Origin of the sequence: Limnobacter humi, from assembly GCF_024518835.1 — a bacterium.
GTDB classification, from domain to species: Bacteria; Pseudomonadota; Gammaproteobacteria; order Burkholderiales; family Burkholderiaceae_B; genus Limnobacter; species Limnobacter humi.
The window spans coordinates 752,563-807,519 of sequence record NZ_JANIGO010000002.1 but is presented as its reverse complement, the minus strand read 5'-3'; the positions used below and the strand labels follow the sequence as shown (position 1 = coordinate 807,519).

Sequence of the window (54,957 nt, the reverse complement as noted above, 5' to 3'; positions counted from 1 at the left end):
AACGTTAGCCGTGGGGATTCTTTGGTGGCCCGTCTGAGTGATGGTCGGCTGGATTTGTCGGTGCAGACGGTGCACCCGCTAAACGACACGGCGATCAAACCTTGAAATGAAATCAAGTTAGAATCAACTGTTCAATTTTGAAGTGAGAGAGGACACCACCATGGAACACACCTTGCCCGCATTGCCTTATGCCCTTGATGCATTGGCCCCCCACATCTCCAAAGAAACCCTGGAGTACCACTACGGCAAGCACCACCAGGCCTACGTGACCAACCTGAACAATTTGGTTAAAGGCACCGAATTTGAAAACGCCAGCCTGGAAGACATCGTGAAGAAGTCCACCGGTGGCGTGTTCAACAACGCCGCTCAGATCTGGAACCACACATTTTACTGGAACGGCCTGAGCCCCAATGGTGGTGGTCAGCCTTCCGGCGCCCTGGCTGCTGCCATCAACGCCAAGTGGGGCAGTTTTGAGGCTTTCCAAGAAGCCTTCACGAAGTCATGCGTGGGCAACTTCGGTTCCAGCTGGACATGGCTGGTCAAGAAAGCCGATGGATCTGTTGACATTGTGAACACCAGCAATGCAGCCACGCCACTGACCACGGCCGACAAGCCCCTGTTGACTTGCGACCTGTGGGAGCACGCCTACTACATCGATTTCCGCAATCTGCGTCCCAAGTATGTTGAAACATTCTTCAAACTGGTGAACTGGAAGTTTGCAGAGGCCAACTACGGCGCTTAAACAGTTCCGGCCCTTGGAAGTCAAAAGCCGGCCCTGGTGGCCGGCTTTTTCATTTCATCAACCGTGGAATATTCACAGAGTGTCCCGGTTTGATCCGTTTTTCTCCAAACCACCCTTTGCCCATTTCCAAAGCATACCGAGCACCGCCCCGCGAACAATGAATATCCTCCGTGCCCGCTTTCATGCGCTCGATATTCAGAATGACCCCTGACTCGTTGATGAAAGCCACTTCCAGGTCCATCAGTGTGTTTTTCATCCACATGCATTGGGTTTCTGTGTGATCAAACTCAAAGAGCATGCCGTGATTGGGGGCCAACTGTTGGCGTCCCATCAGTCCGATCTGGCGCGTGTCCGGGGTGTTGGCAAGTTCGGCCTGAACAGTTTGATTGCCCAGGCGCAGCTCCACCGTGGGCAGGGGTGGTTGGCTGCGCGGCGTGGCTTGTGACTCACCTGCGCAAGCCGATAGCAGTGCAAGCAGGCCACCCGTCAGCAGGACAGCCAGCCTGGTTAACGCGTGGTCACGGTGCATCGTCAGAAAGATTTTCAAGTTTTTCAAGGGTGTCAGAGATCTGAAAGAAGATGCGGGTATCATACCGATGTAGCGCAATGAGGAACGCATTTTCGCATTGTGAAATAATTGTGGTTGTTTGAATCTCGAGGGGCTACACTAGAGTAATCCCTCTAACAAGTAGAAGCATCGGAGAGACCATGTACCAGCACATCAAAGTCCCCTCAGTTGGTGAAAAAATCACCGTTAACAGCGATTACTCGCTGAACGTCCCCGATCAGCCGATCATTCCTTATATTGAAGGCGATGGTACAGGTTTTGACATCACCCCGGTGATGATCGATGTGGTGGACGCTGCTGTGGCGAAAGCCTACGGCGGTAAGCGAAAAATCAGCTGGATGGAAATTTATGCCGGTGAGAAGTCGACCAAGATTTACGGACCTGATGTATGGCTGCCCGATGAAACACTGGAGGTTCTGAAAGACTATGTGGTGTCGATCAAGGGTCCGCTGACCACGCCCGTCGGTGGCGGCATTCGCTCCATCAACGTCGCACTCCGCCAGCAATTGGATCTGTATGTGTGTCTGCGGCCTGTGCGTTATTTCCAAGGCGTTCCCAGCCCAGTGAAAGAACCCCACAAAACGGACATGGTGATTTTCCGAGAAAACTCGGAAGACATTTACGCAGGGATTGAATACGAAGCGGAAACCGAAAAAGCCAAAAAACTGATCAAATTCCTGCAAGATGAAATGGGCGTGACCAAAATCCGCTTCCCCGAAACCTCGGGCATCGGCATCAAACCCATTTCGAAGCAGGGCACAGAGCGCCTGTTCCGCAAGGCCATTCAGTACGCCATCGACAACAAAAAGCCCTCTGTCACCCTGGTGCACAAGGGCAACATCATGAAGTACACCGAAGGAGCTTTCGCCAAGTGGGGTTACGAACTGGCGCAACGCGAATTTGGTGCCGAGCTGTTGGATGGTGGCCCCTGGATGAAAATCAAGGCCGCCCATGGCGACATCGTGATCAAGGACGTCATCGCCGATGCCTTCCTGCAGCAAATTTTGCTGCGGCCCGCCGAGTACAGCGTGATTGCCACCATGAACCTGAACGGCGACTACATTTCCGATGCGTTGGCGGCGCAGGTGGGCGGTATTGGTATTGCCCCCGGTGCCAACCTGTCCGACTCGGTTGCCATGTTTGAAGCCACCCATGGCACTGCACCGAAATACGCTGGCAAGGATTACGTGAACCCCGGTTCCGAGATCCTCTCTGCTGAAATGATGCTGCGCCACATGGGCTGGGTTGAAGCGGCTGATCTCATCATCAGCTCAATGGAAAAGTCCATTCTGTCCAAGAAAGTGACGTATGACTTCGCCCGTCTTCTCGATGGTGCGACACAGGTCAGCTGCTCGGGTTTTGGTCAGGTGATGATCGACAACATGTGATTGCATGTTGAAACCACAAAAAAGGCCCGGTAACGGGCCTTTTTTCTTGCCCCGATACTGACGAAAAAAAAGCCAGCTTGGGACTGGCTTTTCTCTCGGTTTAGGGCCTTGTTATGATTGTAATTAGGCTGCGTTTGTCGCCTCAACCACCATAATATTCTGAGCCTGCTTGCCTTTTGGTCCATCCACCACTTCGAAAGACACTTTCTGGCCTTCCTTCAGTGAGCGGAATCCAGACGCCTGGATTGCGGAAAAGTGAGCGAACAATTCTTCGCTGCCCTGATCGGGCGTGATAAACCCGAAACCCTTTGCATCATTGAACCATTTTACGGTGCCGGTCGCCATCGCGAGACCTCCTTCTAGAAACGCATACTTCGGTCGGATCGCATGAACTTTCCGACAACTCGTCAGTCACTTCTGACTTGAGACTATTGTTGAAGCAGTTTTGAGGCCGGTCAACCATACAATAGATACATTTTTAGGGGTTTACCCCTTGTCTACGACAGACTGGTTTCGGTCAGGTTGGTCGCATCGCCGCACTGAGTGATTGACTTCCCGATGGCCGCACTGCACTTTGCTTGGGTTAGCGGAGCGCTCTTGTCGGGGCATTTCACTGATTCAACAGGGAAAATTTTCAGTCTGCAATTAAGGCGGTGTAAAGGGCTCTAATCCATGTTGCACGCCCTTTAGAAGTGATTACAATGAAGTTATGAGTTCGCAAAATAGCCCATCTACGGTACTGGAATCGCAGGCACAAAAAGCCAAGCTGCCCCCGATGTATCAGGTCGTACTTTTGAACGACGACTACACGCCCATGGAGTTCGTTGTGATTGTTTTGCAGAAGTTTTTTGGCAAGGGCAGAGAGCAGGCCACCCAGATCATGCTCAAGGTGCATCGTGAAGGGAAAGGTGTCTGCGGGGTGTATCCCAAAGACATCGCGTCAACCAAAGTTGAAATGGTCAGTGGTTTTGCGAGGCAGCATCAACACCCGCTGCAGTGCGTGATGGAGGAAACATGATTGCGCAAGAGTTGGAAGTCAGTTTGCACATGGCTTTTGTGGACGCCCGTCAACAAAAGCATGAATTCATCACGGTTGAGCATTTGCTACTCGCATTGCTGGACAATCCGTCCGCTGCCGAGGTGTTGAGATCCTGTTCGGCGGACATTGAGGAGCTGCGCAAAAACCTGCAGACCTTCATCAAGGACAACACCCCGGTCGTGTCCGGTCAGGATGAGGTGGACACGCAACCGACGCTGGGCTTTCAACGCGTGATTCAACGCGCCATCATGCATGTGCAGAGCACGTCCAACGGCAAAAAAGAAGTCACCGGCGCCAACGTATTGGTGGCTATTTTTGGTGAAAAGGATTCCCACGCGGTGTACTACCTGCACCAGCAGGGCATTACTCGTTTGGATGTGGTGAACTACATCTCTCACGGCATCACCAAAACGCCCCAAGCCCCAGCCCCCAAGCCTGAGGCTCAGCAGAATGAAAACCAGGAGCAGGAAGCGGAGGCCACCCAGTCCACCGGTGAGAAGCAGTCCCCCCTGGACCAGTACACGCAAAACCTGAATACTTTGGCGCGAGACGGCAAAATCGATCCGTTGATCGGTCGCGAGCCGGAAGTAGAGCGTGTGATTCAGGTTCTGTGCCGCCGGCGCAAAAACAACCCGCTGCTGGTCGGTGAGGCTGGTGTGGGAAAAACAGCGATTGCCGAAGGCTTGGCCTGGCGAATCGTCAAAGGTGACGTGCCTGAAATTCTGGAAACTGCCCAGGTTCATTCGCTGGACATGGGGGCTTTGCTGGCTGGTACCAAGTACCGAGGCGATTTTGAGCAACGCTTGAAATCCGTATTGAAGCAGTTGAAAGCAAATCCGGACTCCATTCTGTTCATCGATGAAATCCACACCCTCATCGGCGCAGGGTCTGCATCGGGTGGCACGCTCGATGCATCGAATCTGTTGAAACCTGCGCTGTCTTCAGGCCAACTGAAGTGCATCGGTGCAACCACCTTCACCGAGTACCGCGGCATTTTCGAAAAAGACCATGCCTTGTCTCGCCGTTTCCAGAAAATCGATGTATCTGAGCCCACGGTGGAGCAGACCATTGAAATTCTGCGCGGCCTGAAGAGCCGTTTTGAAGAGCACCATGGCGTGAAGTATTCTGCTGGCGCAATCACAGCGGCTGCCGAGTTGTCGGCCAAGTTCATCAATGATCGCCACCTGCCTGACAAGGCGATTGACGTGATTGATGAAGCCGGTGCTGCCCAGCGAATTTTGCCCAAGAGCAAGCAGCGCAAAACCATCACCAAAGCAGACATCGAAGACATCGTCTCCAAAATTGCCCGCATTCCACCGCAATCGGTCAATACCGACGACCGCAACAAGTTGTCGACCCTGGATCGTGATCTGAAGGCCACCGTGTTTGGGCAGGACCCAGCCATCGAAGCGTTGGCGGCATCCATCAAGATGTCCCGTGCAGGTTTGGGCAAAGCCGACAAACCAATTGGGTCGTTCCTATTCAGCGGTCCAACCGGTGTGGGCAAAACTGAGGTGGCCAAGCAATTGGCCTACATTCTGGGTGTCGAGTTGCTGCGCTTTGACATGTCCGAATACATGGAGCGGCATGCGGTGTCCCGCTTGATTGGCGCGCCCCCTGGTTATGTGGGCTTTGATCAAGGTGGTTTGTTGACCGAGGCCATCACCAAAAAGCCGCACTGCGTGTTGTTGCTGGATGAAATTGAAAAAGCCCATCCCGATGTATTCAACATTCTGTTGCAGGTGATGGACAACGGCACACTGACCGACAACAACGGCCGCAAGGCAGACTTCCGCAATGTGATCATCATCATGACCACCAATGCGGGTGCCGAGGCATTGACCAAGCGCGGCATTGGCTTCATGGAATCGAAGGTGCAGGGCGACGAGATGGAAGACATCAAGCGCATGTTCACCCCTGAATTCCGCAACCGGTTGGACTCCATCATTTCTTTCCGTGCGCTGGACGAAGAAATCATTCTGCGCGTGGTCGATAAATTCCTGATGGAACTCGAAGAGCAGCTTCATCAGAAGAAGGTGGATGCGATTTTCACAGACGAGTTGCGCAAACACCTGGCCAAGAAAGGTTTCGATCCCCTCATGGGCGCACGCCCCATGCAACGTCTCATTCAGGACACCATTCGCAAGGCCTTGGCCGATGAATTGCTGTTTGGCAAACTGGTCAATGGCGGCAAAGTGACTGTGGATTACGACTCGGTCGGCGATCAGGTCAGTTTGACATTCACCGAAGGGGCCACCGGGGAAGAATCTGAAAGTGGTGCTGAGGTGGTGGTGGAATAAAGCCCGGCAGGTTTGATTTTGCGTTGCCCAGGTCTGTGAGTTGCAGCCCTGTGCAATGCAAGATCTGCCTCAGCCAACAAGCGCTCCAGGCTCATGCCTTGAGCCTCCTCGATGACAGCCATTTTAAGCTCCAGGTCGAATTGGGTCACCCCCAGTTTTTTAAGTAAACGTTTGCCCAATTCACGGGCTTGGGCCGCATTACATCGGTCCAAATGAATGGCGCATTCAGTGGCGCTTAGCCGAGTGGCCAGATCCCAAGGCCTGCAGTGCGCCAAGACGGTGTTTTTCAGACCGTCAAACTGACGTTGTGCTGTTTCTTCCCCAAAGGTATGCATGTAGTCGTCCCAGTGCATGATTCGGAACATCAACAGTGTGCAACAGTCGGAAGGCTGTCCGGAAAATCCCGCCATGTGCTGAATGACTCGTTTTTTCCAGTGTGCGGAGTCTAGCCAGCCGCCCAGTTGTGTTGATTTTTTTGGTGTGTGTTGAGTGTGGTGCACCGCGCTGGATTGCGTGGTTTTAAGTGCACGCCAGGCCAACCAGGAACAGACAGCGGCAGCGGCTCCGGCGCTGAGGGCCAGCCACCACCAAACACCATGGGGAATGCGACTGCTTCCGAATGCTGACAGCTCAGCGCGGCTTTGCAATGTTCGAAGTGCATCCTGATAGTGCCCAGCGGCCTGCAGACATTTCAATAGCTCGTCACTTTGAACCGTCACGCCTGATTTGTTTCGGTAGACGGCAATCAAAGTCTCGATCGATGTGCGCAAACCAACGGCTGCTGCTTGCTCGTTGAAATGGGGCATGTACTCCAGAATGGATAGTCGGCGATCAAGTTGATTGAGCAAGGCCATCGGTGATGGATAGCCCGCGGCTGCAAGTTGTGCATTGGCCAGAGCTGTTCGTGCGTCATACAACCAGTGAATGCTTTGGCTTTGAACAATGAGGTCTGACAGTGCCAAAGCGGTCAGTGATTGCTGATGTTCGTGCTGACGGGCATGGTTTAACCAAAGCATGAATAGCACAGCAGCCAGCCAGGGCAAGGTCAACAGAGACCACAAGTGTATTTTTTGCCCGGAGCGGGGCAGATGGTGTGTGTGCATGCCAAGGTGTTGGAGCGGGTATGCACATCAGTGGCATGCCTCGGGGGAGAGGTTCCCCCAGAAGCAAGTTGATCGGTGAATCAGCGTGTGCCTGTACTTCCGAACCCACCCTCACCGCGTTGGCTGGGTGCAAATTCATCCACCAGTTTGAAGGTGGCGTGGGCCACTGGCAAGATGACCATCTGTGCGATCCGTTCCATGGGTTCAATCACCACCGGTACACTGCTGCGGTTCCAAGCCGACACCATCAATGGGCCTTGATAGTCTGAATCGATGAGTCCCACCAGGTTGCCCAATACCAAACCTTTTTTGTGACCGAGACCAGAACGTGGGAGGATGGTGGCACAGTAGTTGGGGTCCGCCAGGTGCATGGACAGACCCGTGGGCACCAGTTCAGCCTGACCCGGCTGCAGGGTCAGGGGCTGCTCCAGCGCAGCACGCAGGTCGATGCCGGCGCTACCGGGAGTGCCATACGCCGGCAGGCAGTCTTTCATGCGGGCGTCGAGTACTTTCAGTTCTACTTGAATATTCATGGGTCGGGTGGATGTCGGGTTCAAGGTTGGAGCAATGTCGACAGCGTTCGCAGCAATTCGATCGCAGCGGTTAACTTGTCAGTGTGGGGCAATTTAACCGGTGGTTGGTTGTTGGAATACACGGTGAGCGTAACCTCGTCAGCCCCCAAGGCATGTTGCGCCAGGTTGCCCACGATGCAGTGCGCCTTTTTCTTGATCAACTTGGCTTGAGCGTATTGGTCCAGCTGCTGGGTTTCTGCAGCGAAACCCACCACCTTCAGTCGCGGGTAACGGGTTGATGCCAGTTCGCCCACCGTGGCCAAAATATCGGGGTTCAATTCAAAGTCAATCTGTAAACCGGGTGCAGCGCCATCCATTTTTTTCTGCTTGTGTTCACTGGCATTTTTAACGCCATAATCGGCCACTGCAGCCACGCCCACAAACAGGTCGCTGTTGGCAATGCGGCTTTCAACCGCGGCCAACATGTCCTTGGCGCTGTCCACAACCACGCGTTGTACACCGTGTGGTGGCTGCAAGGCGGTGGGGCCACTCACCAGGGTTACGTGGGCTCCCATCAACCAAGCGGCCTGGGCGATGGCGTAGCCCATCTTTCCGCTGGAGCGGTTGGTAATGCCTCGCACCGGGTCGATGGCTTCGAAGGTGGGGCCCGCCGTGATCAGCAATTGTTGTCCTGCCAGGGGTTTCGGGCTCACGACGTGAGCCAGCTCGTACACCAATTCTTCGGGTTCCAGCAGGCGACCTGCACCCATTTCGCCGCAGGCTTGTTCACCGTGGGCTGGGCCCAACACATGCACACCATCGGCTTTCAATTGGTTCAGGTTCCGTTGTGTGGCCGGGTTGTTCCACATTTCCACGTTCATGGCGGGTGCAATCGCCAACGGGCAATTGCGGGCTAGCACCAGGTTGTCCAGCAGATTGTCAGCCAGCCCATGCGCGTACTTGGCCATGGAATTGGCTGTGCACGGGGCGATCAAGAGCAGATCGCAGGCCCGACTCAAATCAATGTGTGGCATGCCCCGGTCATTTGCACCCTCGGGCCATTGCGACACGTGAACCGGTTTGCCAGTGAGCGCCTGAAACGTGAGGGGCGCGATGAATTGCATGGCCGATGGGGTCATCACCACCTGCACTGAACACCCCTGCTTAACCAGTAGGCGTGTCAGTTCTGCCGATTTGTAGGCGGCAATGCCACCACACACACCGAGCACCAGTCTCAGGCCTTTGAGGCCCGGAAGTTGGGGGATTTCGCTTTTGCTCATGCGCCCTTGGTTTTGTCTGCCTGGTTGAACCACAGTTCATCAATGATCAGACCAATTGCACCCATGCTGATCGCCATGTCGGCCACATTGAAGGCTGGCCAATGGTAATTACCCCAGTAAAAGTCCAGAAAGTCAATGACGGCCCCATGCAGGCTGCGGTCCAGGAGGTTGCCCAAGGCCCCGCCGAGAATGCTCGCCAGGCACAGCATCGCCAGTTTGCGGTGGCTGGAGCTGCGCATCATGAACAGAATCACCACAGATGCCACCACGGCTATGCCCGACAGAAAATGCCGTTGCCAGCCTTCTTGGTTGGCCAGAAAACTGAAAGCAGCGCCCGGGTTTAAAACATGCACCAAGTTAAAGAATGAGGTCACTTCAACCACGGCACCCAGGTCCAGCCGCGCAACGACCCACAGCTTGGTCAGTTGGTCCAGCAAAATCCAGATGATGCTCAGGCCCAACCAGGGCAAGATGGATGGCCGCTGGCGTGGAACCATGTTGGCAGCGGGCCGTGCAGGTGTTTTCGGCGGTGTTGGCTTAGACATGTGCACGCTCCTCGCCGTCGCCATGCAGATTGCTCACACAGCGTCCACACAAGTCGGGCAGATTGTCATCGGCACCGGTATCCGGGCGAACATGCCAGCACCGTTCACATTTCTTGCCGTCGGCTGTACGCACTTCAATCATTTCCTGTTCTCCAGCTTCAATGTCCACTTGCGACACGATGAAGAGGAATTTCAGGTCCTCGCCCAGTGCCACGCATGCTGCATAGAGTTCGGTCGGTAGCACAAGTTTCACGCGGGCTTGCAGGGATGAACCAATCTGGCCTGCGGTGCGCAGGTTTTCCAGTTCCTTCACCACGCGTGCCCGCAAAGCGAGTAGACCGGGCCAACGGCTTTGTAGGTCGGCTGCATCGTGCACCTCCGGCGCCGCATGGAATTCACCGCAAAACACAGATGGCTGCTTGGCCTCACCTTGCATGGCTGCAAATGCCTCTTCTGCCGTAAAGCTGAGGATGGGGGCCATCAGTTTGAGCAAGCCGTGCGTGATGTGATGAAGCGCTGTTTGGGCACTGCGGCGTGCGCGGGAATTGGCACCCGTGGTGTACAGGCGGTCTTTCAGCACGTCCAGGTAGAACGCGCCCAAATCTTCGGAGCAAAAAATTTGCAGCTTGCTCACGATGGGGTGAAATTCATAGCGGGTGTAGTGTTCCTCGCACTCCGCCTGCAGTTTCGCCAACAGCGTTAATGCATAGCGGTCCACTTCAGAGAGGTCTTCCACCGACACCGCTTGGGTGTCGAATGAGAAGTCGGAAATATTGGCCAGCAGGAAGCGCAGGGTGTTCCGGATGCGGCGGTAGCTTTCCACCACACGCTTGAGGATTTCATCCGAGATGGTGAGTTCACCGGAATAATCGGTGCTGGCCACCCACAGGCGCAAAATCTCCGCGCCCATTTTGTTGGTCACTTCTTGTGGCGCAATCACGTTGCCCACCGACTTGCTCATTTTCCGGCCTTGTCCATCCACCACGAAACCGTGCGTTAGCAGTGCTTTGTAGGGGGGTACGCCATTGATCATGCAACTGGTCAGCAAGCTGGAGTGGAACCAGCCGCGGTGCTGGTCTGAGCCCTCCAGGTACAGGTCTGCCGGAAATTGGCTTTCATCGGCGTGGCTGCCGCGCAGCACAGTTTCATGGGTGGTGCCCGAGTCAAACCACACATCCAGTGTGTCCGGGTTTTTCACATAGTCTTTGGCTTGTTCACCAATCAGTTCTTCCACGGTGATGTGCTGCCAGGCTTCAATGCCCTCGCGTTCAATGCGTTGCGCAACAATTTCAATCAACTCGTCGGTGCGTGGGTGCAATTCACCCGTTTCCCGGTGAACCAGAAAAGCCATCGGCACACCCCATTGGCGCTGGCGCGACAAGGTCCAATCGGGGCGGTTGGCAATCATGGTGTGTAAGCGCGCCTTGCCCCAAGCCGGGAAAAATTGCGTGGCATCGACACCGGCCAGTGCCTTTTCGCGCAGGGTGCTAGATCCATCTTTGGGCGCCACATCCATGCCGGCAAACCATTGGGATGTGGCCCGGTAGATGACCGGCGTTTTGTGCCGCCAGCAGTGCATGTAGCTGTGGCCAAATTTGAGCTGTTTGATGAGCGAACCCGTCTCGATCAGTTTGTCAACGATCAACGGGTTGGCTTTCCAGATGTGCAGGCCGCCAAAATAGGGCAGAGAATCCACGTACACGCCATTGCCCATGACTGGGTTGATGATGTCGGCATCTTTCAGGCCGTAGGCCTTGGAGGTGATGAAGTCATCCACGCCGTACGCGGGTGAGCAATGCACGATGCCAGTACCGGCATCGGTGCTGACGTAGTCGGCCAGGTAAATGGGACTGAGGCGGTCATAAAACGGGTGGTGAAATGCCAAGCCCTCCAACTGCCTACCGGTGGTTGTGGCCAATTCGGTGCCTTCCAGCCCGTAACTTTCAAGGCAAGGTTTAACACGTTCTTGAGCCAGCAGCAGGACCTTGCTGCCCACATCGACCAGGCTGTAGACCAACTCCGGGTGAACGTTTAGCGCCTGGTTGGCGGGCAGGGTCCAGGGTGTGGTGGTCCAGATCACCAGTTGGCCCGGTTTCGCTGTCAATGTGTCCGTAGAAACATTGAATGCAACAGCCAGTTTGTCCAGTGTTGCTGCATTGAATGCAAAGCCGACATCCACCGCGATGTCTTGCTTGTCCTTGTATTCCACCTCGGCTTCCGCCAGCGCCGAACCACAGTCAAAGCACCAATTCACGGGTTTCAGGCCGCGGAATACATACCCCGCTTTCAAGATTTTGCCCAAGGCGCGCAGTTCATCGGCCTCGTTTTTGAAATTCATGGTTTTGTAGGGGTTGGTCCAATCGGCCAGCACGCCCAAGCGAATGAAATCCTTTTTCTGGCGCTCAATTTGTTCGGTGGCGTAGGCGCGACTTTTTTCCTGAACCTCTAGCGTGGGCAAACCCTTGCCGTGGGTTTTTTCAATCTGGATTTCGATGGGCATGCCGTGGCAGTCCCAGCCGGGCACATAACGTGCATCGTAACCAGCCAGGCAGCGGCACTTCACAATGATATCTTTAAGGATTTTGTTCACTGCATGGCCAATGTGAATGTCGCCATTGGCATACGGTGGGCCATCGTGCAGCACAAACTTCGGCTTGCCAGCCTTGGATTGGCGAATGGCCTTGTACAGGTCTTCGCGGCACCATTGTTCAACCCAGTTGGGTTCCCGTTGGGGCAAATTGCCGCGCATGGGGAAGGGCGTGTCGGGCAGGTTGAGGGTGTCTTTGTAATCCATGATTCAGCAGGCTGCAGGGGTGAATTGGGGGGTATGGCTGGCAAGAAATGCCATCGCCTGTTCCGTGTCTTGGTTCATCTGGACCACCAAGGTGTCCAGGCTGTCGAATTTGGCTTCGGGGCGAATGTGTGCGGCCACTTCAATGTGAAGCAGTTTGCTGTAGGCATGGCCTTGCCAGCCAGGGATGAAGGTTTCCAGCAATATCAGGTCCGATTGCTCCACCGTTGGGCGCACACCCAAGCTGGCCACCGCGGGCAAGGGTTGCGTCTCTAGTCCGTGAACCCACACGGCAAGAATTCCTGTCAATGCGCTGGCGCGACCCGGAATGCGCAGGTTCATGGTGGGGAAGCCCAGGGTACGACCCAGTTTTTTTCCGTGAATGATGTGGCCGGAGTACACCAGCGGGTGGCCCAGCATGGCCGTCGCTTTGGAGATCTCGCCGGCTTTCAGGGCATCCCGGATGTTCGAGCTGGAGATCCTTTGCCCCTGCTGTTGAACCTCAGGCAGGTCGCGCACTTCAAAACCCCGGCTCAGGCCCATGGTTTGAAGCCCTGCAAAGTCGCCAGCGCGCCTGGCGCCAAACCGGAAATCATCGCCCACCCACACCAGTTTTGCGTTCAGTTGGCGCACCAGCACCTCATCCACAAAGGATTCCGGGCTCAGGCTGGCCATGGCCTTGTCAAATGGCAAAATGCACACCTGTTCGATGCCGCAACTCCTCATCTCTGCGATGCGGTTGCGAAGCGTGGCGATGCGGTCGAGTTTGAAGCTGGTGCTGAACAATTCTTTGGGATGTGGGGCGAATGTCACTGCGGTGGGTATCAAGCCCTGTGCCCTGGCTGCACGCACCACCTCGCGGAACAGTTGGGCATGGCCCAAATGTACGCCGTCAAAATTACCGATGGTCAGTGCTGTGCCCTGGTGGCCATGGTGGGCACCGGGCCGGCGAATGATTTTCATACCGGGATATGGACTGTCAAAAAGGCGGCCAAAAGCCATTGCCGTGTTGCAAAACAACCTGCCATTATACGGCCTGAATTCTGAAAACAAGGGCTTTTTTCCCCGTGCAGTGATAAACTCGCGCCATGCAAAAATCCATTCCTTCCGTGGTCATCCTGATTTCGGGTCGAGGGTCCAACCTGCAAGCCTTGATCGACCACGCAACACAGACGTCCGAATACCAAATCCGAGCCGTGATTTCCAACCGCCCCAAGGCCGCAGGTCTAGACCTGGCGCGTGCAGCGGGGTTACCGACTGCCGTATTGGACCACACTGCTTTTGACAGTCGTGAGGCCTTTGACGCGGCCTTGGCTGAGCAAATAGACCGATTTGACTCAGATTGGGTGGTGCTGGCCGGTTTCATGCGCGTATTAACACCGGGGTTTGTACAGCGTTACCTGGGGCGGCTGATTAACATCCACCCGTCGCTGTTGCCGGCTTTCCCGGGTTTGAAAACACACCAGCAGGCCCTCGATGCGGGTGTTCGAGTGCACGGCGCGACTGTTCACTTTGTCACGCCCGAATTGGACCATGGTCCAATTGTGGATCAGGCTGTGGTGCAGGTGCTGCCCGGAGACACTGCCGAGACCTTGGCGGCAAGAGTGCTGAAACTGGAGCATGTGCTGTTTCCACGGGCGTTGGCGGATCTGTGCTCGGGACGTCTTCGATGGTCTGCCGACCAAACCACACAGACTGTACAGGGGGCCTTGGCGGCACCCCTGCTCATTGAAATGATGAACAAAGGACATTGACCATGGTGGGTTCCAATCAAAAAAACACGCCGTTTCGCAAGCCACAAAGCAACAAGGCAGGTGGTCGCGGCCGAGCAGGTGAACCCAGGCAAGGGGCTGTCTCACGCTTCGGCTTGGTCAGCCAGGTGGCCCAATTGATCGACTTGCTCAACCAGTTTGAAGGTCCAGCCGACGCCACGATTTCGCGATTTTTCAAAGATCATCCGGAACTGGGCGGGCGCGATCGCCCGTTGGTGGCCGAAGCCGTGTACTGCTGGTTGCGTTATCGTTTTCGCATCAATCACTTGGCACAGGCTGCAGAGGGTCCTCCATTGATGCGTCAGGCCAAGCTGGCCCTGTTGTGGTCCGGCGCACCGGAGCCAGTCTGGTCTGCGGGTCGGCAAAGTGACAATGAATGGCTAAGCCGCGTGATCAACATTTCGGCGGATGACTTGGCCTCTGAGCCGCGCACCTGTTTGCCCGATTGGCTGACTGCCAAGCTGCTGGACCAATTCGGTCCGGACCGGGTGGAATCCTTTTCTCAGGCCGTGTTGAAGGCAGCTCCGCTGGATGTTCGGGTGAACACCTTGAAGATCACGGCCGGCGACTTGCAACAGGCCTTGGCCGGCATGGGGGTGAAGAGCGAGCCGATTGAGGGCCTGCCCGATGCTTTGCGGGTGGAGGGCAAGCCTGCACTGGGCAAGACAGACCTGTTCCAGGACGGGGCTTTTGAAGTGCAAGATGCGGGCAGCCAATGGGTGAGCCGGTTGGTGGCCCCCCGTCGGAGTGACCTGGTGGTTGATTTTTGCGCCGGCGCTGGCGGAAAAACCTTGGCGATTGCCGCGCTGATGAAAAACACCGGTCGTGTGGTTGCGCTGGACACCTCTGAGCGCCGATTGCAGAAATTCCGCCCGCGCGCAGCCCGGGCTGGCATGAGCAATTTTTACACCCTGGTGATTAACGACGAGGCTGACCCACGCTTAAACAAGTACTACGGCAAAGCAGACCGGGTGTTGGTCGATGTGCCATGCACGGGCATGGGAACCCTGCGGCGTAACCCGGATCTAAAATTCAGACAGGATTTGCAAAGTCTGGCAGAATTAAATGAGAAACAAATGTCCATCATTGAGCAGGCCAGCAAACTGGTCAAGCCAGACGGACGTCTGATCTACGTCACATGCAGCGTTTTGCAGGATGAAAACGAGCGTGTGGTGGAGGCCTTCCTGGCTGCGCATCCAGAGTTCCGTTTGCGCCGCTGGACAGAGGTGCTCAACCCCAACGAACGCCCACAAAAGGCCGACACTGCTGCAGACATGCTTCGGTTGTGGCCTGAAGACGGTGAGTCTGACGGGTTTTTCGCAGCGGTGTTGCAACGGTCCAAAGCGTGAATGTTTTCGAAATTTCCTGAAGAGAAATTCCAAACTTCATTCGCTTTATGAAGTACAGTTGTGCACTGAAAATGAATTGCGGCCGCTTCAGAAGCAAGCAGAGGATGAAAAGAGCTGCCGTTAACAGACCTACTCTTTTTTGAGATTGTGACCATGATTGCTGAATTCCTGACCTCCGGAATCACCGGGGCTTCCCTGACTGAGATGGTGATCTATACCCTGATCGCCACTCACATCACCATTGTTGCGGTGACTGTTTATTTGCACCGCGCACAGGCACACCGCGCATTGGATGTACACCCCGCACTGGCCCATTTTTTCAGGGCTTGGCTGTGGCTGACCACCGGCATGAGCACCCGGGCCTGGGCGGCCATTCACCGCAAACACCATGCCAAATGCGAAACACCGGAAGATCCCCACAGCCCGCAAACCCGTGGTCTGAAAACGGTGTTCTGGCAGGGCGCTGAGCTTTACCGTGCGGAAGCCAACAATGCAGAAACGATTGCCCGTTATGGACACGGTTGCCCCAACGACTGGCTAGAAAACAAAGTGTACGAACGTTTTCCCTGGCAGGGTGTCGGTGTAACGTTGGTGTTGGAATTTATCCTGTTCGGCTTCCCAGGTGTCAGCATTTGGGGCATTCAGATGCTGTGGATTCCTGTGTTGGCGGCGGGTGTCATCAACGGCATTGGACATTATTGGGGTTATCGCAATTACGACTGCGTGGATGCCAGCCGCAATATCCTCCCTTGGGGTATTTTGATTGGCGGCGAAGAGTTGCACAACAACCACCACACCCATGCCACATCGGCCAAATTGAGTTCGAAGTGGTACGAATTTGATATTGGCTGGATGTATATCCGATTGTTCAGTTTCCTGGGTTTGGTCAACGTTAAAAAGGTTGCCCAGCGCCCACGTTTCGCATCCAAAGGCCAAGCGCGCCTAGACTTGATCACGGTGCAGGCGGTGATTAACCACCGATATGATGTGATGGCCCGCTACGCCAGTTCCATGCGCAAGGCTTTCCGTGCAGAGGCGGCCCGCTTGAAGCAGCAGGCCCAAAGCGCCCAAGAACGCAGTGTGTTGGCCAAGGCAAAAAAACTGTTGTCCATTGACGAGGCAAAATTGAGCAACGCGCAGCGTGCCGAGCTGGAACAACTGTGCGCCCAGTCAGCGTTGATTCACGGTTTGGTTGAAATGCGTCGGGAATTGCGGGTTATTTGGGAGCGCACCAACTTGAGCAAAGAACAGATGTTGGCCCATTTGCAGCAGTGGTGTGACAAGGCAGAGCAGAGTGGTAACCAGTGGTTGCAGGACATGTCGCTGCGTATTCGCCGTTACGCCGCGTGATTTCTATCGCTTGTTGAATGTGGAAACGCCTCGGTTCGCCGGGGCGTTTTTGTTTGATGGTTCGTGGTGTGTATTGCGCGCCTTGCAATGGCTCTTGCGGCTCTGGGTAGGGGGCAAAGCCCAGCGGGGAAGGGACGCTTTTAGCGATTGGATAACAAAAAACCCGCTGAGTTTTTCACTGAGCGGGTTTTCTGGAAGACTTTGCCGAACTGAATTATTTCAGTTTGGTTTCCTTGTAGGACACATGCTTGCGTACAACTGGGTCGTACTTCATGATCTCGATCTTCTCTGGTTTTGTACGCTTATTCTTGGTCGTTGTGTAGAAATGACCAGTACCAGCGGTAGATTCCAGTTTGATTTTCTCGCGGCCACCTTTCGCCATGATTCAACTCCTGCCTTAAATTTCGCCGCGTGCGCGGAGGTCGGCCAGAACAGCGTCAATGCCGTTCTTGTCGATGGTGCGCAGGGCATTGTTGGTCAAACGCAGGCGAACCCAGCGGTTTTCGCTTTCTACCCAGAACTTGCGTGTTTGCAGGTTCGGCAAAAAACGACGTTTTGTTTTGTTGTTGGCGTGGGAAACTTTGTTTCCAACCATTGGGCGCTTACCCGTTACTTGACATACGCGAGCCATGATGACCCCAAATTCAGCAAAGTCCATTAGTTTAACAGCAAAGATAAAGGCCATCAAGCCTTGCCTTTGCAACGAAGGGTGGATTGTACCGAAAAAGCTGCTGAATGCCCAGCGGTTTTTCTGGTTTTTACCCATGAATTGCATGGAATGAAGCTGGTCCTTGCCAGTTGTGCCTTCAAAACGGGTTTCGCGACGACTGTCGGTATGAAAATACGCAGCTTTTGCCCACAATGAGGTGATCAATCAACTCAAGATCCACCAAACGAAGCGCAGCACAAAGGTCTAAGGTCAGTTTGTCATCAGCTGCGCTGGGATTGCAGCAGTCACTGGGGTGGTTGTGTGCCACCAGGACGCGGCTTGCCTGGCAATCCAAGGCAAATTTGAGCACCTCCCGCGGAAACACAGCGGTTTTATTCACCGTGCCTGAAAATAGGACCCGGTGCTGAATCACCTTCAACTGGCTATCCAAGGCGATCACCAAAAACTGCTCAACCGTCGACAGGCCGATGTGGGCTCTGGCAAAGCGCTCAAACCGCTCCGGTGAGTTGACCCGTTGCTGGGTGTCGTTTAGCTCGCCACTGAGGCAACGCCTGGCCATTTCCAGGCAGGCTTGCAATTGCGCGTATTTGGCTTGGCCCAGTCCTTTGACCTGCAACCACTCCCTCAGAGGGACTTTGTGAAGGTTTTGAAGTCCCCCAAAGGCTTGAATCATGTCTCGCGCAAGGTCTACGGCACTTTTCCCGGGCAGGCCTGTCCGAAGGAAAATGGCCAGTAATTCGGCATCGGACAGGGTGTTGGCGCCGCGCTGAATGAGGCGCTCGCGGGGGCGCTCATGTTCCGGCCATTGTTGGATGGTCATGGGATGGGGGCTGATAAAAGTTATTCTGTGTACAGGCAGCTGTGCGAGTTCCCGCAAGCACTGCGGAGCGCTTGGCGTCAATCGCTTAAAATACGAGTTAGTCAACATTGAATAGCAGGACCCCCACCATGACCGATGCGGCAGAATCCAAGCCCGTTGTGAACGAACAGTCTTTCGTTACTTTGCATTACCGCATTCGTTTGGCCGATAGCCAGCAGGTGGTGGTGTCCACCTTTGAAGACAAGCCCGCGACGCTTCAAATGGGCGCCGGGCAGTTGGCCGAGGGGCTGGAGCGTTGTCTGATGGGCATGCAAGCAGGGCAGCGGGATACCTTCATTCTTCCCGCATCCAGTGGTTATGGCGACACCAACCCGGACCTGTATCGACCAGTGAGCAAAGCGTTGCTGAACAGTTACGCCGAGGAGGGCACCACCTTTGAGCCGGGAGACTTCGTGCATTTCCCCGCGCCCGATGGAGGGCAATTTGCAGGCACCGTGGTGGAAGACCGTGAAGACAGCATTCTGTTTGACTTTAACCACCCCTTGGCTGGCAAACGTCTAAGTTTTGAAGTGCAATTGATTGGAGTGCTTTGATGAGCCTTGAAATCAGCCTGGCCCAACCCCGCGGCTTTTGTGCTGGCGTGGACCGCGCCATTGAAATCGTGGAGCGGGCTTTGCAACAGTTTGGCGCACCCATCTATGTCAAGCATGAAATTGTGCACAACAAAACGGTGGTCGACGACCTTCGCAACAAGGGGGCTATTTTTGTCGACGAACTAGAAGACGTGCCCGTGGGTTCTACCGTGGTGTTTTCTGCCCACGGCGTGTCGCAGGATGTTCGGACTCAGGCAGACGGTTTGGGTTTGAAGGTTTTTGATGCCACTTGCCCGCTGGTCACGAAGGTGCATGTGGAAGTGAGCAAAATGCGCGCTCAGGGCTGTGAAATCATTATGATCGGTCACGAGGGGCATCCTGAAGTCGAGGGTACCATGGGCCAGGTAAAAGACGGTATTTACCTGGTTGAAACAGAGGATGATGTGGCCCGCCTTCAGGTGCAATCCAATGAGTTGGCTTACGTGACGCAAACCACTCTCAGCGTGGATGATGCCTCCAAGGTGATTGCGGCGCTGAAGGCCAAGTATCCTCACATCCGCGAACCCAAAAAAGCAGACATCTGTTACGCCACTCAAAACCGGCAGGATGCGGTGAAGTTCATGGCGCGCCAGGTGGACATTGTGTTGGTGGTGGGCAGCCCCAGCAGTTCAAATTCCAACCGGTTGCGCGAAGTGGCTGAGAAACTGGGCGTACCTGCCAAGCTGATTGAAAATGCGGACAGCCTCGACAAGAGTTGGTTTGACGGTGCGAAGCAGGTTGGTTTAACCGCAGGTGCCTCGGCCCCCGAGCATTTGGTGCAGGCAGTGATCAAGCGCTTGAAGGAGTGGGGCGCCACATCGGTGCGCAATCTGGATGGTGTACAAGAGAACATATCATTTCCACTGCCAAAAGGTTTGTCCGGGCAGCCATCCGGTATCAAGCACTGAGCTTGTTTACTGGCGGTCAGGCTCACTGGGTGAGCCTCCTCCCGCTGGTGAGGCCAATACCTGATCAACCCGGTGGCCGTCGACATCCATTACCTCAAACGTCCAGTCACCGTAGCTGAATTTTTCCGATTTTTTGGGAATACGGCCCAGCTTGCGGCCCAGCACGGCCAGCACAAATCCCCCCACCGTGTGAAAATTGCCCAGTTCATCAATCGGCAATTCGCGCAAGCGCAGTTTGCCGCACATTTCATCGACCGGCAGCAGTCCATCCAGTAACCAGGAGCCGTCTTCGCGTTTCACTGCCAGGGTTTCCAGTGCCTCATCCAGCACCGGCATCATGTCCCCAACCACGCTGGAAATCACATCATCAATGGTGACAATCCCTTCGGTCATGCCAAATTCGCTCACCACAAATGCAAAGGTATTTTTCTGTTTGCGGAAGGTCCGCAGCAGGTCAACCAAGGTGAGTGAGGCCGGCACAAACAGGGCGGGTTGCACGGGTATTTGGCTGAAATCAATTTGGCCTGCAATGGCGGCTTGCAAAATATCATGGCTTTCCATCACGCCGACCACCTGTTGCAAATTGCCTTTGCACACTGGCAACACAGAATGTGGGGCTTCCCGCAATGTGAGCAGGTTTTGTGGCAGAGGCGCATCCAGGTTGATCCACGAAACGTCGCTGACCGGGGTCATGACAGCAGCCAAGCGCCGGTCCTCCAGACGAAGCACGTTGCCCATCAGGTGGGTTTCCTCGGGTGCCAGTGCACCGTCCTGCTGGTTCTCGTTCAGAAATGCAAGGATATCTTCCACGCTGTTGACAGCAGGCGCTGCTTTAAAGGGCACCAGTGCCAATACCAGGTCGGCGCTTTTGGACAGCAGGGTGATGGCAGGCCGCATCAGTGCAATGAAGGCCGACATGATGGGCGCGCAAAACAAGGCCACAGCTTCTGGGTTGGCAATGGCCAGGCGCTTGGGCACAATCTCGCCCAAAACAATCGACACCGCCGTGACCAGCGCAATCGTGATGACAAAAGACACTGTGCCTGCATGGTCAGACAAAGCAGGCCAGTGGGTTTGAATGGCGTGTTCAAACACGGTGGACAACGCCGATTCGCCGTAAACGCCCATCAGCAGGGCCGCTGCTGTAATGCCGGTTTGTGTGGCAGCCAGCAGGCGGCTGGGGTGGTCGATGATGTGCAGCGCCAATCGGGCTTTACGGTTGCCTTGCTCGGCCATGTTGCTTAACTTACTTCGTCGGCTGGAGGCCAGGGCCATCTCAGACAAGGCAAAAAAGCCAGAAACCAGAACCAGGGCAATCAGGGTCCACAGGGCGTGCATGGGGCACTCGTCGGTGTTGAAACAGACTGTAGTGTAGCAAACCGGGCTTTTCAGGCAGTTTGCTGGACATGACCGCCATGGGGTCGGTGGTGCAGGCATGGTCTTGAAAACGCAGGTGAAGTACAATCACGGGTTACCTGATTTGACATGCTGTGCTGCCATGGCCACTAACCTGAACGAAGATTCTATTCCGCAAGTCGACTCCAGCAGCGGCCCATTTGTGGTGGCTGCCCTATATAAGTTTGTGAGTTTGCCCGATTTCGAGCAGATCAAGCCCGTGCTGGAGCAGGTGTGCCATGCCAACGAGATTGTGGGCACCTTGTTGCTGGCTGCTGAGGGCATCAACGGTACGGTGAGCGGCCCGCGCGATGGCATTGTCGCGTTGATGAAGCACCTGTGGGCTGACTCCCGCTTCGCGGACCTGGCACCCAAGTATTCGCTGTCGCCCGAGCAGGCCTTCATCCGCATGAAGGTGAAGTTGAAGAAGGAAATTGTGACCATGGGCAAGGAGGGCATTGACCCCAACCGGTTGGTTGGTCGCTATGTGCCGCCCAAAGACTGGAATGCGCTGATATCCGACCCCGATACCCTGGTGATCGACACGCGCAACGATTATGAATACGCCATTGGCACGTTTGAACATGCGGTGGACCCCCAAACCACCACCTTCCGCCAGTTTCCGGCGTGGGTGGAAACCAACCTGAAAAGCTTGCCAGCGGAAAAGCGCCCCAAAAAAATTGCCATGTTTTGTACCGGTGGTATTCGCTGCGAAAAAGCCACTGCATTCATGTTGGAGCAAGGCTTTGATGAGGTCTACCACCTGCAGGGCGGTATTTTGAAATACCTGGAAGAGGTGCCGGAAGAGGAAAGCCTCTGGAAAGGCGAATGCTTTGTGTTTGATCAACGGGTGTCGGTGACGCATGGTTTGCAGGTGGGTCACTATGACCTGTGCCACGCCTGCCGCATGCCCATCACCGATGAAGAAAAACAGAGTGACAAATACATTCAGGGCGTGGGCTGCCCCCACTGTTACGACTCGCTAACCGAAGACCAAAAGCAGCGCTTTGGTGAGCGGCAGAAGCAAATCCGCTTGGCCCAGGCCCGCAACGAACGGCACATTGGCCGGAAAATGCCACCGCGCGAAACCACCGAAGCGTAGTGCGTGCGCATTGTGGTAACGGATCCAACCCTTCAACACCAACTGGGGCTGCCGGTGCTGTACACCTTCCGGCGCTGCCCCTATGCCATGCGCGCCCGGCTTGCCTTGCTAGCCAGTGGTTGCGCCGTGGAAGTGCGCGAAATCGTGCTGCGCGACAAACCCACCCACCTCCGAGAGATTTCACCCAAGGCCACCGTGCCGGTGTTGTGGCTAATCGATGGCACCGTGATCGACCAAAGCCTGGGTGTGATGCGTTGGGCGGTTGATCAACACTGGCCCGCTGGCTGGTTACCCACCACACCGTCGCAAACGTCGCAGGGCGAAGACTGGCTGACCCTGCTGGATGGGCCCTTTAAGCAGGCCTTGGACCGCTACAAATACCCCAACCGCTATGAGAACTGTGACCCTCTGCCGCACCGACAGGTGTGCGTGGATATTCTCAACACCTGGAATGCGCACCTGGCGGAGCAGCGCGGCGGGTGGTTGTTTGGTGATCAACCTGGTTTTTACGACTGCGCCATTTTGCCGTTTGTGCGTCAGTTCCGAATTGCCGATGAAACCTGGTTCGATTCCCACACTGAATTCCCTGTTTTGCAACAGTGGTTGCATCGGTTTATAGCAGCCGACTGGTTTGAGGCGGCCATGCCCAAACTGGCCCCGTGGAAGCCGGGCGATGCCCCTTTGCGCTTCCCGGCGTGAACTGATAACTTTTGCACTCCAAGGCTTGGCGAGTGACCCGGATGGGTTAGAGAAAGCCCTCTACGATTTTCCGCGGAAGTTTCTATACACTCCGAAGTTACGCGTTAGTAACATGGGTGATCCGGGCTATTCTGATGGCCTAAAAACCCAATCCAATCAAACAACAAGGACGAGACTCATGGCCGACAAGATTCTTGAATACCTCCATTCATCCACTGGCAAACAGATCGCCGCAGCCTTGGGTCTGCCTGTTCCTCCCCAATTGAAGCGTGCCAAAGCGGGTTACGCCGAGCAACCCCTGGCGGGTGTGAATGCATTGGTGGGCGCATCGGCCTACGGTGCTGCATCCACGGCCGTGGTGAAAGGCTTGAGCGCCATGGGCGCAAACCTCAAGGTGTCGTCTGACCTTGCGGGTCTGGATGGTATTAAGCAAGCGGCCACCAAAGCCAAGGTGGAAGTGGGTATTTCCCAAGCCGACGCGGGTGTGGCTGAAAGCGTGTATGTGCTGGACATGACCGCCGCTGCCAATGTGGCCGACCTGCGTTTGCTGTACGACTTCTTCAATCCACGGTTGCGCAAGTTGCCCAGCAATTCTCGCATTGTGGTGATTGGTCGCCCCAAAGGCGACGGAAAAGACGCCGTGTCCGAAACGGCCCAAGCATCACTGCCAGGTTTTGTGCGCAGCTTGGCCAAAGAAAATGGCAAGAACGGCACCACAGCCAATTTGTTGCAGGTGAAAAACGGCGCCGAGTCGGGTATTGAAGGCGCGCTGCGCTTCTTCTTGACACCGCATTCTGCATTTGTAACTGGCCAGGTGCTGCCTGTGGTGGGTGGCCCCAAGGGTGTGAAGGCCGTGATTTCCGAGAAGCCCCTGACCGGCAAGCTGGCTGTGGTCACCGGTGCTGCACGCGGCATTGGTGCTGCCATTGCTGAGGTGCTGGCCCGCGAAGGCGCCACCGTCATCGGTGTGGACCGCCCTGCTGATGAAAGCACCTTGGGTGCAACCATGAGCGCCATTGGCGGCATTGTATGCCCACTGGACATTACTGAGGCCGACGCTGGCCTGAAGCTGGCGGCCGTGGCTGCCGAGCGCGGTGGCAAGATTGACATCATTGTGCACAACGCGGGGATTACCCGCGACAAAATGCTGCGCAACATGGCTTCCCACCTGTGGGACATGGTGCTGGATGTGAACCTGGGCGCCATTGTCCGCTGCAATGAACAACTGCTGGCTGGTGAAGCCTTTGGCGACGGTGCGCGCATCGTGTGCATTTCTTCGATTGGTGGCATTGCCGGCAACGTGGGCCAAACCAACTATGCGGCCACCAAGAGCGCCGTGATTGGTTATGTGGACGCGCTGGCCAAGGAAGTGAGTGGCAAGGGCATTGCTGTTAACGCGATTGCCCCGGGCTTTATTGAAACTCAAATGACAGCGGCCATTCCCGTGGTAACCCGCGAAGTGGCGCGCCGCCTGTCCTCCCTGTCACAGGGTGGTCTGCCGGTGGACATTGCTGAGGCCGTGACCTTCATGGCCAGCCCGCTGGCTTCTGGTGTGAACGGTGCAACATTGCGCGTTTGTGGCCAGAACCTGGTCGGCGCTTAATCGACTCATTTGATGAAACTCAGGCTCACTCAGTGAGCCTGATCAACACACAGAATATCTAGGAGAACATTATGAAACACGGTCGTCGCGTTGCAATCCTCGGTGGTTCACGCATTCCTTTTGCCCGCTCCAACACAGCCTACATCGGCAAGTCCAACCAAGACATGCTGACCGCAGCCTTCCGTGGCGTGGTCGACAAGTTCCAATTGCACGGTGAAGAGTTGGGTGATGTGGTGGCAGGTGCGGTGGTCAAGCACAGTCGCGATTTTTCCCTGTGCCGCGAATCGGTATTGGGTTCTGGCTTGAGCCCCATGACCCCGGCTTTTGACATTCAACAGGCTTGTGGTACTGGTCTGGAAGCGGCCATTCTGGTGGCCAACAAAATTGCTTTGGGTCAGATTGAAGTGGGCATGGCTGGTGGTGTAGATACGACCACCGACGCCCCCATCGCCGTGAGCGAAGGCCTGCGCAAAATTCTGCTGGAAGCCAACCGCGCCCGCGACACCAAAGGCAAACTGGCTGCATTGCTGAAGATTCGCCCCAAGCACCTGGCACCGCTGCCACCTGCCAACTCCGAGCCACGCACCAAGATGAGCATGGGCCAGCACTGCGAAGTGATGGCACAAACTTGGAATATTCCCCGCGAAGAGCAGGATGAGCTGGCTGTGAGCAGCCACCTGAAAGCTGCCAAAGCCTACGAAGAAGGTTTCTTTGATGACCTGATCGTGCCGTTCAACGGCTTGACCAAAGACAACAATCTGCGTGCGGATTCGTCGGTTGAGAAACTGTCTGGCCTGAAGCCTGCATTTGACCGCAAGAGCGGCAAGGGCACCATGACCGCCGGTAACTCCACCCCCCTGACCGATGGCGCATCGGCCGTGTTGCTGGCCTCTGAGGACTGGGCCAAGGCCCGTGGCCTGCAGCCCCTGGCTTACCTCACCTTCTGCGAAACCATTGGTGTGGACTTTGTATCGGGTAAAGAAGGCCTGTTGATGGCGCCTGCCTATGCTGTTCCCCGCATGTTGAAAAAAGCCGGTGTGAGCCTGCAGGACTTCGATTTCTATGAAATCCATGAAGCCTTTGCTGCACAGGTGCTGTGTACCCTGAAAGCCTGGGAAGACCCCAAGTTCTGCCAGGAAAAGCTGGGCCTGGACAAGCCGCTGGGTTCCATCGACCGCAGCAAGCTGAACGTCAAAGGCGGTTCGCTCGCCGTGGGTCACCCCTTTGCTGCAACCGGTGGCCGCATTATCGCCACGCTGGCCAAGTTGCTGAACGAGAAGGGCAGCGGTCGCGGTCTGATCTCCGTGTGTGCAGCCGGTGGCATCGGTGTAACAGCCATTCTTGAGAAGTAATCCATGAGCGCCGCCGACCGTTTGAAGTCCTCGACCAAGTTCTTTGAACTCGGCGAGATGCCCAATGGCAAGGTGATGCTGCTGAAGGCCGCCACCACCTCGACGAAAAAGCCCAAGACCGATACCCAGGCCGTGCGCCTGGGCGCTCGGGTCAAGAAGGTGTACATCGATCGGGAGTGGGTGCGCGCCTACAACGTGGTGTGTGGTTTTCAGGAAGATTTCATTTCCCTGACTGCCCCCCAGGTGTTGGCCTCACCGTTGCACATGTACCTCATGAGCCGTGCCGAGCACCCGTTCCCGATGTTGGGCATGGTGCATTTGCACAATGCAGTGGAACTGATTCAGCCGCTGGAATTTGGTGTGCCTTATGACGTGGTGGTCACCATTGGTGACACCCGTGCCATTCCGCAAGGTCTGGAGTTTGACGTGCACACCGAGTTTTTCAAGGGTGATGATGTGCATTGGCGCGGTACCATGAGCGTGTTGTGTCGGGTGAAGGGTATGCCTAAACCGGCTGGCAAACCAGCCGCCACCGAAACATTGGACCCCGCTCAGGCTCAATACGTGAGCCTGAAGGTGCCTGAAGATCAGGGCCGCCAGTATGCCAAGGTGTCGAACGACTACAACCCGATTCACCTGTATGCGCAAACTGCCAAAATGTTTGGCTTCAAGCAGGCGATTGCACATGGCATGTGGAGTGCAGCCAAAACCTTGAGCATTCTGGAAGCCAGCCTGGGCGCACCGGCCAAGCAGTACAGCCTGAGTTTCAAGCAGCCGGTGTTTTTGCCGTCCAAGGCCAGTTTGAAGAGTGTGACCAGCAACGGCGTGGTCCGTTATGAACTGCTGGCGGAGCGTGATTCCAAAGTATTGATGGTGGGTACGATTTCAGCGTAAAACGCGGATTCGAACACCCTCAAAGTAAAACCACCGCTCACAAGGCGGTGGTTTTTTTATTCAGTCTGCCAAGCCGGGCACCAGCATTTTTTCTATCAGCACTTGCATGTCGCGGATGGGAATTTCCGGGTGTTGAATCCACCAGCGTGCGCCCGCTTCCACCGCGCCCACCATGACACTGGCCATGGCCATGGCTTGTATGCCCACCGCGCCGTGTGTGGTGTCGCCCGTTTTTCGTGCACCCTTCATTTCTTCTATCGTGCGGGCGGCCGCTTCAATAAAGCTGTTGCGAAAGAAGGTCACTTTCTCACCCACCGGGCCAACACTGGTCAAAGCCTCGTTGTACAACACAGACCAGCCGTCCCGGTGGCGTTCCACAAAGGTGAGGAAGCTCAGCATGATGTGCTTGAGGCGTTCCGTGGCATTGGGATTGGCCATGAGCAGGCTAAGGCCTGACATCAAATGGTTGCCCACTTGCGTGATGGTGGCCAGATACAAAGCATCTTTGGAACCGAAGTAGCGGTACAGCAGGGGTTTGGTAACGCCGGCCCCCTCTGCAATCTCTTCCATGCTGGTGGAGTGGAAGCCGTGTTTGGAAAACACCGCACCCGCCACCTCCAGAATTTGTTCCATCCGCTGCTCTTTGGGCACCTTGCGGGTACCCAGGCGTTTGGCCGACGCACCCGCGGCACTGTTGGATGCCGTCTTTTTTGGGTCGGTGGATTTCTTCACAAATTACTCGTGAGTTACATTGTTGCTGGCAGTGTAACAAGCTTCCAGCACAATTGTAAAAAATGTGCCCCGCAAGTGCGGGGCAGGGGGAGGGTACTCAGTAAAGGCCGGGTTTATTTGTACCCGGCCTTGTCCATGATGCGTTGTGAAACGGCCGTATTGGCCGCCAATGTTTTGGCGGGTGTTACGTCGGCTTTGAATGGGCCCAGGGATTCAAGCCCAGGGTTGTCGAGCTTCACACCTTTTGCCACTGGCCATTCGTTGTTGCCATTGGCAAAGTATTTTTGTGCGGTGTCGCTGGCCAGGTATTCCAAAAACTTCACCGCATTGGCCTTGTTGGGGGCATTGGCCGCCACAGCGCCGCCTGACACATTCATGTGCGCACCAGTGGTTTTCTGGTTGGGCCAAATAAAGCCGACTTTGGACACCACGTCCTTGTCTTCCGGTTTGTCGGAATTCAACAGGCGAACCCAGTAATAGGTGTTGGTCAGTGCCACACCACATTCACCACTGGCCACGGCCCGAATTTGATCCGTGTCGCCACCTTTTGGGCTGCGGGCCATGTTGGCCACCATGCCGTTGGCCCAGTCTGTGGCCGCTTTTTCGCCCTGATTGGCCACCAGGCTGCTCACCAGGCTCAGCATGTAAGGGTGAGCACCGCTGCGGGTGCACACTTTGCCTTTGAGTGCCGGCTTGGCCAGATCGTCGTAGGTTTGCACCGAGTTGGGATCGATGCTGGCTTTGTTGTACACAATGGCGCGGCTGCGGGCAGAAAAGGCGTACCACAAGCCGTCTTTGCCGGTGTATTGGGCGGGAATGCGGTCAGCCAATACCTTGGACTTCACAGGTTGGAACAAGCCCTGGTCTTGCGCTGTGGATAGGCGCGCGGCGTCCACCAGCAACACCACATCGGCCGGGCTGCGGGGGCCTTCGTTTCGCAGCCGCTCCAACAGGGCTTCGTCGCCCAGGTCCAGCCGTTTGATGGTGATGCCGGTTTGCTTGGTGAAGTCGCTGTACAAGGCTTCATCGGTGGCGTAGTGGCGGGCAGAGTAGAGGTTTAGCACCTTCTCTTCGGCGTGCGCAGTGGCGCTTAGCAAGCCCAGTGCAGACAGGGCCATCAATCGTTTCAGTGACAGGTTCATGGAGACTCTCATGATTGGGGTTTAACAATGTAAAAGAGGTCGCTTCACGCCGGAAGTTTATCGCTCGGTAATCGAGATGTAAACAAGAAGCATTCCTATTTACTAGAATACACGAAATATCGCGTCAGAGTGTCGTAAGGGCCACTTTCTACAGTGGGTCAACACACAAGGGTTTGCATCCCTGACACAACACACGGAGACAAGGCTGTGAGTTCAAACAAGAAGTATCAGTCCTCGGGCGCTTATCAAAACCTGTACGAGGAATCCATCCGCAACCCCAAAGGCTTTTGGGCCCGCCAAGCCGAATTGATTGACTGGCACAAGCCATTTGACAAGGTGCTGGACGATTCCCGCCCCCCGTTTGCGGCTTGGTATGTGGGCGGTGAAACCAACCTCTGCTACAACGCGGTGGACCGCCATTTGGCAGAGCGTGCCGACCAGGCTGCATTGATTTATGTGTCCACCGAGGTTGACCAAGAGCGCACCTACACCTTCCGTGAATTACACCGCGAAGTGCAAATTGCAGCCGCCATGTTGCAAAAGCTGGGTGTGAAGAAAGGCGACCGCGTGCTGATCTACATGCCGATGATTCCGCAAGCCGCCTTTGCCATGCTGGCCTGCGCGCGCATTGGTGCCATCCACTCGGTGGTGTTTGGGGGGTTTGCCTCACACAGCCTCGCCTCGCGCATTGACGACGCGAAGCCCACAGTGATTGTTTCCGCCGATGCCGGTAGCCGGGCTGGCAAAGTGGTGGCTTACAAACCACTGCTGGACGAGGCGATCGAGCGAGCATCACACAAACCAGCCAAGGTGTTGATGGTGAACCGGGGGCTGTCGGCATTTCAGTCGGTGGCCGGCCGCGATGAAGACTACGCCAGCTTGCATGTCCAGTTGAAAGATGCGCAAGTGCCGGTGACCTGGCTGAAGTCCACCGACATCAGTTACATCCTTTACACCAGCGGCACCACTGGCAAACCCAAAGGGGTGCAGCGGGATGTCGGGGGCTATGCGGTGGCGTTGGCCGCGTCCATGAAGCATGTGTTTCTGGGTGAGGCCGGCAAAAACTTTTTTGCCACCAGTGACATTGGTTGGGTGGTGGGCCACAGTTACATTGTGTACGGCCCATTGATGGCGGGCATGGGTACGGTGTTTTATGAAGGTGTGCCCATTCGGCCGGATGCCGGCATTTGGTGGAAGATTGTGCAAGACCACCAGGTGTCGGTGATGTTCTCGGCACCCACGGCTGTTCGCGTGTTGAAAAAACAGGACCAAAGCCTGCTGCGCAAGTACAACTTAAGCAGCCTGAAGGCTTTGTTTTTGGCGGGCGAGCCGCTGGACGAAACCACCGCGCAGTGGATTTCGGATGCACTGCAGAAACCCATCATCGACAACTATTGGCAAACCGAAACCGGCTGGCCGATTTTGTGTGTGCAGCGCGGCATTGAAGACATGGACCCCAAGTTTGGCAGCCCCGGTGTGCCGGTGTTTGGCTTCAATGTGAATGTGCTGGATGAGACCACTGCACAGCCCTGCAAGGTGAATGAAAAAGGCGTGGTGGCCATTGAAGGGCCATTGCCACCAGGTTGCATGCAAACCGTGTGGGGCGATGACGAACGCTTTGTCAAAACCTATTGGTCTAGCTTCAAGCCTCGGCAGGTTTATTCCACCTTCGACTGGGGCATTCGGGATGAGGATGGTTACTTCTTCATTTTGGGCCGCACCGACGATGTGATCAACGTGGCTGGTCACCGCTTGGGGACCCGTGAAATTGAGGAAAGCATTTCATCCCATCCTGCTGTGGCGGAGGTGGCGGTGGTGGGTGTGGCCGATCAGCTCAAAGGGCAGGTGGCCATGGCCTTTGCGATTCTTAAAACCTCGGATGTTATGGAAAGCCCTGAGAAGGCAAAAGCCCTGGAAGCGGATATCATGAAAGTGGTGGATTCGCAGTTGGGTGCAGTGGCCCGACCGGCCCGTGTGCATTTTGTGAATGTGTTGCCCAAAACCCGCTCGGGCAAATTGCTGCGGCGGTCCATTCAGGCCATTTGCGAGGGACGTGACCCAGGTGACATGACGACGATTGAAGACCCGGCTGCACTGGAACAAATCAAGTCGGCCGTGGTCCACTGAAGATAACCAGTTTGGGGTGATGTGGTTCTTTCCGGGCCGCATCAATTGAAAGGCCTCTGCAATTTGCTTGCAGAGGCCTTTTTTTGATTGGGCTGAGTATAGTCAGCCCAAGGCCGGCATCGGCCGTCAATAGCTTAAGCCACAGAGACTGGAATTTTCCCGATCTTGGCTTGCCACTCTTTGGGGCCGGTGTTGTGCACGGAAATGCCTGAGCTGTCCACGGCCACCGTCACGGGCATGTCCTTGATTTCGAATTCATAAATGGCTTCCATGCCGAGGTCTTCAAAACCCACCACACGGGCTTGGGTAATGGCCTTGGACACCAGGTAAGCTGCGCCACCCACGGCCATCAGGTACGCCGACTTGTTGTCGCGAATGGCTTCAATGGCCACCGGGCCACGCTCGGCCTTGCCCACCATGGCGATCAGGCCGGTTTTTTCCAGCATCATGCGGGTGAATTTGTCCATGCGGGTGGCTGTGGTGGGGCCGGCAGGGCCGACGGCTTCGTCGCGCACGGGGTCGACTGGGCCCACGTAATAAATCACGCGGTTGGTGAAGTCCACGGGCAGTTTTTCGCCCTTGGCCAACATGTCGGCAATGCGCTTGTGGGCAGCATCCCGGCCAGTCAGCATTTTTCCGTTCAGTAGCAGGGTTTGGCCGGGCTTCCAGCTGGCCACTTCGTCGGCGGTCAATGTGTCGAGGTTGACGCGCTTTGAACGCTCCGTGTCCGGCATCCAATGCACATCGGGCCAATCTTCCAGTTTGGGCGTTTCCAGGTGTGCCGGCCCATCGCCATGCAGGTGGAAATGCACATGGCGGGTGGCTGCGCAGTTGGGGATCATGGCCACGGGTAGGCTGGCGGCATGGGTTGGGTAGTCCATGATCTTCACATCCAGAACCGTGGTCAGCCCACCCAGTCCCTGCGCACCAATACCCAAGGCGTTCACCTTGTCGTACAGTTCAAGGCGCAGTTCCTCAGCACGGTTTTTGGGTCCACGTTCAATCAGCTCAAAAATATCCACGGGCTGCATTAGGCTTTCCTTGGCCATCAGCATGGCTTTCTCGGGTGTGCCGCCAATGCCAATCCCCAAAATGCCGGGCGGACACCAGCCCGCGCCCATGGTGGGTAAAGTTTTCAGCACCCAGTCCACAATCGAGTCGGATGGGTTGAGCATGACCATCTTGGCCTTGTTCTCAGAGCCACCACCCTTGGCAGCGCAAATCACTTCAACACCATCGCCGGGAACAATTTCATAGTGAATCACGGCCGGGGTGTTGTCTTTGGAGTTGGTGCGCTTACCTGCAGGGTCAAGTAGTATGGAGGCGCGTAGTTTGTTGTCCGGGTGCAGGTAAGCGCGGCGCACACCTTCATTGACCATGTCGGCCACGCTCAGGGTGCTGTCCCACTTCACATTCATGCCCACTTTCAGGAACACCACGGCAATCCCTGTGTCCTGGCAAATGGGGCGCTTGCCTTCGGCGCACATGCGGCTGTTGGTCAGGATTTGCGCAATGGCATCTTTGGCCGCCGGGCTTTCTTCACGCTCATACGCTTTGCCCAGCGCCTGGATGTAGTCCAGTGGGTGGTAGTAGGAGATGTACTGGAACGCGTCGGCGATGGAGGCGATGAAATCCTCTTGCTTGATGGTGCTCATGAGTGGGACTCCGGCGAAGAATGGGGTTGGGAAATCAGTTTGTCACAGTACGCAATCGCGATGGCCGATAGCAGGAAAATCACATGGATGGAGCCTTGCGCCACCAGGGTTTTCACATCGTACTGCTGGGCGTTGATGAATGTTTTCAGCAAGTGGATGGACGAAATACCAATGATGGCCATGGCGAGTTTGACTTTCAGCACCGAGGCATTCACATGGTCCAGCCACTCGGGCTGGTCGGGGTGGCCCTCCAGGTGCATGCGGCTCACGAATGTTTCATAGCCGCCAATGGTGACCATGATCAGCAGGTTGGAAATCATGACCACGTCGATGAGGGCCAACACAATCAGCATGATGCCGGTTTCATCCAGCGTGTGGGTGGCTGCACCACCCACCAGGTGCCACAACTCGATCAGGAAGTGGTACACGTACACAATTTGCGCCACGATGAGGCCCAGGTACAAGGGCAATTGCAGCCAGCGGCTGGCAAACATGAGGCGGGCTAGGGCAGGGGGGCGGTGATGTCTCTGTTCCATTTTGTAGCAAGTGTGCAGTGCAGCAATATGTGAATGAAGTGGTGCCACATGATAGCAGACCGCGCTGTGCTGAATTGGCTTTCTATCAAGCACTTGGCGGTGTGGAACATGTTTTGCTGTGCAGCGGCGGTGTGTAAGGTGACAGTAAGAGCGTTTGCCTATTGTTGAACGATATCAATCAATCTGGGCACCGCTGCAAGCCGGCTTTTTTGTGCGCGCTGCCACATTCAACAGATTAAAAAACAACCCCCTTGGAGGACAGGATGTCAGCAATTCAGTCAGTCTCACACGAGACCCGTGTGTTCAACCCCAGCGAAGAATTCAAGCGCCAGGCCAACATCAGTGGCATGGCGGCCTACAAGGCCCTGTGCGACGAAGCAGAGCGTGACTTCACTGGTTTTTGGGGTCGCCTGGCCAACGAGAACCTGAAGTTCTCCAAGCCCTTTACCCAAGTGCTGGATGAGACGAACGCGCCGTTCTACAAGTGGTTCACTGGTGGTGAGTTGAATGTGTCGGCCAACTGCCTTGAAAAAAACATTGATGCAGGTTTGGGCGACAAGGTTGCCATTATTTTCGAAGCCGATGGCGGCGAAGTCACCAAGGTGACCTACAAGGAATTGCTGACCCGAGTGAACAAACTGGCCAACGGCCTGAAAAGCCTGGGCGTGAACAAGGGCGACCGCGTGGTGATTTACATGCCCATGAGCATTGAAGGCGTGGCGGCCATGCACGCCTGTGCGCGCATTGGTGCCATTCACTCGGTGGTGTTTGGTGGCTTCTCTGCCAAGGCCTTGCAAGACCGAATTGTGGACACCGGCGCTGTGGCGGTGATTACCGCTGACCAGCAAGTGCGCGGTGGCAAGCAACTGCCCCTGAAAACCATTGTGGACGAGGCCCTGAGCCTGGGCGGCTGCGAAGCCGTGAAGAACGTGATTGTGTACAAACGCACGGGTGCCGATGTGGGCATGCAAGCTGGCCGTGATGTGTACATGCACGAACTTGCCGGGAAACAGAGTGACCAGTGTGCACCAGTGATGGTCGATTCCGAACACCCCTTGTTTATTCTGTACACATCGGGCTCAACCGGTAAGCCCAAGGGCGTGCAGCACAGCTCTGCAGGTTATTTGCTGTGGGCGCTGCTCACCATGAAGTGGACTTTCGACTTGAAACCCAACGATGTGTTTTGGTGCACAGCCGACATCGGTTGGGTGACTGGCCACAGCTACATCACCTACGGCCCACTGGCTGCCGGTGCCACACAGATTGTGTTTGAAGGCGTGCCCACATTCCCGAATGCTGGCCGCTTCTGGGACATGATTGCCCGCCACAAGGCGACCATTTTCTACACGGCACCCACGGCCATTCGCTCGCTCATCAAGGCTTCGGAAGCCGATGAGAAAGTGCACCCCAAGAGCTACGACTTGTCCAGCCTGCGTTTGATGGGCTCAGTTGGTGAGCCTATTAACCCAGAGGCCTGGATGTGGTACTACAAAAACGTGGGCGGTGAGCGTTGCCCGATTGTGGACACCTTCTGGCAAACCGAAACCGGCGGCCACATGATCACGCCGCTGCCCGGTGCCACACCGCTGGTGCCCGGTTCATGCACATTGCCGTTGCCTGGCATTATGGCTGCGGTGGTGGATGAAACTGGTGGCGACCTGCCCAACGGGCAGGGTGGCATTCTGGTGGTCAAGCGCCCATGGCCCTCGATGATTCGCACCATTTGGGGCGACCCCGACCGTTTCAAGAAAAGCTACTTCCCCGAAGAATTGGGTGGCAAGCTGTACCTGGCCGGTGACGGCGCTGTGCGCGACAAAGACAATGGCAACTTCACCATCATGGGCCGCATTGACGACGTGCTGAACGTGTCGGGACACCGCATGGGTACCATGGAAATTGAAAGCTCGCTGGTGGCCAACGAACTGGTGGCCGAGGCTGCCGTGGTGGGCCGCCCGGACGACCTGACTGGTGAAGCGATTGTGGCCTTTGTGGTGTTGAAGGGCGACCGTCCGGCGGACGATGAACTGCGCGCCAAACTGGCCAATGAGCTGAAAGGCTGGGTGGGCAAGGACATTGGCCCGATTGCCAAACCCAAGGAAATCCGCTTCGGCGACAACCTGCCCAAAACCCGATCCGGAAAAATCATGCGCCGCTTGCTGCGCAGCCTGGCCAAGGGTGAGCAGATTACGCAGGACACCTCCACCCTGGAGAACCCGGCGATTCTGGACCAATTGGGCAAAGCGAACTGAGTGAACACCACTGATTACCGCTGAGAGCACCGCCACACCATGAGCTTCACGCTGAGCTTGACCCGCTTTTTTGCGGTGCTCACGCTCGCGTTCATGGTGTGCATTGGCAGCGCCGCCGTCATGGAGTTGTATGGCGTGGCGCGCCAATGGATTGGGTACTACTTCATTTTTGCCACGCTGGGCGCTTATGCCGTGATTGGCTTGCTAAGCCGCACCAGCGACATTCATGAATACTTCGTTGCCTCGCGCACCGTGCCGGGCATCTACAACGGCATGGCCACCGCTGCCGACTGGATGAGTGCCGCATCCTTTTTGGGTGTGGCCGGCACGCTGTTTTACAGCGGCTTCGAAGCGCTGGCATTGCTGGTGGGTTGGACGGGCGGTTTTGTGTTGATCGCCCTGTTGGTGGCGCCTTACCTGCGCAAGTTTTCGTACTACACCGTGGGCGATTTTCTGGCCGAACGCTACAGCGGCGAGGATGAAGGGCGAGTGGTCCGCCTGTTCTGTATCGGCGTGACCATCGCCATTTCATTTGTCTATGTGATTGCGCAAATTTATGCGGTGGGGCTCATTACCTCACGTTTTGCCGGTGTGGAGTTTGGCATCGGCGTATTTTTCGGTTTGGCCGGTGTGCTGGTGTGCTCGTTTTTGGGGGGTATGCGCGCAGTCACCTGGACGGCAGTGGCCCAATGCATCGTGATGATCATCACCATGTTGTTGATGATTGGATCGCTGATGATGTTTTCCAGTCGAAACCCTAAGCATGATGCGGAGCAGGGCCAAAAAGTGGGCTTTGCCGAGTATGTGCGCATTCAGGAACAGCGCATTCTGAACGACCCCAAAGAAGCCGATGTGCGCCGCATGTACCTGCATGAGGCACAGCGGTATGAATTGCTGATCGACGCCTTGCCCACCTCGTGGGTGGAAGGCTATGAAGCCCGCCGCAAAAACCTGGAACTGGCCCGTTACGATGGCTCGACATTTCAGGAAATCAAGACTGCTGAGCGGGTGCTGAACGACTACCCCAAGGATGTGAAAGAGGCCCGCAAACGGTGGTCACAAGAACGCCAACGGTTGCTTGAAAAGGTTAAAACCAGCGTGCCGCATTTTGGTGTGAATGTGGACAAAGGCAAGCCCACCGACTGGTCTGCCGCCTTCAGTTTTCTGGCAGTGGCCTTTACCCTGATGTGCGGCACCGTGGCCTTACCGCACATCATTGTGCGGTTTTTTACCACGCCCAATGCGTCGCAAACCCGGTGGTCCGTGGTGGTGGCCCTGGGTTGTATTTTGCTGGTGTACCTGGCCTCGCCCTGGTTGTCGGTGATTGCCAAAGTGGTGGTGTACGACAATGTGGTGGGGCTGAACTATGCCGATGTGCCCAACTGGATGGCAGCCTGGAGTCGCATCACCCCCGGCCTTGCAGCCATTCAGGACATTAACCAGGACGGCATTGTGCAGTTTGCTGAAATCAGCCTCAGCCCCGACATCATTGTGCTGGTGACGCCCGAGATTGCGGGCCTGCCGTTTTTCCTTTCAGGCTTGATTGCAGCGGGTGGATTGGCTGCGGCGCTGTCCACAGCCGATGGCTTGTTGATGGCCATTGCCGCCTCGCTGTCGCATGACCTGTACTACAAAATGCTGGACCCCGAAGCCACTTCGCAACGGCGCGTCACCATGTCGAAAATTGCCCTGATGACAGCCGCCTTGCTGGCCGCTTGGGTGACCAGCCTGCAGCCCGGCAATATTGTGCTGCTGGTGGGGGCGGCCTTTGCACTGGCGGCCTCCAGCCTGTTTGTGCCGCTGGTGGCCGGTATTTTCTGGAGTAGGGCCACCCGAAAGGGCGCCTTGTGGGCCATGGGCACCGGGTTTTGCACCTCGGCCACGTATTTGGCCTTGTCCAACAGCAGTTTTATGGGGTTTTTCAATGCCGACCCGGTTTCCCTCTTGGGCTTGAGCGGCGTGGCCTCGGGCGCCATCACCGTGCCCTTGAGCGCACTGGCCATGGTGCTGGGCTCAACCATTGACGGCCACAAGCGGGAAATGCCCGAGATGATTGTCACCCTGCGCACACCCGAGCGAACCCTCGAAACCCGGGAGCTATAGCGCTTTTCGGGAAAAGTTTGCTATACTTGCGGGCTTACCACGCGGAGAGATGGATGAGTGGTTTAAGTCGCACGCCTGGAAAGCGTGTATAGGTTAATAGCCTATCGGGGGTTCGAATCCCCCTCTCTCCGCCACCGCATTCCTCAAAAGGCCCAGTCAAATGACCGGGCCTTTTGCATTTCCGGCGGAGAAGAAGCGAAGTCCCTGCGGACTTCGCGGGGGGATTCGAAGCTTTTCGCCTGCCAGCGAAAAGCCGGGAGAATCGACACGCCCAGTGACGCGGCAGCGGCACGCAGGGGTGGCGTCCTTCACCTTGTTTACCAACTATTCAACAAACACATTGCAATAGCGTAGGGCGTATTGCCCATTATTACCCCTCGCGATGTAAGCCGATGTGGGCTCAAGCCCTTTGAATCGAATCTGGATGTTTTGCTTGCAGTTGGGCGCGTCTTGATTGGTTGTTAGGGATGTTGTGCTGGTCAGGCGGGCTGCCAGAAAGAATTGTTTGTTGTACAAAATATAGGTTTCTAAAGGGTTCAATTGATCCTTGAATCACCACGAATATGATTGTTTGGGTGGAATCTTTGCTGTGAGATGGTTACCAATGGTCATCATCAATTCAGTGGATATTTCATGGACAATATATTGCTTGCGAGCAATATATTGTTTGTATACAATATATGAAAGCAATTCCAGTTCTCAAGGCGAAGGAGATTCGAGAAGACGGAACGATTGTCGAAGTGGTTGTGTGGAAGCTACCCGCCCGCCTTGAGCCTTGTATACATTCCTTTAAATATCGGTTGTATTACGGATTGCCCGGCGTGTGCAGAATTCGATATGACAATGAGTTGGGAAAGGGGGATCATCGCCATGTAGATGGTCAAGAGTTCCCCTATCGGTTTCGTAATTTGGAAACGTTGCTGACGGATTTTCAGCACGATATTCAAGCTTGGGGTAGTGACCATGAAAGCGATCATTGATGTAAGTCCGAAAGGCGGTTTGCTGAATAGCCTTCTGAAAACAGCTCGTCAGGTCGATTCGGGTAAAGCGGCGCGTGGCAACTATCATCTGTCATTCGAATCATCCAAGCTGCTGCTGAGCGAATTGAGCACAGCGAGAATTGCGTTGCTTGAGGACCTGCGGAAAGTGGGTGAACAGTCGATCTACGCCTTGGCCAAACTGGTTGGGCGGAATTATTCAAATGTGCACAGTGATATCAATAAGTTGATTGAGCTAGGCCTTGTGCTGAGAACAGAAGACACCAAAAAGGTATTTGTTCCTTTTGATAGCGTAGAAATTCGTCTCACTTTGTCTGAGGCTAGTCACTGAGCCAACTGAGGTACAACGGCCTCGATTTAACGGATGGCGCCGTACAGCTTTTCAGCCCTTTCATTGAGGTAAGCGCATGAATCGCTTGATTTATATTGGTTGCATCGCGTTGTTGTCGGTGAGTTCAGCAGTGGCACAAGAATTCAAGAAAATGGACTCCCAATACATGCTTTATTCAGGCTCATTGGGTGATCCCGTGAAACCTACGAAAAAAGACACAAAAATATCCATCGAAATTTCCAATCAGGCTGCTGAAGATATTTTCAACCAGCTTGGTAGTGATTTAAAAGATGTGTGTTTGCAGGACCCTGGCAGTCGCTATCGCATGAAGTCTGACGGGTCAATCGCTTGTACGTACACGCAGCAAGATGGCTATATTTGCTATATTGGAATCGACCTTAAAAAAGGAAAATTGATTCCCGGCAGTATCTGCTGAAGACTTATTGAACGATCTTCAATCGGGGTTTTCCGTCTAGGTAAATTCTCACCCTGAAAAATCAAAATACATCAATAGCCCAAGCGCCCCTTGTTGCTTGGTTTGTGCGTTAGCAATCGTCGCCGGACCGCTACTGAATCTGCCCATCCTATCAATCACATATTCGATGATTTCGGTTTTTGATCCGTTTGGATCATCCATTTACCCGTCACAATCAAGAATGCGGATTTACCCATAACAAGAACGAACGAGGAAGGGACACCCCCATGCAAACCATCTTGGGTGCCAATGGCCAAATTGGCCGTGAATTGGCACGAAGCCTGCGCCGCGATTTCACCAGCACAACACATGAAACTATTCGATTGGTGAGCCGCAACCCGAAGCAGGTGAATGGCACCGACGAATTAATGCCTGCCGACTTGATGGATGCTGTGCAAACAGCAAAGGCCGTTGAGGGGGCGAGCGTGGTGTACCTCACCGTGGGTCTGCCCATGAACACACAACTGTGGATGGACCAATGGCCCGTGATGATGCACAACGTGATTGCCGCCTGTGAGCAGCACAAGGCGAAGTTGGTGTTCTTTGACAACACCTACATGTACCCACAAACCGGTGAGGTGCAAACCGAGGCCTGCCGCTTTGAGCCCAACGGCCTGAAAGGACAGGTGCGGGCCGAAATTGCGAATGACCTATTGCAGGCCATGCAAACGGGCAGGGTGCAAGCGCTGATATGCAGAGCCCCCGAGTTTTACGGGCCTGGGCTGACGCAAAGTATTACCAACACCACCGTGATTGAGCCGTTGAAGGCCGGTAAAAAAGCCAAAGTATTTTTGGCAGACGACACGTTGCGGACACTGATTTTTACACCCGACGCCAGCCGAGCCATGGCCTTGCTGGGCAATACGCCCGATGCCTTTGGACAGACCTGGCACCTGCCCTGCGACGACAACAGGCTGACCTATCGAGAGTTTGTTCAATTGGCCGCCAAGGTGTTTGGTGCAAAGCCGCAGTACACCGTGGTGAAGAAATGGCAACTGGTGTTGGCCGGGCTTTTTAACCAGCGCATTTGCGATGCTGTGGAATTGTTGCCCCGGTATGCTGTGGACAATTTGTTTGATTCCAGCAAATTCAAGCAGCGGTTTCCAGCGTTTGAAGTGACGCCGATTGAGCGGGGGCTTGAGATGTGTCGTGAGCCTGCGTGATGGGCAAGATAAGCGCGGCAGGGGATAGTGGAGTGTTGCAGAATGGGATCATGATTTGATCCTCTTTCTCCCCATTTGCTAAGTTGGGGGTTTGTATTTAAGCAATCAAACCCATGATTAACATCAACCACCTTGGACTCATTGTCGACGAACGGATTATTGTTCGCGTATTTCATCAAATAGAAAAAGGCTCGATGAGAACCATCAAGGGCATCATTGTTCATCAAACGGACTCATCATCAGCTGAAGGGTCATTCAACAGTTACCGAAACGGCGCGGCGGGAGCCCATTTGCTCATCGACAAAGATGGAACCATCTATCAGACTGCGTCCCTTTTTCAGCAAACTTGGCACGTCGGTAAGCTGCGTTCTCGATGCCTTGCTGAGTTAAGCTGTAGCGCCTCTGAGATGCCAATTGCCAAACGTTTTAATCCGACGGGTACTCATCGGAGGGAGCTTCAAAAATCAGTGCCGAACAGATACCCATCCAATGAAGATTCGATCGGTATTGAAATTGTGGGGCAAGCTCTTCCTTTAAATGAACCCAATCCAGACAAGCGTGTGTACGAGGAGCTCACTGTTGCACAAAAGGACAGTTTGGCTTGGCTTGTCCGTGTGTTGACGTCAAAGTTGGGAATATCGACACAAGAAATTTTCAGACACCCCACCGTGTCTTATAAAAATGCAACGGAAGCAGCAGGTGCAACATGGTGAGCTTAAGGTTTATGGTCGTGACGCTGCTTCTATCGTCATGTGCCGGATTGCAAGCTCATCCACAGGCCATTCAATTGATGGTGAGCAAAACAGGCGTACTGACCCAGTTGATTTCCACCGACGAAACAGCCGAGGAGTGTTCGACCTTTACAGTGGATGCAGCGGTTGCGAAGGCAGCGATTGCCGAGTCGACGCTGGTGAGTGAGCGAGCCTATGCCCATGATTTGGATGCCTCCAACTGCAGTGCCAATGGCACTTTAAGCTGGCATGGAAAAACAGGCACCTGGACCTTGGACCGCACCGGGCGAATACTGCTGGTTTGGGCGGATGGCAAGGCAGAGTACCGCTTGTGTAAAAACTGCCAAGCGCCTTTGTTTGCGCAATAGCAGAGGTTACACTGGCGGTTCTTGTTGCAGTAACCAAGGAGCAATGCACATGGATTTGTTTGATGCAATTTACCAGCGCCGCGCCATCAAGGGCTTTGATCCGGAGTTTGTGATTCCCGCTGCGGATGAAACCAAAATGCTGGAAGCCGCCATTCAAGCCCCAACCAGCTTCAATATCCAACACTGGCGTTTTGTCGTGGTTCGCGACAAAGCGTTGCGTCAGGAAATGCGCAAGTTGGGCAATGACCAAGCGCAAATCACGGACGCATCGTTGCTGGTCATCATGACAGCTGACACCAAAGCCTGGCAGAAAAACCCAGCGCGTTATTGGGAAAAGGCGCCCAAGGAAGTGGCAGACCTGTTGGTCGGCTGGATGGGCCCATTCCACGATGGCCGCGAATGGCTGCAGCGCGATGAAGCACAACGTTCGATCGGCATGGCCATGCAAACCCTGATGTTGTCTGCAAAGGGCTTGGGTTACGACTCCTGCCCTATGATTGGCTTTGACATTGAGGCAGTGGCCAAACTGATCAACCTGCCCGCAGACCATGTGATGGGGCCGATGGTTGCCATTGGCAAGGGCGCCAAGCAGCCCTGGCCAAAGCCTGGCCAGTTGTCACTGAATGATGTTGTGGTCAACAACACGTTCTAAACGGGCTGACCCGTGGAGTGCAAAAAAAGCGGGATCAGTTTTCCCGCTTTTTTTTATTGGCGCTTGGGCAAATCGCTGAGCATGTTGTCGTCAATGTTCTGACCACCATCACGGTTTCGTCGGTTGGGCTCGTAAAAGACCATCAATGATTACACCGAGCTGAGATTCAAGATCTTTGACAGTGAGGCCCAGGTTCTTCTGACGGTTGTTCGACCACACATCCAGCAAGAACTCGCAAGTATTTAGCGCAGTTTGAAGTTGTGGCAAAGGAGGGGGCGGATTCTTCTGCGTTAGCATCATCTGGGCAATCAATGTGCATTGATGCAAACGCTGTCTGTCACGTTCTATCTGTGCAGGTTCAGACAATATGCACAACGCATTCAGATTCTTTCTGAACATGAATGCTCTGCGATGTTCCTCGAGCAGCAGCGAAATAACCTGCCCAACAGTCTTCTTGTTTACTGGTTTTGCAATCACGGCATGAATGGCATCCCATTCGGTTTTCACCCAGTCTGCATAGCAGGCAAGAAACACGGATTCTTTTGAATCGAAATATTTATAAAAAGAACCTACCGCTACACCAGCCTCTTTGGCGATGTGGTTCGAATTCAAATCGATTAGCAAGTGTTGGTTAAAAAGTCGAAACGCTGCACTCAGTATTCTTTTCCGAGTCTCGATGGGGTCTCGGCGTCTTTGATGAGTCATCAGATTATTTGACATGGTCTAGTTGAGAAGTCCTCAGGCGGTCGAGAAAGTTACACAAGTGTGTAAAAAACTCATCAGGTGCCTCAAGGTAGGCGCAGTGCCCACCAGAAAACAGCTGTAAGGAATGATTGGGAACCCGCTTAATAGCGGCTTTGCTGGTCTTTAATGAGACAACTGCATCGTCCTTCGCCCAGGCGAACAAGACTGGGCGCTGTATTTCGGGCATCATCCAGCGGATATCTCCACTGGGTTGCATAAAACTTACCCATGCCTGCTGCATCACCAATGCATTGTTCTTGCCAGCTGCAATGATGCGTTTTCGTTGCTCTGCAGCAGCGGGGCCGCGCAATAAGGCGCGGCAAAACAATCCAAAAATCGGTTTGAATAACGGTGAATTTCGCCGACCTAAAACGGCTACTCGTGCCATGAAAGAGCAAAAAATGCGTGCAACCCAGTTGATCGGTGCCAAGCCACCCGGATTACAAGCCACCACAGCCTTTACTCGATCTGGGTGCGCATGTGCAAAGCGAAGGGCAGCAGCGCCTCCAATTGAATTTCCAATCAGCAGCGGGCGATCAATGTGTAGCTGATCCAAAAATTTCAGGAGTAAGCGCTCACATCGTTCTGCGGAAAATGCCTCATGGTCATCGCCAGATCTGCCGTGTCCAGGCCAATCCAGAACAATGACGCGGATTCCAGAGATGGACCGAAGCTTGGATCTGAGGTACATGAAATCTCGTCCACCCTGGGCCGTGGCATGTAAGCAGATCACAGGTTGACCCAGTCCTTCATCGCTGTAGGCCAAGTTAACGCCATCCACGGTCACTTGTAAAAAGGGTGATTCAACGCCAATGTGCTCTTTCATGAATATCCAAAAGTGATACCGATATCATTATCATATTTAAATCATGGAAAGTTTCAATGAATGAATTGACGGAAATCTGACTTAAGGGCCATTCAAAACATGTCGCAGCGTCGACATTTCGGCGGGTCTGGGTCAACACACTTTCTTGTAAGGTGGTCAAATGGTTGTGCTGGAGGCCTTACCAATGGCCAACATCAACAACCACTTCCTTTTGTACTGCACTGGAGCATCCACCGCATGAGCAATACTTCCCGCACCGCATTGATCACAGGCGCCTCTGCAGGCATTGGTGCCGCCTTTGCCCGTCACCTCGCCGCCGAGGGCTATTCGCTGTTGCTGGTCGCACGCCGCCAGGATCGTTTGACTGAGATTGCAGACGAACTCACCAGAAAACATGGCGTGCGCTGCACGGTGCTGGCCGCTGATCTGAGCGATCCCTCTGCACCCTCACAAATCATGGAATACGCACAGGCGCACGGTATTGCGATTGATGTGTTGATCAACAATGCCGGGCTTTCCGGAAAATCCGCATTTGCTGACACCCCTTGGCCCAAACTGGCAGCCGAAATTCAGTTGATGGTCACTGCGCTGACAGAGCTTTGCCACCGTGTTGTACCCGGTATGCAGGAACGCGGTTGGGGCCGCATTGTTAACCTGTCGTCGCTGGCGGCATTCTCGCCACCCGGCGCAAGCCTGCTGTACACCGGCATCAAGAGTTATGTGCTGGGTATTTCTCAGTCTCTGGACATGGAACTGAAGCCCCAGGGTATTCATGTCACAGCCCTGTGCCCCGGTTTTACGCGCAGTGAATTTCACGACACCATGGGCACCCGGGACGCAGCCAACAAACTGCCTGCCTTGTTGTGGCAGGAAGCCGATGCAGTGGTGCGTGAGGGTTGGAATGCCGTCATGAAGGGCAAGCCCGTGTGTGTACCCGGTGTGGTCAACAAAGTGGTGGCCAGCAGTGTTAGGCCTTTGCCGGTGAGCCTGCAATACCACTTGGGCAATCGCCTGAACCCATTCAAGGAAAATTGAACCCACACCCCAAGGGGCTGCTCAATGGGTGGCCCTGTGTGCTTTAATCGCCCCCGTTTTTGGACTTCACCAAGTGTGCCATCTGGGTATGCATTTGGGTGGGGTTATTCAGTAAACCTTCGACAACGCTTTGCCGGTTTTCGGCGGGCTGGTTTTGGCTCACTTTCCATTTGCCTTGCCACCGCACAATGTTCAATCGGATGCCCACAATGTGGTTGAGCAGCGTGTGGGTAAATTCTGCTGGCGCATCTTTCACCTGCCATGGCTTGGGCTGGTTGGCTTCATGGTGTTGCGTCAGCTCGGTCAAAATGCCCAGCAGTTGTTCCGGCTCTTGAACCGCTTGTAAGGTGCAGTGCGCATGCACCACCGCGTAATTCCAGGTGGGCACCACCTTGTGGTGCACGGCTTTGGTGGCATACCAGTTGGGCGATATGTAGGTGGAGGCCCCCTGAAACACCAGCAGCAATTCTTCGTTGTTTGATACTTGCCACAGCGGGTTGTTTTTGGCGACGTGGCCAATCAATGTGCCCAAACCATTGTCATTGGGTTTGTACAGCAGGGGCACGTGGTCCGCGCTCAGCCCCTCCGCACTGTGCCGCACCACGGTGGCCAGTGGGTGGTCCCGAATCAGAGCAACAAGGGCAGGCGCTCGGTCTTCCTGAAATGGTGTGGGGTTGTACATGGCAGTGCAGTGCACCTCAATTCATCGGTTGGTGTTGTGTGGCCTTGGCTGCCAGTATTGCAAGGGATTGAACTTGCGGCAACATCATTGATGGTGTTCATGTGGCTATCAAAAATAATTCATGCTGCAATGCACCCACGCTGCTTGGCTGGAATTTACACTGGGTCGGTGTTTAACTCTGTTGAAGGCGCGTGATGGAAACTGCGAAACCTGTGGCGGTGCGGGTCAATGAGGTGCCTGTGCGCGCCAGGCCGTCGGTGTATCCGCCCAATTTGCATGCACGCATACAGGGCCGAGAAAAACGTGCCTTGGGTGATTTTTTTGGTTTGAAAAATTTTGGCGTGAACCTGACCCGTCTGCCGCCCGGCTCTGCATCCTCATTCCGACATGCCCACGCGCTGCAGGATGAGTTCATTTATGTGGTGCAAGGTACCCCGGTTTTGCACACAGACGCCGGGCGACTGGTGTTGACCCCGGGAATGTGCGCAGGTTTTCCAGCAGGCACGGGCGATGCACACACTCTGCTGAATGAGGGCACCGAGGATGTGATTTATCTGGAAGTAGGGGACCGCACCGATGGCGATTCGGTGACCTACCCAGACGATGATTTGGCGGCCCAATGTGTGGGTGGAGTCTGGGTGTTTAGCCACAAAGATGGAACGCCGTTTTAACTGGAGGATGGAATGAGCAAACCCTACACAGGCCAATGCCTTTGCGGCGCAGTTCGGTACGAGGCCAATGGCCAGCCGATTACAAGCCCATGCTAGACTTTTTTGTAGCCAGTGCCACGCCCTGGAGTGCCATGAATCCAGCCCTTCCCAAGAAACCTGGCCCTGCCTGACGGGAGAACATCATGCCCAGTCGATTGCCGAAATATTCAGCCAGCAAGCTGCCCAGCTTGCAGGAGCTGATTGCATTCGAGGCCATCGCTCGCCATAACAGTTTTTCCAAGGCTGCCGATGAGCTGTCGGTCACGCAGAGCGCCATCAGTCACCGCATGCAACAATTGGAAAGCCGCTTGGGGGCCACCTTGTTTCAGCGTCAGTCTGGCCAAACGGCATTGACCCCTGCGGGTGCGGCCTTCCTCCCGGGGGTACAGTTGGTGCTGGCGTCCGTGGAGAAAGCGGTGGCCACTTTGCAAGTCAGTTCTTTGCAGCGCGTGCGGCTCAGCTTGCCACCCATGGTGGGTTCCCATTTGGTGAGCCATTACCTCACCGCGTTTCAGCGGGAGTATCCCAACATTGATTTGGAAATTTCCATCACTGGAACTTATGTGAACCTGAAAGGTGGGGAAGCTGATGTGGGTGTGCGCATGGGCACAGCCGATGACTGGCCGGCTTTGGTCAAACGGCGTTTTTTGGATGTAAGCCTGGTGGCGGTCAGCAGTCCTGCCTATTTGAAAGTCAACCCCTGGATTGCGGAACCGGCCAGCATGCCCAAGGCGACATTGCTGCGCCAGTCGGTTTTTAGTTGGCGAGACTGGTTTGCAGCACAAGGCATGGACTGTGAAGAACCCCAGCGGGGGCCGTTTTACAGCGACGTGTACTTGCTGTTGCAAGCCTGTGAATTGGCTCAGGGCATTGCCTTGGTACCCAAGGCGTTGGTGGAACCCAAACTGGAAGACGGTAAGCTGGTCCAATTGTCGGATTTTGCCTTGAACACAGGCAAGCAGTTTTATGTGTGTGCTTCCCCTGCGGCATTGGAGCAGACTCAGGTTCAACGCTTGTACAACTGGCTTGCTGCACAAGCTGCCAGTTGATCACATCCATCATCCTGGTTGATGTTTCAACCGGTAATGTAATGTGGCCTGACCTTGGGCCAACAGCAACGTGGCGCAGTGCACGCGTGCTGACAAAAATACCAATTCCCGCGTGGTACGTAGAATGTCGACTTGCAGGGTCAGTTCATCCTGCAGATGGGCAGCGCGCATCATGCATACATTCAAGGCCACTGTGGCCATGCGTTCAATTGGTTCCGTGTGGCCGACCGAATGCCAGGCAGCATGCCCCATCGCCAGGTCCAGCACTGTACAAAAAAAGCCCCCATGCAAATGGCCTGCAGCGTTGAGGTGGAGCGCTTTGACTTGAAAGGTATACCAGTCGCTGCCTTGGTCATGGCGGTGGCGCATGGGCGAAAACAAGGCCATCACCGGGCTTGCGGTGGGGTCCAGTGTTTCCCATACTGGTTCGGTATTAAAGCTCACACCGTGAGCCTTTCATGGGTATTGCTGAGGCAGCAAGCCACCGCGTCTTCCAGTCGATCATCACCCCAAAACAGTTCCTGACCCACCACCAGGCTCGGTGCACCAAACACATTCAATGCATCGGCCTGCGCGGTAAGCGCGCGCAGCAATCCCTTGGATTCCTCAGCGCTGGCGTTGGCCATGGTTTCTTCCGGGTTCAAGTCCAGGCCTCTCAAAATTCTTGAAATCACTTCGGGTTGGGCAATGTCCTGGTTGTGTACAAAATACGCACGCAACACCTGAAGACAGAAGCTGTCGTGCCAGGAAGCATCGGCGTAGGCATTGGCAATGCGCGCAGCCTGAATACTGCCCACCGGAAACTGGGTGGGTTGCCGAAACTCAAGGTGGTATTTGCGTGCCTGGCGTGCCACATCGGTCCACATGTAGTCCAGTTTCCGAGGTTGCGCCAAAAAGGGACTGGACTGCCAGCCCAGCTTTTGAAAAATCGCACCCAAGGCGATGGGTAACAACCGAACGGTGATGTTGAGCGGTTGTGTGATGCGATGAACCCGTGCCACGGACAGATAGGAATACGGGCTGGAAAAGTCGAAATACAGGTCGATGCGGGGTGGTGTGGATTTTTGCATGGAAGTGCCTTAGGGGTTGTTGTGGCATGAGTGTTCACTGGGTTGGAGCGCAGCGGGTGGAATTGTTTTCATGAGCCCATGCAGTGAATTCAAACAGCGATCGTGGTGTGCGTTTTACCGTGGACATGTCACGAATTTGACCCTCACCGGGAGCTTGTTATGTATTCCATTGATTTGCCGCCGCGCGTTACACAGTCACATGCCCCATGGATGTGGTTGGCCGTGGCCTTGTTGGGGGCCTTGCTGCTGGGGGCTTGCAAGACCGATGCGTTGCCACTGCGCATGGTGTATTCCGGCAACGGTGTTCACGTATCGATTGCCGAATACGGCAACCCCCAGGGCCCGCCCGTGTTGTTTATTCATGGCCTGGCCGAAAGTGGTGAGGTGTGGCAGGCGCAAACACAGGCGCCCGAGCTGCAGGGCTACCGCTTGATCACGCTCGACTTGCGGGGGCACGGGCAATCATCCAAGCCGATGGAACCATCGGCATATATGTCGGCCAACCCCTGGGCTGATGATATTTTTGCAGTGGTTCACCGACTGGGTTTGCGGGATATTACCGTGGTGGCCCATGGCCATGGTGCCGCAGTGGCGTTGGACTATCTGGCTTTGTATGGTGAGCAACGTGTTCGCGCAGTCATGCTGGTGGACGCAATTGTACAAAGCGGCCCGAGTTATACCACTTACCCAGGGTTTCAGCACCTGACTGCACCCGCTCAGGCTGAGCAGATTGCCGGTGTATTGGCATTGGCAGCAGACAATCTCGGACCGACTTCAAACAGCACCAAGGACCGTACCGCCTATGGCCGATGGGTGGCCATGGCCATGCTCACACCGGTTCCTGTCAGGCGTTATGTTCTGGGTCGCTCCATGGAGCATCAGTCCACCTTGCAGCGTCTGCGGGTGCCGCTGGTGTTCGCCCATGGCGAGCAAGACCCGGTGGTACCACTTCCATCCGCTCGATCGCTGGCAGCGAGTGCACCTGGGGCAACACTGACCGTGTTTCATGATTCATGGCACGCTCCGTTTGTAACTGAGGCACCTGCATTCAATGCTGCGTTGACGGCTTTGATTCAACACACCGTTTCCCGGAGCTGAGCGATGAAGACAGACATTGGGCAGGACACGCAGGCCCCCATCCATTACCTGGGCGTGAGTGCAGCATCGGCTGCCGTGTCCATGCTCACCGGTGATGTGATGGGCGAAGATCGAAATCCGTTTCGCACACGGCTGGAGTGGGTGACCGATTGTCGCCCGTGGGCAAAGCGGCCGCGTTTGCTCACGCACGGTTGGACATGGGCTGCGATTGAGCCAGTGGTGCTGGACGCTTCGGACTTGCCACAGCGTCACAGTGTTCAGGCCATTGAGGGCCTTGCGCAACGATTGACCCAAGCACAACGGGTGCAGGTGTTTGATGCAGCCGTGCGGCGTGTGCAAACGGTGGACTCAGCACCGGGCATCGGCCGCGACAGCCGCATGCCAACACCCCAATCGGTGCAGTTGGCTCACTGCGATTACACCCCCGATTCCGGCCGCGCCTGCATTGAGCGAAACACCACCTGGGATACGAATGCTGGGCGTGTGTGGATTGTGAATGTGTGGGTACCGTTAAATGGCCGGGTGACCAACCCGCCCTTGGCCATCGGCGTGCCGGCAGCGCAAGGGCTGCACACCGGGCCCTGCCAATTGGTGTATGCCGATCGCACAGGTGTCATGCATTTGGTGAAAGATTCGTCGCGATTACACTGGTGTTATGTGCATGGTTTGGACGTGGATGAGGCCCTGGTCTTCAAAACCTTTGATTCCACACCGGGTGCTGGCACCTGGGTTAGCACGCCCCACAGCGCATTTTGGAATGGTAAAGATACCCTGGAGCCCTTGCGTCACAGCATTGAGTTTCGCTGTGCCGTTCAGTGGCTGGATTGAGGAGGGCGCCATGCCGTTTGTTTTGGATCATGTCGTGGTGTTCACAGACCCTGGTGCCCCAGAACTGGATGCGCTGTTGGTCGCTGGTCTGTGCGAAGGAAGTGGGAATGTTCACCCCGGGCAGGGCACTGCCAACCGGCGAGTATTTTTTGAGCAAGGGTTTCTCGAGTGTTTGTGGGTACACGATAAAAATGAGGCAACGTCGCCATTGACACAGCGCACGCAGCTTTGGGAACGTTGGCTTGGGCGAAAGACTGGCACCAATCCCTTCGGGCTTTGTTTTGCACCCAGCGCTTTCGATGTGGAAGCTTTGCCATTCGATTGTTGGCTTTATCAGCCCAGCTATTTGCCAGAGGGCAAGTCGATCCATTTCGCGGAACACAACCCCTTGCATGAACCCTTGTTGTTTGCACTGGGTTGGCCGCAATCTGCATCTACACCCCAGCCCAGAACCCATGCACCGGGTTTTCAAGGCATGCAAAGCGTATCCATCGGGTTGCCAGATATAAACACCTTGTCCGCACCGCTGCGTACGGCTGTCAACGCGGGTTTGGTTCATGTGCACCTGGCGACGCAGCCCGAGCTGGTGATTCGATTTTTGTCTTTGAACGCAGTGGAACACCGCGTTCCCTCGCTGGGTTTGGTGTTGGTTGGCCACCCGCAGTCTTGATCGGCTTGCCGATGTGTATTCAGCATGCCCAAATTAATCCATGTCATCGGGTTTGCTTTCAATCAGTTCGCCGATTTTCATGGGGAAGTGGAATTTTTTGGACACAAAGCCATTGACATGCAATTGACCGTTGAGCGTACAGTTTGGGCCTGGCGAATGAAATCAACACCCTGGAGACCTGGATGACACTCTTCCAACCTTTGACGTTGCCCAACGGCACACAACTGCCCAACCGTTTGGCCAAGGCCGCCATGGAAGAGAACATGGCCAATGCCGACCATGCGCCTTCAGAGGCGTTGATTCGCCTGTACAGCCAGTGGGCGGAGGGCGAGGTGGGCCTGATGATCACCGGCAATGTGATGATTGATGGCCGGGCCATGACGGGCCCAGGTGGCGTGGTGCTGGAGTCAGACGCGCATGCCGAGCAGTTCAGGCGTTGGGCCAAGGCTGCCAAGGCCAAAGGCGCGCAGGTGTGGATGCAGATCAACCACCCGGGTCGCCAAATGCAGTCCAATCTGGGGCAAACCACAGTGGCCCCGTCCGCGGTTGCGCTCGAGATGGGCAGCTTTTCCAAGCGGTTTTCGGTACCGCGTGCCTTGAGCGAGGCAGACATCGAAGACCTGCGAAACCGCTACATCAACACCGCGGTGTTGGCCGAGCAGTTGGGCTTTGATGGGGTACAAATTCACGCAGCACACGGCTATTTGTTGAGCCAGTTTTTATCGCCCATCACCAACAAGCGCACAGACCAGTGGGGTGGTTCGATCGAAAACCGGGCGCGTTTGTTGCTCGATGTGGTGAAGGGTGTGCGCAGCCGTGTGGGCAAACAGTTTGCTGTGTCGGTGAAAATCAATTCAGCCGACTTTCAGCGTGGCGGTTTTAGCGAAGACGATGCAAAGCGGGTGATTGAATGGTTGAACCCGCTGGGCCTGGACTTGATTGAATTGTCCGGTGGCAGCTATGAGGCGCCCGCCATGCAAGGGCAAGCGCGGGATGGGCGCACCCTGGCGCGTGAAGCGTATTTTCTGGAATTTGCAAAAGACATTGCCCAAGTGGCCAATGTGCCCATCATGGTTACCGGGGGCATTCGCCGCTTGCCAGTGGCTGAGCAGGTGCTGGACAGCGGGATTGACATGGTGGGCATTGCCACTGCATTGGCGCTTAACCCGGCCTTGCCCGCGCAATGGAAGGCAGGTCAGCCCGCAGCGCCCGAATTGCGGCCGATTACCTGGAACAACAAGGTGCTGGCTTCGCTGGCCTACATGGCCATGGTTAAGCACCAGCTTCACCGCATGGGCAAGGGCTTGTTGCCCAATGGGCAGGTGTTGCCGTCGGTGGCATTGCTGATGCAGCAGTGGGAAACCTTATTAAGAACCCGACAATATCGGCGGTGGGCTGGGGTACGTTGAAACCTTGGTTCAAATCAACGGTCAGGCTCACCGCTTGAGCTTGGCCAGCAAGCGGTCCAACTGGTTGGCAAACGCTTGACGGTCTGAATTCGACAGGGCAGGGGGGCCGCCGGTGTCCACACCGCTGCTGCGCAGGCCGTCCATGAAGTTGCGCATGGTCAACCGCTCTTCAATGTTGGCTTTGCTCAGCAATTCGCCCCGGGGGTCGATGACGGTGGCACCGTTGGCAATCACCTCGGCAGCCAGTGGAATGTCAGCGGTAATCACCAAATCGCCCGCCTGGGCTTCCTGTGCAATCCGTTTGTCGGCCACATCAAAACCTCGGGGTACCTGGATGGCTTTGATCCACCGTGAGGGTGGCGTGCGCAGCATCTGGTTGGCAATCAAGGTAACGGGTGTCTCGGTGCGGTCGGCCACGCGGAACAGGATTTCCTTGATGGCCACCGGGCAGGCATCGGCATCCACCCAAATCTGAAAACTGCTCATTCGTCAGACACCAGTCGAACCATGTACTGACCGGACTTTTCATCGCGCACCAGCACCAGCAGTTTGTGCTTTTGGGCATCCAGCACCATTTCCCGGAAGGAGCGGTAGCCATAGCTGGATTCGGTAAAGCCCGGGCGGCGGCGTTGCATGGTGGTTTTGACCATGGAGCCCCAAATTTTTTCATCTGACCCACGCTCGGAAATCAAACCCTCCACGGTTTCCACCAAAAATTCCATGGCTTCCTGCCGCTTGTCATCATCGGTTTTGGGTTCGGCCGGTTTGGTGTTGTCCGCCGTGTTTTTGGCAGGGGCCTTCCTGGCTGCGGTTTTCTTTTTGGTGTCCTGTTTGCGCACCAGGTCGTCGTAAAAAATGAATTCGTCGCAATTGGCACTCAACAGGTCGGAGGTGGAGTCTTTGACACCAATGCCAATCACGTGCTTGTTGTTCTCCCGCAGTTTGGACACCAGTGGGGAAAAGTCGGAATCACCGCTGATGATGACAAAGGTGTCCACATGCGCTTTGGTGTAACAAAGGTCGAGTGCATCCACCACCATGCGGATGTCGGCCGAGTTTTTGCCCGATTGCCGAACATGCGGTATTTCAATCAGTTCAAAGGCCGCCTCATGCATGGTGGATTTGAATTCCTTGTAGCGCTCCCAGTCGCAGTAGGCTTTTTTCACCACAATGCTGCCCTTCAGGAGCAGGCGTTCCAGCACTTTGCGAATGTCAAACTGGGCGTATTTGGCGTCGCGAACGCCCAATGCCACGTTTTCAAAGTCGCAAAACAGGGCCATGTTGGTGATTTCGGTTTGACCGGCCATCGGGTTCCTTGAGCAATTAAATGTCGATAATGTTTGCAATTGTTGCAGAACGGGAGGATAGTGCAACCACGCGATCTTCAAGACCAGCTTTTTGCTGCTGGGTTTTTTATCCGCTCAGCGCGGTATTCTGCCTTTCATCCGTTTGCCTTCTTGACTGTCGCCCCGATGGGGCAACACCCCTTTTTATTTTTTCAGGAGTTTCAAGAATGGCAGCTGGTACCGTAAAGTGGTTTAACGATTCCAAAGGTTTTGGTTTTATTTCCCCCGCCGATGGCGGCAAGGATTTGTTTGCGCATTATTCCGCAATTCAGAGTTCAGAATTCAAAAGCCTTTCAGAAGGCCAGAATGTGACGTTTGATGTGACCCAAGGCCCCAAAGGCCCCCAGGCATCCAACATTCGCAATGCGTAAAGAGGTCAACCATGGCCAAAGAAGAATTGCTTGAAATGAACGGCATGGTGGATGAAATTCTGCCGGATTCCCGCTTTCTGGTGACCCTTGAAAACGGTCACAAACTGATCGCGTACAGCGCAGGCAAAATGCGCAAGAATCACATCCGCATCATCGCGGGTGACCGCGTGTCGCTGGAAATGTCGCCCTATGACTTGAGCAAAGGTCGCATCACCTTCCGCCACATCGATACCCGTGGTGCGGGGCCTGCCCCCAGAAAACGGCGTTATTGATCAGATTGAGCTGGGCGGGGTTTGGGGTGTTTACACCAAACCCTGTTCAATCAACACATCGTTCACCAATTCCAGTCGAATCAACGGGTTGTCCAATGCAAGCATTTGCAGTTTGGTGTCCTTGTTCATCGGCAATATTTCACACCAGCGGTTGGCTACCCAGGCGCAGTCGGTAAGCTTGTAGGGTTTGTCAAACGGCCATTGTTCGGCCGCTACATTCTGTTCCTCAAGGCTTTCGAGCAATTCACCCAGCCGCCGTCCAGCCGATGCCAAATCGTCTGGCAGGGCAATGTCTGGCTCGGTGTCGAGCACACGGACCCGGCCCACCCACAATCCACCCTGCTGTTGCTCTGCATCCAGTAACTCAAACCGTTGGCTCGCTTTACACCGTATGCGCAGCAAGGCGGGGCTGAGCGCTTCACATTCATCCACATGCACCAAGGTACCAAAGCGCGCCAGGCTCACTTGCTCAGCCGGTTTTCGGACCTCATGGCCTTCCAGCAGGCTGATGATGCCAAACGGTGACCCTTCGCGAAGACAACGGCGAACGAGGTCGAGGTAACGCACCTCAAAAATTTGCAGAGGCAAAATGCCCCCGGGGAACAGGACAGTGCCCAGCGGGAACAAGGGCAACGCTTGTATGGGTGTTTGGATGGGCGTGTTCATGATTAGCCCTGCGCCTGTTTGGTCGGTTTGTCGGCCACTGGCAAACCAGCTTCTTTCCAGGCCCGAAAGCCACCTTCTACATGGGTCACGGGTGTGAGCCCCATG

General features: G+C 55.2%; 59 protein-coding genes, 1 tRNA gene and 1 pseudogene (2 of these 61 cut by a window edge). 35 read left to right on the top strand and 26 right to left on the bottom strand.

What is annotated here, in order from left to right; translation table 11 throughout:
• A protein-coding gene (gene xseA, locus NQT62_RS08815; RefSeq protein WP_256764312.1) for an exodeoxyribonuclease VII large subunit crosses the window boundary here: on the top strand, nucleotides 1-105 show its 3' end. It extends 1,248 nt beyond the left edge of the window; the window shows 105 of its 1,353 coding nt (coding positions 1,249-1,353); its start codon lies off the left edge, out of view; it ends in the stop codon at nucleotides 103-105.
• Between the two features lie 55 nt (nucleotides 106-160).
• Complete coding sequence (sodB, locus tag NQT62_RS08810) at nucleotides 161-742, top strand: superoxide dismutase [Fe] (protein ID WP_256764311.1); 582 nt, start codon at nucleotides 161-163, stop codon at nucleotides 740-742.
• Nucleotides 743-791: 49 nt separating this feature from the next.
• Here the strand turns inward: sodB and NQT62_RS08805 are convergent, their stop codons facing one another.
• Nucleotides 792-1,289 carry a DUF192 domain-containing protein gene (locus NQT62_RS08805; protein WP_256764310.1) on the bottom strand — a complete coding sequence of 166 codons (498 nt, stop codon included), beginning with the start codon at nucleotides 1,287-1,289 and terminating at the stop codon, nucleotides 792-794.
• Between the two features lie 161 nt (nucleotides 1,290-1,450).
• Here NQT62_RS08805 and icd point away from each other — a divergent pair, with 161 nt between their 5' ends.
• Nucleotides 1,451-2,698, top strand: a complete 1,248-nt coding sequence (gene icd / locus NQT62_RS08800; RefSeq protein ID WP_256764309.1) for an NADP-dependent isocitrate dehydrogenase — start codon at nucleotides 1,451-1,453, stop codon at nucleotides 2,696-2,698.
• A gap of 123 nt (nucleotides 2,699-2,821) precedes the next feature.
• On the opposite strand, the gene NQT62_RS08795 is transcribed toward icd, so the two are convergent.
• Nucleotides 2,822-3,043 (bottom strand): cold-shock protein, encoded by a 222-nt coding sequence (locus NQT62_RS08795; RefSeq protein WP_256764308.1) that lies wholly within the window; start codon nucleotides 3,041-3,043, stop codon nucleotides 2,822-2,824.
• 364 nt (nucleotides 3,044-3,407) lie between these two features.
• On the opposite strand from NQT62_RS08795, the gene clpS reads away from it, so the two are divergent.
• Nucleotides 3,408-3,716, top strand: a complete 309-nt coding sequence (clpS, locus tag NQT62_RS08790; protein ID WP_256764307.1) for an ATP-dependent Clp protease adapter ClpS — start codon at nucleotides 3,408-3,410, stop codon at nucleotides 3,714-3,716.
• Nucleotides 3,713-6,037: an ATP-dependent Clp protease ATP-binding subunit ClpA gene (gene clpA / locus NQT62_RS08785; protein ID WP_256764306.1), complete on the top strand. Its 2,325-nt coding sequence runs from the start codon at nucleotides 3,713-3,715 to the stop codon at nucleotides 6,035-6,037. The genes clpS and clpA overlap by 4 nt, the downstream gene beginning before the upstream one ends.
• Here clpA and NQT62_RS08780 read toward each other — a convergent pair.
• The 6 genes from NQT62_RS08780 to NQT62_RS08755 form a co-directional block, all read right to left on the bottom strand.
• A complete protein-coding gene (locus tag NQT62_RS08780; protein ID WP_256764305.1) occupies nucleotides 5,962-7,140 on the bottom strand; it encodes a diguanylate cyclase domain-containing protein in 1,179 nt (392 codons plus the stop codon). The two genes, clpA and NQT62_RS08780, sit on opposite strands and share 76 nt — an antisense overlap.
• Nucleotides 7,141-7,220: 80 nt before the next feature.
• Nucleotides 7,221-7,673: a dUTP diphosphatase gene (dut, locus tag NQT62_RS08775; RefSeq protein WP_306173589.1), complete on the bottom strand. Its 453-nt coding sequence runs from the start codon at nucleotides 7,671-7,673 to the stop codon at nucleotides 7,221-7,223.
• Between the two features lie 20 nt (nucleotides 7,674-7,693).
• Nucleotides 7,694-8,932: a bifunctional phosphopantothenoylcysteine decarboxylase/phosphopantothenate--cysteine ligase CoaBC gene (coaBC, locus tag NQT62_RS08770; RefSeq protein ID WP_256764304.1), complete on the bottom strand. Its 1,239-nt coding sequence runs from the start codon at nucleotides 8,930-8,932 to the stop codon at nucleotides 7,694-7,696.
• Nucleotides 8,929-9,477 carry a signal peptidase II gene (lspA, locus tag NQT62_RS08765; RefSeq protein ID WP_256764303.1) on the bottom strand — a complete coding sequence of 183 codons (549 nt, stop codon included), beginning with the start codon at nucleotides 9,475-9,477 and terminating at the stop codon, nucleotides 8,929-8,931. The genes coaBC and lspA overlap by 4 nt, the downstream gene beginning before the upstream one ends.
• Nucleotides 9,470-12,271: an isoleucine--tRNA ligase gene (ileS, locus tag NQT62_RS08760; RefSeq protein WP_256764302.1), complete on the bottom strand. Its 2,802-nt coding sequence runs from the start codon at nucleotides 12,269-12,271 to the stop codon at nucleotides 9,470-9,472. Before ileS ends, lspA begins: the two co-directional genes overlap by 8 nt.
• Before the next feature lie 3 nt (nucleotides 12,272-12,274).
• Entirely contained in the window at nucleotides 12,275-13,231 is a 957-nt protein-coding gene (locus NQT62_RS08755) for a bifunctional riboflavin kinase/FAD synthetase (RefSeq protein ID WP_256764301.1), read from the bottom strand.
• A gap of 137 nt (nucleotides 13,232-13,368) precedes the next feature.
• Here NQT62_RS08755 and purN point away from each other — a divergent pair, with 137 nt between their 5' ends.
• From purN to NQT62_RS08740, 3 genes are all read left to right on the top strand, one after another.
• Nucleotides 13,369-14,022, top strand: a complete 654-nt coding sequence (gene purN / locus NQT62_RS08750) for a phosphoribosylglycinamide formyltransferase (RefSeq protein ID WP_256764442.1) — start codon at nucleotides 13,369-13,371, stop codon at nucleotides 14,020-14,022.
• 2 nt (nucleotides 14,023-14,024) lie between these two features.
• The gene (locus NQT62_RS08745; RefSeq protein ID WP_256764300.1) at nucleotides 14,025-15,389 is read left to right on the top strand and encodes an RsmB/NOP family class I SAM-dependent RNA methyltransferase; all 1,365 of its coding nucleotides are present in this window, start codon (nucleotides 14,025-14,027) and stop codon (nucleotides 15,387-15,389) included.
• 153 nt (nucleotides 15,390-15,542) lie between these two features.
• Entirely contained in the window at nucleotides 15,543-16,739 is a 1,197-nt protein-coding gene (locus tag NQT62_RS08740) for a DesA family fatty acid desaturase (RefSeq protein WP_256764299.1), read from the top strand.
• Nucleotides 16,740-16,953: 214 nt separating this feature from the next.
• Here the strand turns inward: NQT62_RS08740 and rpmG are convergent, their stop codons facing one another.
• The 3 genes from rpmG to radC form a co-directional block, all read right to left on the bottom strand.
• Nucleotides 16,954-17,121: a 50S ribosomal protein L33 gene (gene rpmG / locus NQT62_RS08735; protein WP_256764298.1), complete on the bottom strand. Its 168-nt coding sequence runs from the start codon at nucleotides 17,119-17,121 to the stop codon at nucleotides 16,954-16,956.
• Nucleotides 17,122-17,136: 15 nt separating this feature from the next.
• Complete coding sequence (rpmB, locus tag NQT62_RS08730; RefSeq protein ID WP_256764441.1) at nucleotides 17,137-17,370, bottom strand: 50S ribosomal protein L28; 234 nt, start codon at nucleotides 17,368-17,370, stop codon at nucleotides 17,137-17,139.
• A gap of 175 nt (nucleotides 17,371-17,545) precedes the next feature.
• Nucleotides 17,546-18,229, bottom strand: coding sequence for a RadC family protein (gene radC / locus NQT62_RS08725; RefSeq protein ID WP_256764297.1), 684 nt, complete (start codon nucleotides 18,227-18,229; stop codon nucleotides 17,546-17,548).
• A gap of 128 nt (nucleotides 18,230-18,357) precedes the next feature.
• On the opposite strand from radC, the gene NQT62_RS08720 reads away from it, so the two are divergent.
• Nucleotides 18,358-18,822 carry an FKBP-type peptidyl-prolyl cis-trans isomerase gene (locus tag NQT62_RS08720; protein WP_256764296.1) on the top strand — a complete coding sequence of 155 codons (465 nt, stop codon included), beginning with the start codon at nucleotides 18,358-18,360 and terminating at the stop codon, nucleotides 18,820-18,822.
• A complete protein-coding gene (ispH, locus tag NQT62_RS08715; protein ID WP_256764295.1) occupies nucleotides 18,822-19,769 on the top strand; it encodes a 4-hydroxy-3-methylbut-2-enyl diphosphate reductase in 948 nt (315 codons plus the stop codon). Before NQT62_RS08720 ends, ispH begins: the two co-directional genes overlap by 1 nt.
• A 6-nt stretch (nucleotides 19,770-19,775) precedes the next feature.
• On the opposite strand, the gene NQT62_RS08710 is transcribed toward ispH, so the two are convergent.
• Nucleotides 19,776-21,107 carry a hemolysin family protein gene (locus tag NQT62_RS08710; protein ID WP_256764294.1) on the bottom strand — a complete coding sequence of 444 codons (1,332 nt, stop codon included), beginning with the start codon at nucleotides 21,105-21,107 and terminating at the stop codon, nucleotides 19,776-19,778.
• Nucleotides 21,108-21,267: 160 nt separating this feature from the next.
• On the opposite strand from NQT62_RS08710, the gene trhO reads away from it, so the two are divergent.
• The 5 genes from trhO (at nucleotide 21,268) to NQT62_RS08685 (ending at nucleotide 26,814) form a co-directional block, all read left to right on the top strand.
• Nucleotides 21,268-22,266, top strand: coding sequence for an oxygen-dependent tRNA uridine(34) hydroxylase TrhO (gene trhO / locus NQT62_RS08705; protein WP_256764293.1), 999 nt, complete (start codon nucleotides 21,268-21,270; stop codon nucleotides 22,264-22,266).
• Between the two features lie 3 nt (nucleotides 22,267-22,269).
• A complete protein-coding gene (locus tag NQT62_RS08700; protein ID WP_256764292.1) occupies nucleotides 22,270-22,965 on the top strand; it encodes a glutathione S-transferase in 696 nt (231 codons plus the stop codon).
• A 178-nt stretch (nucleotides 22,966-23,143) separates the two neighbouring features.
• Complete coding sequence (locus tag NQT62_RS08695) at nucleotides 23,144-24,568, top strand: 3-oxoacyl-ACP reductase (protein ID WP_256764291.1); 1,425 nt, start codon at nucleotides 23,144-23,146, stop codon at nucleotides 24,566-24,568.
• 71 nt (nucleotides 24,569-24,639) lie between these two features.
• A complete protein-coding gene (locus NQT62_RS08690) occupies nucleotides 24,640-25,920 on the top strand; it encodes an acetyl-CoA C-acetyltransferase (protein WP_256764290.1) in 1,281 nt (426 codons plus the stop codon).
• Nucleotides 25,921-25,923: 3 nt separating this feature from the next.
• Nucleotides 25,924-26,814: a MaoC family dehydratase gene (locus tag NQT62_RS08685; protein ID WP_256764289.1), complete on the top strand. Its 891-nt coding sequence runs from the start codon at nucleotides 25,924-25,926 to the stop codon at nucleotides 26,812-26,814.
• Between the two features lie 60 nt (nucleotides 26,815-26,874).
• Here the strand turns inward: NQT62_RS08685 and NQT62_RS08680 are convergent, their stop codons facing one another.
• Nucleotides 26,875-27,546, bottom strand: coding sequence for a TetR/AcrR family transcriptional regulator (locus tag NQT62_RS08680; RefSeq protein WP_256764288.1), 672 nt, complete (start codon nucleotides 27,544-27,546; stop codon nucleotides 26,875-26,877).
• A 113-nt stretch (nucleotides 27,547-27,659) separates the two neighbouring features.
• Complete coding sequence (locus NQT62_RS08675; protein ID WP_256764287.1) at nucleotides 27,660-28,688, bottom strand: extracellular solute-binding protein; 1,029 nt, start codon at nucleotides 28,686-28,688, stop codon at nucleotides 27,660-27,662.
• 207 nt (nucleotides 28,689-28,895) lie between these two features.
• Here NQT62_RS08675 and NQT62_RS08670 point away from each other — a divergent pair, with 207 nt between their 5' ends.
• Nucleotides 28,896-30,815 (top strand): propionate--CoA ligase, encoded by a 1,920-nt coding sequence (locus NQT62_RS08670; RefSeq protein ID WP_256764286.1) that lies wholly within the window; start codon nucleotides 28,896-28,898, stop codon nucleotides 30,813-30,815.
• Between the two features lie 134 nt (nucleotides 30,816-30,949).
• Here NQT62_RS08670 and NQT62_RS08665 read toward each other — a convergent pair whose 3' ends face one another.
• Nucleotides 30,950-32,470 carry a fumarate hydratase gene (locus tag NQT62_RS08665; protein ID WP_256764284.1) on the bottom strand — a complete coding sequence of 507 codons (1,521 nt, stop codon included), beginning with the start codon at nucleotides 32,468-32,470 and terminating at the stop codon, nucleotides 30,950-30,952.
• The gene (locus NQT62_RS08660) at nucleotides 32,467-33,006 is read right to left on the bottom strand and encodes a TIGR00645 family protein (RefSeq protein WP_256764283.1); all 540 of its coding nucleotides are present in this window, start codon (nucleotides 33,004-33,006) and stop codon (nucleotides 32,467-32,469) included. The genes NQT62_RS08665 and NQT62_RS08660 overlap by 4 nt, the downstream gene beginning before the upstream one ends.
• 263 nt (nucleotides 33,007-33,269) lie before the next feature.
• Between NQT62_RS08660 and acs the strand changes: the two genes are divergently transcribed.
• From acs to NQT62_RS08630, 6 genes are all read left to right on the top strand, one after another.
• Nucleotides 33,270-35,255, top strand: coding sequence for an acetate--CoA ligase (gene acs, locus NQT62_RS08655; protein WP_256764282.1), 1,986 nt, complete (start codon nucleotides 33,270-33,272; stop codon nucleotides 35,253-35,255).
• 39 nt (nucleotides 35,256-35,294) lie between these two features.
• The gene (locus tag NQT62_RS08650; protein ID WP_256764280.1) at nucleotides 35,295-37,358 is read left to right on the top strand and encodes a VC_2705 family sodium/solute symporter; all 2,064 of its coding nucleotides are present in this window, start codon (nucleotides 35,295-35,297) and stop codon (nucleotides 37,356-37,358) included.
• A gap of 43 nt (nucleotides 37,359-37,401) precedes the next feature.
• Nucleotides 37,402-37,492, top strand: a tRNA-Ser gene (locus NQT62_RS08645).
• 546 nt (nucleotides 37,493-38,038) lie between these two features.
• Entirely contained in the window at nucleotides 38,039-38,338 is a 300-nt protein-coding gene (locus NQT62_RS08640) for a toxin-antitoxin system TumE family protein (protein ID WP_256764279.1), read from the top strand.
• Nucleotides 38,322-38,687, top strand: a complete 366-nt coding sequence (locus tag NQT62_RS08635) for an HVO_A0114 family putative DNA-binding protein (RefSeq protein WP_256764278.1) — start codon at nucleotides 38,322-38,324, stop codon at nucleotides 38,685-38,687. The genes NQT62_RS08640 and NQT62_RS08635 overlap by 17 nt, the downstream gene beginning before the upstream one ends.
• Nucleotides 38,688-38,763: 76 nt before the next feature.
• Entirely contained in the window at nucleotides 38,764-39,123 is a 360-nt protein-coding gene (locus NQT62_RS08630; RefSeq protein ID WP_256764277.1) for a hypothetical protein, read from the top strand.
• Between the two features lie 48 nt (nucleotides 39,124-39,171).
• Here the strand turns inward: NQT62_RS08630 and NQT62_RS08625 are convergent, their stop codons facing one another.
• On the bottom strand, nucleotides 39,172-39,324 hold the full coding sequence (locus NQT62_RS08625) for a hypothetical protein (protein WP_256764276.1): 153 nt from the start codon (nucleotides 39,322-39,324) through the stop codon (nucleotides 39,172-39,174).
• 65 nt (nucleotides 39,325-39,389) lie between these two features.
• Between NQT62_RS08625 and NQT62_RS08620 the strand changes: the two genes are divergently transcribed.
• The 4 genes from NQT62_RS08620 to NQT62_RS08605 all read left to right on the top strand — a co-directional run bounded on the left by NQT62_RS08620 (nucleotide 39,390) and on the right by NQT62_RS08605 (nucleotide 42,076).
• Nucleotides 39,390-40,325: an NAD-dependent epimerase/dehydratase family protein gene (locus tag NQT62_RS08620; RefSeq protein WP_256764275.1), complete on the top strand. Its 936-nt coding sequence runs from the start codon at nucleotides 39,390-39,392 to the stop codon at nucleotides 40,323-40,325.
• Between the two features lie 113 nt (nucleotides 40,326-40,438).
• On the top strand, nucleotides 40,439-41,038 hold the full coding sequence (locus NQT62_RS08615) for a peptidoglycan recognition protein family protein (protein WP_256764274.1): 600 nt from the start codon (nucleotides 40,439-40,441) through the stop codon (nucleotides 41,036-41,038).
• A 17-nt stretch (nucleotides 41,039-41,055) separates the two neighbouring features.
• A complete protein-coding gene (locus NQT62_RS08610; RefSeq protein ID WP_256764273.1) occupies nucleotides 41,056-41,424 on the top strand; it encodes a hypothetical protein in 369 nt (122 codons plus the stop codon).
• Nucleotides 41,425-41,473: 49 nt separating this feature from the next.
• Entirely contained in the window at nucleotides 41,474-42,076 is a 603-nt protein-coding gene (locus NQT62_RS08605) for a nitroreductase family protein (protein WP_256764272.1), read from the top strand.
• A 108-nt stretch (nucleotides 42,077-42,184) separates the two neighbouring features.
• Here NQT62_RS08605 and NQT62_RS08600 read toward each other — a convergent pair whose 3' ends face one another.
• On the bottom strand, nucleotides 42,185-42,796 hold the full coding sequence (locus NQT62_RS08600; protein ID WP_256764271.1) for a TetR/AcrR family transcriptional regulator: 612 nt from the start codon (nucleotides 42,794-42,796) through the stop codon (nucleotides 42,185-42,187).
• Entirely contained in the window at nucleotides 42,786-43,646 is an 861-nt protein-coding gene (locus tag NQT62_RS08595; RefSeq protein ID WP_256764270.1) for an alpha/beta fold hydrolase, read from the bottom strand. The genes NQT62_RS08600 and NQT62_RS08595 overlap by 11 nt, the downstream gene beginning before the upstream one ends.
• A gap of 237 nt (nucleotides 43,647-43,883) precedes the next feature.
• On the opposite strand from NQT62_RS08595, the gene NQT62_RS08590 reads away from it, so the two are divergent.
• Nucleotides 43,884-44,681, top strand: coding sequence for an SDR family NAD(P)-dependent oxidoreductase (locus tag NQT62_RS08590; protein ID WP_256764269.1), 798 nt, complete (start codon nucleotides 43,884-43,886; stop codon nucleotides 44,679-44,681).
• Nucleotides 44,682-44,724: 43 nt separating this feature from the next.
• Here NQT62_RS08590 and NQT62_RS08585 read toward each other — a convergent pair whose 3' ends face one another.
• Nucleotides 44,725-45,363 (bottom strand): FMN-binding negative transcriptional regulator, encoded by a 639-nt coding sequence (locus tag NQT62_RS08585; RefSeq protein WP_256764268.1) that lies wholly within the window; start codon nucleotides 45,361-45,363, stop codon nucleotides 44,725-44,727.
• A 194-nt stretch (nucleotides 45,364-45,557) separates the two neighbouring features.
• Between NQT62_RS08585 and NQT62_RS08580 the strand changes: the two genes are divergently transcribed.
• Nucleotides 45,558-46,034, top strand: a complete 477-nt coding sequence (locus tag NQT62_RS08580) for a cupin domain-containing protein (protein ID WP_256764266.1) — start codon at nucleotides 45,558-45,560, stop codon at nucleotides 46,032-46,034.
• 182 nt (nucleotides 46,035-46,216) lie between these two features.
• Entirely contained in the window at nucleotides 46,217-47,122 is a 906-nt protein-coding gene (locus NQT62_RS08575; protein ID WP_256764264.1) for a LysR substrate-binding domain-containing protein, read from the top strand.
• Nucleotides 47,123-47,131: 9 nt separating this feature from the next.
• On the opposite strand, the gene NQT62_RS08570 is transcribed toward NQT62_RS08575, so the two are convergent.
• Nucleotides 47,132-47,566, bottom strand: coding sequence for a PaaI family thioesterase (locus NQT62_RS08570; protein ID WP_256764263.1), 435 nt, complete (start codon nucleotides 47,564-47,566; stop codon nucleotides 47,132-47,134).
• Nucleotides 47,563-48,192 (bottom strand): 2-hydroxychromene-2-carboxylate isomerase, encoded by a 630-nt coding sequence (locus NQT62_RS08565; RefSeq protein ID WP_256764262.1) that lies wholly within the window; start codon nucleotides 48,190-48,192, stop codon nucleotides 47,563-47,565. Before NQT62_RS08565 ends, NQT62_RS08570 begins: the two co-directional genes overlap by 4 nt.
• Before the next feature lie 159 nt (nucleotides 48,193-48,351).
• Between NQT62_RS08565 and NQT62_RS08560 the strand changes: the two genes are divergently transcribed.
• From NQT62_RS08560 to NQT62_RS08545, 4 genes are all read left to right on the top strand, one after another.
• Nucleotides 48,352-49,290: an alpha/beta fold hydrolase gene (locus NQT62_RS08560; RefSeq protein ID WP_256764261.1), complete on the top strand. Its 939-nt coding sequence runs from the start codon at nucleotides 48,352-48,354 to the stop codon at nucleotides 49,288-49,290.
• Nucleotides 49,291-49,293: 3 nt separating this feature from the next.
• On the top strand, nucleotides 49,294-50,118 hold the full coding sequence (locus NQT62_RS08555) for a CmcJ/NvfI family oxidoreductase (RefSeq protein WP_256764260.1): 825 nt from the start codon (nucleotides 49,294-49,296) through the stop codon (nucleotides 50,116-50,118).
• Nucleotides 50,119-50,128: 10 nt separating this feature from the next.
• A complete protein-coding gene (locus tag NQT62_RS08550) occupies nucleotides 50,129-50,788 on the top strand; it encodes a VOC family protein (RefSeq protein WP_256764259.1) in 660 nt (219 codons plus the stop codon).
• Nucleotides 50,789-50,970: 182 nt separating this feature from the next.
• Complete coding sequence (locus NQT62_RS08545; protein ID WP_256764258.1) at nucleotides 50,971-52,197, top strand: NADH:flavin oxidoreductase/NADH oxidase family protein; 1,227 nt, start codon at nucleotides 50,971-50,973, stop codon at nucleotides 52,195-52,197.
• 27 nt (nucleotides 52,198-52,224) lie between these two features.
• Here NQT62_RS08545 and NQT62_RS08540 read toward each other — a convergent pair whose 3' ends face one another.
• Nucleotides 52,225-52,683, bottom strand: coding sequence for a YaiI/YqxD family protein (locus tag NQT62_RS08540; protein WP_256764257.1), 459 nt, complete (start codon nucleotides 52,681-52,683; stop codon nucleotides 52,225-52,227).
• Nucleotides 52,684-52,697: 14 nt separating this feature from the next.
• Nucleotides 52,698-53,504 (bottom strand): annotated as a pseudogene (locus tag NQT62_RS08535) (NYN domain-containing protein); the annotation flags it as partial.
• Between the two features lie 206 nt (nucleotides 53,505-53,710).
• On the opposite strand from NQT62_RS08535, the gene NQT62_RS08530 reads away from it, so the two are divergent.
• Entirely contained in the window at nucleotides 53,711-53,914 is a 204-nt protein-coding gene (locus NQT62_RS08530) for a cold-shock protein (RefSeq protein ID WP_256764440.1), read from the top strand.
• 11 nt (nucleotides 53,915-53,925) lie between these two features.
• Complete coding sequence (gene infA / locus NQT62_RS08525; RefSeq protein ID WP_256764256.1) at nucleotides 53,926-54,186, top strand: translation initiation factor IF-1; 261 nt, start codon at nucleotides 53,926-53,928, stop codon at nucleotides 54,184-54,186.
• A 30-nt stretch (nucleotides 54,187-54,216) separates the two neighbouring features.
• Here the strand turns inward: infA and NQT62_RS08520 are convergent, their stop codons facing one another.
• A complete protein-coding gene (locus NQT62_RS08520; protein WP_256764255.1) occupies nucleotides 54,217-54,852 on the bottom strand; it encodes an LON peptidase substrate-binding domain-containing protein in 636 nt (211 codons plus the stop codon).
• Nucleotides 54,853-54,854: 2 nt separating this feature from the next.
• Nucleotides 54,855-54,957 carry the final stretch of a rhodanese-like domain-containing protein gene (locus NQT62_RS08515; protein WP_256764254.1) on the bottom strand. Its footprint extends 308 nt past the window's final position, so 103 of the gene's 411 nt are visible here — the last part of the coding sequence; its start codon lies off the right edge, out of view — the gene reads right to left on this strand; it ends in the stop codon at nucleotides 54,855-54,857.

Excerpts from the sequence above, each read along its gene's own strand:
- sodB (WP_256764311.1), top strand. The coding sequence starts at position 161 with ATGGAACACACCTTGCCCGCATTGCCTTATGCCCTTGATGCATTGGCC.
- icd (WP_256764309.1), top strand. The coding sequence starts at position 1,451 with ATGTACCAGCACATCAAAGTCCCCTCAGTTGGTGAAAAAATCACCGTT.
- NQT62_RS08795 (WP_256764308.1), bottom strand. The coding sequence starts at position 3,043 with ATGGCGACCGGCACCGTAAAATGGTTCAATGATGCAAAGGGTTTCGGG.
- clpS (WP_256764307.1), top strand. The coding sequence starts at position 3,408 with ATGAGTTCGCAAAATAGCCCATCTACGGTACTGGAATCGCAGGCACAA.
- clpA (WP_256764306.1), top strand. The coding sequence starts at position 3,713 with ATGATTGCGCAAGAGTTGGAAGTCAGTTTGCACATGGCTTTTGTGGAC.
- NQT62_RS08780 (WP_256764305.1), bottom strand. The coding sequence starts at position 7,140 with ATGCACACACACCATCTGCCCCGCTCCGGGCAAAAAATACACTTGTGG.
- dut (WP_306173589.1), bottom strand. The coding sequence starts at position 7,673 with ATGAATATTCAAGTAGAACTGAAAGTACTCGACGCCCGCATGAAAGAC.
- coaBC (WP_256764304.1), bottom strand. The coding sequence starts at position 8,932 with ATGAGCAAAAGCGAAATCCCCCAACTTCCGGGCCTCAAAGGCCTGAGA.
- lspA (WP_256764303.1), bottom strand. The coding sequence starts at position 9,477 with ATGTCTAAGCCAACACCGCCGAAAACACCTGCACGGCCCGCTGCCAAC.
- ileS (WP_256764302.1), bottom strand. The coding sequence starts at position 12,271 with ATGGATTACAAAGACACCCTCAACCTGCCCGACACGCCCTTCCCCATG.
- NQT62_RS08755 (WP_256764301.1), bottom strand. The coding sequence starts at position 13,231 with ATGAAAATCATTCGCCGGCCCGGTGCCCACCATGGCCACCAGGGCACA.
- NQT62_RS08745 (WP_256764300.1), top strand. The coding sequence starts at position 14,025 with ATGGTGGGTTCCAATCAAAAAAACACGCCGTTTCGCAAGCCACAAAGC.
- NQT62_RS08740 (WP_256764299.1), top strand. The coding sequence starts at position 15,543 with ATGATTGCTGAATTCCTGACCTCCGGAATCACCGGGGCTTCCCTGACT.
- rpmG (WP_256764298.1), bottom strand. The coding sequence starts at position 17,121 with ATGGCGAAAGGTGGCCGCGAGAAAATCAAACTGGAATCTACCGCTGGT.
- rpmB (WP_256764441.1), bottom strand. The coding sequence starts at position 17,370 with ATGGCTCGCGTATGTCAAGTAACGGGTAAGCGCCCAATGGTTGGAAAC.
- radC (WP_256764297.1), bottom strand. The coding sequence starts at position 18,229 with ATGACCATCCAACAATGGCCGGAACATGAGCGCCCCCGCGAGCGCCTC.
- NQT62_RS08720 (WP_256764296.1), top strand. The coding sequence starts at position 18,358 with ATGACCGATGCGGCAGAATCCAAGCCCGTTGTGAACGAACAGTCTTTC.
- ispH (WP_256764295.1), top strand. The coding sequence starts at position 18,822 with ATGAGCCTTGAAATCAGCCTGGCCCAACCCCGCGGCTTTTGTGCTGGC.
- NQT62_RS08710 (WP_256764294.1), bottom strand. The coding sequence starts at position 21,107 with ATGCACGCCCTGTGGACCCTGATTGCCCTGGTTCTGGTTTCTGGCTTT.
- trhO (WP_256764293.1), top strand. The coding sequence starts at position 21,268 with ATGGCCACTAACCTGAACGAAGATTCTATTCCGCAAGTCGACTCCAGC.
- NQT62_RS08695 (WP_256764291.1), top strand. The coding sequence starts at position 23,144 with ATGGCCGACAAGATTCTTGAATACCTCCATTCATCCACTGGCAAACAG.
- NQT62_RS08690 (WP_256764290.1), top strand. The coding sequence starts at position 24,640 with ATGAAACACGGTCGTCGCGTTGCAATCCTCGGTGGTTCACGCATTCCT.
- NQT62_RS08685 (WP_256764289.1), top strand. The coding sequence starts at position 25,924 with ATGAGCGCCGCCGACCGTTTGAAGTCCTCGACCAAGTTCTTTGAACTC.
- NQT62_RS08675 (WP_256764287.1), bottom strand. The coding sequence starts at position 28,688 with ATGAACCTGTCACTGAAACGATTGATGGCCCTGTCTGCACTGGGCTTG.
- NQT62_RS08665 (WP_256764284.1), bottom strand. The coding sequence starts at position 32,470 with ATGAGCACCATCAAGCAAGAGGATTTCATCGCCTCCATCGCCGACGCG.
- NQT62_RS08660 (WP_256764283.1), bottom strand. The coding sequence starts at position 33,006 with ATGGAACAGAGACATCACCGCCCCCCTGCCCTAGCCCGCCTCATGTTT.
- acs (WP_256764282.1), top strand. The coding sequence starts at position 33,270 with ATGTCAGCAATTCAGTCAGTCTCACACGAGACCCGTGTGTTCAACCCC.
- NQT62_RS08650 (WP_256764280.1), top strand. The coding sequence starts at position 35,295 with ATGAGCTTCACGCTGAGCTTGACCCGCTTTTTTGCGGTGCTCACGCTC.
- NQT62_RS08640 (WP_256764279.1), top strand. The coding sequence starts at position 38,039 with ATGAAAGCAATTCCAGTTCTCAAGGCGAAGGAGATTCGAGAAGACGGA.
- NQT62_RS08635 (WP_256764278.1), top strand. The coding sequence starts at position 38,322 with ATGAAAGCGATCATTGATGTAAGTCCGAAAGGCGGTTTGCTGAATAGC.
- NQT62_RS08630 (WP_256764277.1), top strand. The coding sequence starts at position 38,764 with ATGAATCGCTTGATTTATATTGGTTGCATCGCGTTGTTGTCGGTGAGT.
- NQT62_RS08625 (WP_256764276.1), bottom strand. The coding sequence starts at position 39,324 with ATGGATGATCCAAACGGATCAAAAACCGAAATCATCGAATATGTGATT.
- NQT62_RS08620 (WP_256764275.1), top strand. The coding sequence starts at position 39,390 with ATGCAAACCATCTTGGGTGCCAATGGCCAAATTGGCCGTGAATTGGCA.
- NQT62_RS08615 (WP_256764274.1), top strand. The coding sequence starts at position 40,439 with ATGATTAACATCAACCACCTTGGACTCATTGTCGACGAACGGATTATT.
- NQT62_RS08605 (WP_256764272.1), top strand. The coding sequence starts at position 41,474 with ATGGATTTGTTTGATGCAATTTACCAGCGCCGCGCCATCAAGGGCTTT.
- NQT62_RS08600 (WP_256764271.1), bottom strand. The coding sequence starts at position 42,796 with ATGTCAAATAATCTGATGACTCATCAAAGACGCCGAGACCCCATCGAG.
- NQT62_RS08595 (WP_256764270.1), bottom strand. The coding sequence starts at position 43,646 with ATGAAAGAGCACATTGGCGTTGAATCACCCTTTTTACAAGTGACCGTG.
- NQT62_RS08590 (WP_256764269.1), top strand. The coding sequence starts at position 43,884 with ATGAGCAATACTTCCCGCACCGCATTGATCACAGGCGCCTCTGCAGGC.
- NQT62_RS08585 (WP_256764268.1), bottom strand. The coding sequence starts at position 45,363 with ATGTACAACCCCACACCATTTCAGGAAGACCGAGCGCCTGCCCTTGTT.
- NQT62_RS08580 (WP_256764266.1), top strand. The coding sequence starts at position 45,558 with ATGGAAACTGCGAAACCTGTGGCGGTGCGGGTCAATGAGGTGCCTGTG.
- NQT62_RS08575 (WP_256764264.1), top strand. The coding sequence starts at position 46,217 with ATGCCCAGTCGATTGCCGAAATATTCAGCCAGCAAGCTGCCCAGCTTG.
- NQT62_RS08565 (WP_256764262.1), bottom strand. The coding sequence starts at position 48,192 with ATGCAAAAATCCACACCACCCCGCATCGACCTGTATTTCGACTTTTCC.
- NQT62_RS08560 (WP_256764261.1), top strand. The coding sequence starts at position 48,352 with ATGTATTCCATTGATTTGCCGCCGCGCGTTACACAGTCACATGCCCCA.
- NQT62_RS08555 (WP_256764260.1), top strand. The coding sequence starts at position 49,294 with ATGAAGACAGACATTGGGCAGGACACGCAGGCCCCCATCCATTACCTG.
- NQT62_RS08550 (WP_256764259.1), top strand. The coding sequence starts at position 50,129 with ATGCCGTTTGTTTTGGATCATGTCGTGGTGTTCACAGACCCTGGTGCC.
- NQT62_RS08545 (WP_256764258.1), top strand. The coding sequence starts at position 50,971 with ATGACACTCTTCCAACCTTTGACGTTGCCCAACGGCACACAACTGCCC.
- NQT62_RS08540 (WP_256764257.1), bottom strand. The coding sequence starts at position 52,683 with ATGAGCAGTTTTCAGATTTGGGTGGATGCCGATGCCTGCCCGGTGGCC.
- NQT62_RS08530 (WP_256764440.1), top strand. The coding sequence starts at position 53,711 with ATGGCAGCTGGTACCGTAAAGTGGTTTAACGATTCCAAAGGTTTTGGT.
- infA (WP_256764256.1), top strand. The coding sequence starts at position 53,926 with ATGGCCAAAGAAGAATTGCTTGAAATGAACGGCATGGTGGATGAAATT.
- NQT62_RS08520 (WP_256764255.1), bottom strand. The coding sequence starts at position 54,852 with ATGAACACGCCCATCCAAACACCCATACAAGCGTTGCCCTTGTTCCCG.